The 43677-nt window shown below is 69.8% G+C and carries 43 protein-coding genes and 1 pseudogene; 11 read left to right on the top strand and 33 right to left on the bottom strand.

Annotation, left to right across the window (positions count from 1 at the left end; genetic code table 11):
- Positions 1-110: 110 nt before the first annotated feature.
- From ACFVHV_RS02485 to ACFVHV_RS02430, 12 genes and pseudogenes are all read right to left on the bottom strand, one after another.
- Positions 111-512: a hypothetical protein gene (locus ACFVHV_RS02485; RefSeq protein ID WP_380348286.1), complete on the bottom strand. Its 402-nt coding sequence runs from the start codon at positions 510-512 to the stop codon at positions 111-113.
- Positions 513-636: 124 nt separating this feature from the next.
- Positions 637-1902 carry an acetyl-CoA carboxylase biotin carboxylase subunit family protein gene (locus ACFVHV_RS02480; RefSeq protein WP_380348285.1) on the bottom strand — a complete coding sequence of 422 codons (1266 nt, stop codon included), beginning with the start codon at positions 1900-1902 and terminating at the stop codon, positions 637-639.
- A gap of 1332 nt (positions 1903-3234) precedes the next feature.
- Positions 3235-3846: a transposase gene (locus tag ACFVHV_RS02475; RefSeq protein ID WP_380348296.1), complete on the bottom strand. Its 612-nt coding sequence runs from the start codon at positions 3844-3846 to the stop codon at positions 3235-3237.
- Positions 3741-4292: pseudogene (locus ACFVHV_RS02470) on the bottom strand (winged helix-turn-helix domain-containing protein); the annotation flags it as partial. The gene ACFVHV_RS02475 and the pseudogene ACFVHV_RS02470, both read right to left, overlap by 106 nt.
- Before the next feature lie 95 nt (positions 4293-4387).
- The gene (locus ACFVHV_RS02465) at positions 4388-6121 is read right to left on the bottom strand and encodes a relaxase/mobilization nuclease domain-containing protein (protein ID WP_380348283.1); all 1734 of its coding nucleotides are present in this window, start codon (positions 6119-6121) and stop codon (positions 4388-4390) included.
- Entirely contained in the window at positions 6111-6524 is a 414-nt protein-coding gene (locus ACFVHV_RS02460; protein ID WP_380348281.1) for a plasmid mobilization protein, read from the bottom strand. Before ACFVHV_RS02460 ends, ACFVHV_RS02465 begins: the two co-directional genes overlap by 11 nt.
- A gap of 257 nt (positions 6525-6781) precedes the next feature.
- The gene (locus tag ACFVHV_RS02455; protein WP_380348279.1) at positions 6782-7006 is read right to left on the bottom strand and encodes a hypothetical protein; all 225 of its coding nucleotides are present in this window, start codon (positions 7004-7006) and stop codon (positions 6782-6784) included.
- Positions 7007-7057: 51 nt separating this feature from the next.
- Positions 7058-8467, bottom strand: a complete 1410-nt coding sequence (locus ACFVHV_RS02450) for a DUF2637 domain-containing protein (RefSeq protein WP_380348277.1) — start codon at positions 8465-8467, stop codon at positions 7058-7060.
- Entirely contained in the window at positions 8464-8997 is a 534-nt protein-coding gene (locus ACFVHV_RS02445) for a WhiB family transcriptional regulator (protein ID WP_380348275.1), read from the bottom strand. The genes ACFVHV_RS02450 and ACFVHV_RS02445 overlap by 4 nt, the downstream gene beginning before the upstream one ends.
- A gap of 114 nt (positions 8998-9111) precedes the next feature.
- Positions 9112-9780, bottom strand: a complete 669-nt coding sequence (locus ACFVHV_RS02440; RefSeq protein WP_380348274.1) for a DciA family protein — start codon at positions 9778-9780, stop codon at positions 9112-9114.
- A complete protein-coding gene (locus ACFVHV_RS02435; protein WP_380348272.1) occupies positions 9780-11141 on the bottom strand; it encodes a winged helix-turn-helix domain-containing protein in 1362 nt (453 codons plus the stop codon). Before ACFVHV_RS02435 ends, ACFVHV_RS02440 begins: the two co-directional genes overlap by 1 nt.
- Positions 11142-11352: 211 nt before the next feature.
- On the bottom strand, positions 11353-11694 hold the full coding sequence (locus ACFVHV_RS02430; RefSeq protein WP_380348270.1) for a hypothetical protein: 342 nt from the start codon (positions 11692-11694) through the stop codon (positions 11353-11355).
- Between the two features lie 353 nt (positions 11695-12047).
- Here ACFVHV_RS02430 and ACFVHV_RS02425 point away from each other — a divergent pair, with 353 nt between their 5' ends.
- On the top strand, positions 12048-12473 hold the full coding sequence (locus ACFVHV_RS02425) for a helix-turn-helix domain-containing protein (protein ID WP_380348268.1): 426 nt from the start codon (positions 12048-12050) through the stop codon (positions 12471-12473).
- 384 nt (positions 12474-12857) lie between these two features.
- Here ACFVHV_RS02425 and ACFVHV_RS02420 read toward each other — a convergent pair whose 3' ends face one another.
- Positions 12858-13676, bottom strand: a complete 819-nt coding sequence (locus tag ACFVHV_RS02420; RefSeq protein WP_380348266.1) for a helix-turn-helix transcriptional regulator — start codon at positions 13674-13676, stop codon at positions 12858-12860.
- A gap of 405 nt (positions 13677-14081) precedes the next feature.
- Here ACFVHV_RS02420 and fabG point away from each other — a divergent pair, with 405 nt between their 5' ends.
- The 4 genes from fabG to ACFVHV_RS02400 all read left to right on the top strand — a co-directional run bounded on the left by fabG (position 14082) and on the right by ACFVHV_RS02400 (position 17831).
- The gene (gene fabG, locus ACFVHV_RS02415) at positions 14082-14789 is read left to right on the top strand and encodes a 3-oxoacyl-ACP reductase FabG (protein WP_380348264.1); all 708 of its coding nucleotides are present in this window, start codon (positions 14082-14084) and stop codon (positions 14787-14789) included.
- Positions 14790-14879: 90 nt separating this feature from the next.
- Complete coding sequence (locus ACFVHV_RS02410; RefSeq protein WP_380348262.1) at positions 14880-15377, top strand: ImmA/IrrE family metallo-endopeptidase; 498 nt, start codon at positions 14880-14882, stop codon at positions 15375-15377.
- 15 nt (positions 15378-15392) lie between these two features.
- Positions 15393-16634: an MAB_1171c family putative transporter gene (locus tag ACFVHV_RS02405; RefSeq protein WP_380348261.1), complete on the top strand. Its 1242-nt coding sequence runs from the start codon at positions 15393-15395 to the stop codon at positions 16632-16634.
- A 12-nt stretch (positions 16635-16646) separates the two neighbouring features.
- Entirely contained in the window at positions 16647-17831 is a 1185-nt protein-coding gene (locus tag ACFVHV_RS02400; protein ID WP_380348259.1) for a cytochrome P450, read from the top strand.
- 160 nt (positions 17832-17991) lie between these two features.
- Here ACFVHV_RS02400 and ACFVHV_RS02395 read toward each other — a convergent pair whose 3' ends face one another.
- The 13 genes from ACFVHV_RS02395 to ACFVHV_RS02335 all read right to left on the bottom strand — a co-directional run bounded on the left by ACFVHV_RS02395 (position 17992) and on the right by ACFVHV_RS02335 (position 29345).
- A complete protein-coding gene (locus ACFVHV_RS02395) occupies positions 17992-18855 on the bottom strand; it encodes a hypothetical protein (RefSeq protein ID WP_380348257.1) in 864 nt (287 codons plus the stop codon).
- 485 nt (positions 18856-19340) lie between these two features.
- Positions 19341-19706: an HIT family protein gene (locus tag ACFVHV_RS02390; protein WP_380348255.1), complete on the bottom strand. Its 366-nt coding sequence runs from the start codon at positions 19704-19706 to the stop codon at positions 19341-19343.
- 244 nt (positions 19707-19950) lie between these two features.
- Positions 19951-20898, bottom strand: a complete 948-nt coding sequence (locus tag ACFVHV_RS02385; RefSeq protein ID WP_380348253.1) for an aminoglycoside phosphotransferase family protein — start codon at positions 20896-20898, stop codon at positions 19951-19953.
- A complete protein-coding gene (locus ACFVHV_RS02380; RefSeq protein ID WP_380348251.1) occupies positions 20895-21209 on the bottom strand; it encodes a hypothetical protein in 315 nt (104 codons plus the stop codon). The genes ACFVHV_RS02385 and ACFVHV_RS02380 overlap by 4 nt, the downstream gene beginning before the upstream one ends.
- A gap of 120 nt (positions 21210-21329) precedes the next feature.
- The gene (locus tag ACFVHV_RS02375; protein WP_380348249.1) at positions 21330-22073 is read right to left on the bottom strand and encodes an SAM-dependent methyltransferase; all 744 of its coding nucleotides are present in this window, start codon (positions 22071-22073) and stop codon (positions 21330-21332) included.
- A gap of 120 nt (positions 22074-22193) precedes the next feature.
- Positions 22194-22763, bottom strand: coding sequence for a histidine phosphatase family protein (locus tag ACFVHV_RS02370; protein ID WP_380348247.1), 570 nt, complete (start codon positions 22761-22763; stop codon positions 22194-22196).
- On the bottom strand, positions 22756-23517 hold the full coding sequence (locus ACFVHV_RS02365) for an SDR family NAD(P)-dependent oxidoreductase (RefSeq protein ID WP_380348246.1): 762 nt from the start codon (positions 23515-23517) through the stop codon (positions 22756-22758). Before ACFVHV_RS02365 ends, ACFVHV_RS02370 begins: the two co-directional genes overlap by 8 nt.
- A complete protein-coding gene (locus ACFVHV_RS02360; RefSeq protein WP_380348244.1) occupies positions 23502-24632 on the bottom strand; it encodes a hypothetical protein in 1131 nt (376 codons plus the stop codon). The genes ACFVHV_RS02365 and ACFVHV_RS02360 overlap by 16 nt, the downstream gene beginning before the upstream one ends.
- Entirely contained in the window at positions 24629-25789 is a 1161-nt protein-coding gene (locus tag ACFVHV_RS02355) for a glycosyltransferase family 9 protein (RefSeq protein ID WP_380348243.1), read from the bottom strand. Before ACFVHV_RS02355 ends, ACFVHV_RS02360 begins: the two co-directional genes overlap by 4 nt.
- The gene (locus tag ACFVHV_RS02350; protein ID WP_380348241.1) at positions 25789-26364 is read right to left on the bottom strand and encodes a phosphoribosyltransferase; all 576 of its coding nucleotides are present in this window, start codon (positions 26362-26364) and stop codon (positions 25789-25791) included. The genes ACFVHV_RS02355 and ACFVHV_RS02350 overlap by 1 nt, the downstream gene beginning before the upstream one ends.
- A gap of 67 nt (positions 26365-26431) precedes the next feature.
- Complete coding sequence (locus ACFVHV_RS02345) at positions 26432-28228, bottom strand: DUF4254 domain-containing protein (protein ID WP_380348239.1); 1797 nt, start codon at positions 28226-28228, stop codon at positions 26432-26434.
- A complete protein-coding gene (locus ACFVHV_RS02340) occupies positions 28225-28896 on the bottom strand; it encodes a hypothetical protein (RefSeq protein ID WP_380348238.1) in 672 nt (223 codons plus the stop codon). Before ACFVHV_RS02340 ends, ACFVHV_RS02345 begins: the two co-directional genes overlap by 4 nt.
- Complete coding sequence (locus ACFVHV_RS02335) at positions 28893-29345, bottom strand: NUDIX domain-containing protein (RefSeq protein ID WP_380348237.1); 453 nt, start codon at positions 29343-29345, stop codon at positions 28893-28895. The genes ACFVHV_RS02340 and ACFVHV_RS02335 overlap by 4 nt, the downstream gene beginning before the upstream one ends.
- 177 nt (positions 29346-29522) lie before the next feature.
- Here ACFVHV_RS02335 and ACFVHV_RS02330 point away from each other — a divergent pair, with 177 nt between their 5' ends.
- Genes ACFVHV_RS02330 through ACFVHV_RS02320 form a run of 3 tightly spaced genes read left to right on the top strand, consistent with a single transcriptional unit; the run spans position 29523 to position 32159 of the window.
- Positions 29523-30647, top strand: a complete 1125-nt coding sequence (locus ACFVHV_RS02330) for a hypothetical protein (RefSeq protein ID WP_380348235.1) — start codon at positions 29523-29525, stop codon at positions 30645-30647.
- 23 nt (positions 30648-30670) lie between these two features.
- The gene (locus tag ACFVHV_RS02325) at positions 30671-31261 is read left to right on the top strand and encodes a cysteine hydrolase family protein (protein WP_380348233.1); all 591 of its coding nucleotides are present in this window, start codon (positions 30671-30673) and stop codon (positions 31259-31261) included.
- Complete coding sequence (locus ACFVHV_RS02320; RefSeq protein WP_380348231.1) at positions 31239-32159, top strand: FAD-dependent oxidoreductase; 921 nt, start codon at positions 31239-31241, stop codon at positions 32157-32159. The genes ACFVHV_RS02325 and ACFVHV_RS02320 overlap by 23 nt, the downstream gene beginning before the upstream one ends.
- A gap of 90 nt (positions 32160-32249) precedes the next feature.
- On the opposite strand, the gene ACFVHV_RS02315 is transcribed toward ACFVHV_RS02320, so the two are convergent.
- The 5 genes from ACFVHV_RS02315 to ACFVHV_RS02295 form a co-directional block, all read right to left on the bottom strand.
- Positions 32250-32963 carry an HAD family hydrolase gene (locus tag ACFVHV_RS02315; protein ID WP_380348230.1) on the bottom strand — a complete coding sequence of 238 codons (714 nt, stop codon included), beginning with the start codon at positions 32961-32963 and terminating at the stop codon, positions 32250-32252.
- Between the two features lie 129 nt (positions 32964-33092).
- Positions 33093-33518 carry a hypothetical protein gene (locus ACFVHV_RS02310; RefSeq protein ID WP_380348228.1) on the bottom strand — a complete coding sequence of 142 codons (426 nt, stop codon included), beginning with the start codon at positions 33516-33518 and terminating at the stop codon, positions 33093-33095.
- Between the two features lie 3 nt (positions 33519-33521).
- Entirely contained in the window at positions 33522-34058 is a 537-nt protein-coding gene (locus ACFVHV_RS02305) for a GNAT family N-acetyltransferase (protein WP_380348226.1), read from the bottom strand.
- A gap of 352 nt (positions 34059-34410) precedes the next feature.
- Positions 34411-35697, bottom strand: coding sequence for a serine--tRNA ligase (gene serS, locus ACFVHV_RS02300; protein ID WP_380348224.1), 1287 nt, complete (start codon positions 35695-35697; stop codon positions 34411-34413).
- Between the two features lie 438 nt (positions 35698-36135).
- Positions 36136-36519 (bottom strand): GNAT family N-acetyltransferase, encoded by a 384-nt coding sequence (locus ACFVHV_RS02295; protein WP_380348222.1) that lies wholly within the window; start codon positions 36517-36519, stop codon positions 36136-36138.
- Positions 36520-36747: 228 nt separating this feature from the next.
- Between ACFVHV_RS02295 and gltX the strand changes: the two genes are divergently transcribed.
- On the top strand, positions 36748-38109 hold the full coding sequence (gltX, locus tag ACFVHV_RS02290) for a glutamate--tRNA ligase (protein ID WP_380348220.1): 1362 nt from the start codon (positions 36748-36750) through the stop codon (positions 38107-38109).
- Between the two features lie 438 nt (positions 38110-38547).
- Here the strand turns inward: gltX and ACFVHV_RS02285 are convergent, their stop codons facing one another.
- Both ACFVHV_RS02285 and ACFVHV_RS02280 read right to left on the bottom strand, forming a co-directional pair.
- Positions 38548-39378 carry a hypothetical protein gene (locus ACFVHV_RS02285; RefSeq protein ID WP_380348218.1) on the bottom strand — a complete coding sequence of 277 codons (831 nt, stop codon included), beginning with the start codon at positions 39376-39378 and terminating at the stop codon, positions 38548-38550.
- Between the two features lie 6 nt (positions 39379-39384).
- The gene (locus ACFVHV_RS02280; protein WP_380348216.1) at positions 39385-39972 is read right to left on the bottom strand and encodes a hypothetical protein; all 588 of its coding nucleotides are present in this window, start codon (positions 39970-39972) and stop codon (positions 39385-39387) included.
- A 463-nt stretch (positions 39973-40435) separates the two neighbouring features.
- Between ACFVHV_RS02280 and lysS the strand changes: the two genes are divergently transcribed.
- Entirely contained in the window at positions 40436-42115 is a 1680-nt protein-coding gene (gene lysS, locus ACFVHV_RS02275; protein WP_380348214.1) for a lysine--tRNA ligase, read from the top strand.
- Between the two features lie 127 nt (positions 42116-42242).
- Positions 42243-43226: a phosphotransferase family protein gene (locus tag ACFVHV_RS02270; protein WP_380348212.1), complete on the top strand. Its 984-nt coding sequence runs from the start codon at positions 42243-42245 to the stop codon at positions 43224-43226.
- The last annotated feature ends 451 nt before the right edge of the window (positions 43227-43677 follow it).

The following is a 43677-nucleotide window of genomic DNA, read 5'->3' as shown; positions in this document are numbered from 1 at the left end:
GGGTTCGTCCTCGTGCCGCACCGCCCTTCGGCGTTCCCTAGCCAGGCGAGTGCACGAACCGGCTTGGACTCGGAAGCCATGCCGGACGTGTGAGCCCGCCGCGCCGGGGCTCAGTTGAAATAGATCCCGCGGAACTCGCCGGAGAAGCCGAGCGCGACCATCGCGTCGCTTGCGTCCTGCCACGACCGTTCCGGGTAGGCGAAGTTCTCCTCGAAGAACTCCGCATCCACCTCCCGCTCGCGCCACTCGTGGCCGCATCGGCACCGCACGAACACCATGTTCCGGGTCTCCAGCAGCAGCCAGTCGCGGCGGGCCTTGCACTCGGGGCAGGTGATCACGAAGCCCTTGGGGTTCAGCTCGTCGAGGTACGGGACCGCCCGGATCACAGCGCCGCCGGGTGCGGGCTCGGGGACCATCACCGGGTAGTCGGGGATGTGCAGTTCGACATCCGCCAGCGGGGGCAGGTCGGCCGGGTCGTTGGAGTTGAGGTCACGTCTCGGCGAGTCGGTCAAGTGGGAGCCCTTTCGTCACGGAGAGGGTTGCCATAACCGATGCCAGATCACCTTTATTCCCGTTTTCTGGAAAAGTGACCCACCCGTGACTATCCGTGTGGGTGGGCTCTCGGCGCGCACGGGGTCAGCTTGGCGGTTCGACGACGGTGTCGAGAAGGTCCGCAGCGCGGGCAAGGTGCTCGTAGACCTCGGCGGAGTCGGTCCCGGTGACGACAAGGTGGGCAAGTCGTGCGGTGGCGGGGTCTCCCTCGGGGGGAAGGAGGACCGCGTCCCCAGGCTTGTGCTCCCAGCCCAGGCGCTCCAGCCAGTGCGGCTGGCCGAGTTCAGGCCGGGCTTGGGCACGGTGGACCGTACCGGAGGTAGCCGGGCTGACGAAGCGGACGCCGGCCGCGCGCTGGCGGGTCGGGGTGAGTTCGGGCTCGCGGCCGAGGGCGATGTCGGCTGCTGCTGCGGCCAGGTCGATGCCGGTGGCGAGGTGGACCAACTGGTCGATGGCGTCCCCGGCTATGCGGGCGTTGACCTCGATCAGGCGGGGGCCGGTGGCCGTGAGCCGCATTTCGACGTGGGAGATGCCCGCGTTGACACCGAGCGCGTCCAGGGCGGCCTCGGCGACCGGACCGGCCTCGCGCAGCAGCGGGTCGCCGGCTTCGACGACGTGGTCGAGCACCTGGAACAGCGGCTCGCCGCGCAGCTGGGTACGGGTGACGGCCACGGCGGTGGTGATGCCGTGGGAGGTGACGCACTCCACCGAGATCTCGGGGCCGTCGAGGTATTCCTCGACGAGGACTCCGGTGCCCTCCTCGCCCTGGCCGGTGGTGCGCGTGGAGGTGTAGGCGTAGGCGGTGGGAAGGTCCGTGGGAGCGAGGACCTTGATCACGCCGATGGAGCCGGCGTGGGCGGAGGGCTTGAGGACGAGGGGGTACCCGATCCGGCGGGCGGCGGTGGCCGCGGTGGTGGGCGAGGTGACCCGGATCGACTGGGCGGAGGGGACTCCCTCGGCTGCCCACACAGCCCGGGATGCGGCCTTGTTTCGGGCAGCGGCTGCGGTGGCGGAGGACTGGCCGGGCAGGGCGAGGTCGGTGGCGAGGTGGGCTGCGGGCAGCAGGGCGTACTCGTCCCAGGTGAGCACGCCCGCGATGGTGCGGCGTTCGGCCAGGCGGGCGGCGGCGGCTCGCACGGCCGTGAGGTCGCGGGTGTCGGCGATCTCGTGGTCGAGCAGGTACGGGCGCTGCCAGGTCGGTTCGTCGGGAGTCAGCAGGGCGAGCGAGTGACGGGAGGCGATGGAGGCCAGGGTGTTCTCGCGATACGGCTGGCAGCCCGAACCGATGACCAGGAGCACCGCGCTCGGTTCGGGCGAATCGGGGGTGGTCGGGTGGACGGCAGACGTCATGCAGGTCCTTCGGGCGTGTTGGTCGGGTGAGTCGTCGGGGCGGCCGGGGGCGCAAGTTCAGGCAACTGGGGTTGGCTCGTCAGCGGCGCTGGCCGCTCGGGAGGGTCGCGGCGGCGGCGAACTGTGCGGCCGGCCTCGGGCTTGGTTCGCCCGCTTGGGCCGTGGACGGCGTCGACGCGAGCCCGGCATCGCGCTGCAGGGACCAGATCGGTTCGCACGGAGGTCTCCTGTTGCTACGTCGGACGTTGGCGCGCCCGCCGACGCAGCGTCGATCGCGTCCGTCGGCGGGCGGGTCACCAGCTTCGGCGCTGATCGGCCGAACGCATTCGGCCGATCTTGTGGTAGCAGGCTCCGCACCGCTGGGCCGCCCGCCGAGATCAGCTTCGGCTTCCCGGCAGGTCGGGCCAGGCATCCGGGGGCAGCGCCTGGATCGGTAGCAGCGAGACCGCGCGGTACGCCACCCAGGCCTCCGCGCCGTCCGGTCCGCGCAGCCGGGCCGCCCAGCGGCGTTGTTCGAATTGGCACCAGGCGGTCAGCACCACCGGCCACCAGCGCCCGCCGCGGCGGACCCAGACGGCCAGGGAGTCCGATCGGATGCGCTGGCCGGCAAGCTGGCTGACCGCCGTCGGCGACAGCTCCTGGGCGTCCCTCCAGTCCGCTGCCCAGATCGGAAGAGGTACGCCGAACGGGTCGAACGGACGAGTCCGCCCCGTCGAACGCCCGGAAGACCGTTCGCGACCGGCTGGGCGGGACGGGGGGCGCGGCGGCGATGCGCTCATCTCAAGTCTGTTCGAGTGCGCGCTCCGACGGCCGACAGTGCCGTTCCGGGGCCGAGGACGTACCACCCGCCGACCCGCTGACCGGTATCTGCTTGCCAGGTGATCTGGGCGACCCACCGGATACTGCCGACGCGCAACCGCCAGCGCTCGACCCTGGCCTGCCTCCAGTGCCCGCCGATCCTGATCTGGGCCTGCGTCCATTGGGGCTCTGCCCGCCATGAGCGGCCGGGCCCGTCCATGAGGTCCCGCGGGGCCGGCACTGCGTCGCCCAGCTCGTTCCCGAGGGAGCGCGTGACCGGCGGCAGGTACAGGGAGGCGGTGCTCATGAAACCATCATCGGACATGTGTTCGATTACTTGCAACGATAACCCTAGGCCATCACACGAACACATCGAGGATTTGGCCGTGCCCTTCACGAGCATGGCCTGGAGCGCCCAGAAAGCACCGAGGACGCCCCCTCGCGGGGGCGTCCTCGGTGCTGCTTCTCAGGGCTCGCCTACGGTAACCCGTGACGTGGGTCGTAGCCCCTTCCCCTATTACTGACTTCGGCGTTTCAGGGTGATGGTGGGGGCAGGTCCAGGGAGAGGCCGGTCCCGGCGAGGAAGCCGTCGAGGATGTCGGGGCGGTACTGGAGCCGTTTGAGCCGGTTGCGGACGAGGGCTTCGAGACGGTCGACGGCGACCGAGGAGAGGTTGGCCAGGCTGTGCTTGACGTGCGCCCAGAGCCACTCCACGGGGTTCAGGTCCGGCGCGTAGGCGGGCAGGATGTATACGGTCAGCCAGTTCCTGGCGGCAACCAACTCGCGCATCACGTGGGAGACATGAGTGTTCAGCCGATCCCAGACCAGCACGATCGGCGCCTTCACCAGATGGTGGATGCCGTCGATCAGGCCGATGTAGTCGCGCTCGGACAGGCTCCGCCGCTCGCCCTTGCGACCGGTGTGCCGCCGGATGCGGTGGGACAGCCTGGTCCGGAAACCCGGCCGCACGGCGATCAGCCCCGCGACCGAGACCCGTCCGGAGCGGCTGCCGGAGACCTTCACGACCGGGGTGGTGCCCCGCCGTCCCCAGGTGCGTCCACGGGGCGGCCTGCGTGTGAAGCCGGCCTCGTCCTCGAAGCAGACCCACCCGTCGCAGTCCGCCCGGGCTCTTTTACCTCCGCCCAGGTCACCTCCGTCCACGCGGTGACGGCCTGCTCGTCACGTTCCGCGGACCGCCTCGCAGGCATCTGCGGAGTGAAGCCGAGCCTGTGCATCAGCCTCGTGGCGCCCGAGACGCTGTACGAGACATGGAACTTCCGCCCGATCAGCGTGGCCACCCGCGCAGCCGTCCACACCTGGTCCTCCACCCAGCCGTGCGCGGCCGGGCCCTGGTCCAGATACGCGGCGAGCTTCTCCAGGCAGCGCGGGGACAGGCGGCACCGCGACCCACCCGGGCCACGCGATGCCAGCGCCTCGACCCCGCCCTCGCGCAACAACTGGTGCCACTGGTAGGCCGACTTCACACTCACCCGCAGGCGCCGGGCCACCTCCGTCGGCTTGACCTCCTGCTCGAACAGCTCGGCCGCTTGCATCCGCACCGTCTCCCGACGCAGCCGTCCCGCGGCGGTCAGCCCGCCCCCATCCGCATATCTCACACGTCATCGGATACAGCCACCACACCGAGCTCGTCAGGCAAACCGAGACAGTTCACCCTGGCGCGCCGAAGTCAGTACCGGCCCGGACGGCGGCGGGGGGCCTTCGGCGCGCTGCCGGGCCGGTCGGCGCGGACGCCCGGTCCCAGGCGCGGAGGCGTCGTCCTGCTGGCCGGGCTGGCGGGCAGGTCGGCCAGCCTCCGCACCCGCCAGACCATGACGGCGGTGACGGAGTCGGCAGTGCCGAGCTCACGCCAGCTCCGGGCTTCCTCAAGGAGGGCTGCTGGGTCGTGGCCGGCCGCTTCGGCTTCGGCGAGGGTTGCCGCGAGGGCATCCCAGCTTTCCTCCTCCCGGGTGTCCTCGTCGACCCCGGCCAGCTGCTCTCGGATCACGGCCGTCTGCCGCTCGCGGACGGCGGGAGGCAGGGCCTTGCCCTGGCCTGCCATCGCCGCCATCGGACGGGCGGCGACGGTCGCGTACGCCGTCCGCAGCTGAAGCGCGGCGGCGTTCGCGGCGGCGGCCTGCTGGGCGTGGCCGCGCGAGGAGTGCCACCTCGCGGCGGCGATGGCCAGCAGGACGAGGGCGGAGAGCAGCATCGCGGTGACGCCGCCGTCCTCGCCCCTGTTGGTGGTGTAGCCATTGGAGAGCATCTGCCGGGCCGCGTACCGCAGGGCCCGGTTGTCGGCGCGCTCGGCTCGGATGTGCGAGCGGGAGGCCCGCTCAAAGGCCCTTGCCGCTGCGAGAAGTTGGGCCCTGGTGTCCGCCGGTGCGCGGACGGCGATGACGTCGATGATCTCAATCGCTCCGGCCAGCTGCGCGGAGGCCGCTTCGTCGTCGCTCTCGTCGATGGCCCGGGTTGCGTCATCCACTGCTGCGGCGGCGCCCCGGCGCGCCTGGGCTGCTCGTGAGCCGGGCACGCGCTTCTTCCCGGCAGCCTGGTCGCCGAGTTCGGCGTCGCCGTCGCCGTCGCCGAGCGGTCCTGCGGTCAATCGTTTGCGGATCCGCGGCAGGGAGAGGTCAGGGGCCAGCGACGAGCCGCCGTAGTAGACCGGCTCGCCGGCGGCGTTACGGTCGTCAGGGTCGGCGACGGAGTAGCCGAACGCGGCGCCCGACGGCCCGACCTTGCGGTTCACCAGCAGGCCGGCGGACGTGAGCCTGGCGAAGAACTCGGCCTCGGACACGGCGCCCGCGACGGCCTGGCGGACCTTGTCGCGCAGCTGGAGGCGCACGGGCTCGGGGCGGCCGAGCCGCTCGGCCTTGTGGGCCTCCGCGCTGGTGGGGCGTTTGGCCGCTGTCTTGTCGCCGGGGTTGAGCTGCTTGAGGCCGAAGTCCTTCTCGATCCGGCGGCATTCGTCCTGCGCGCGCTGGGCGTCACCGTTGAGACGGGCTCCGCGCAGGTCGCCGCGCACCGTGGTGGCCATGATGTGGATGTGGCGGGGGTCGTGGCGAACGGCGATCCACCGGCAGCCGTCCGGGTCTCCTGGCTCGGCGATGCCTGCGGCGGCGACGACGCGGCGGGCGACTTCGGCCCACTCCTCGTCGGTGAGGATCCGGTCGCCGGGGTCGGCGCTGACCGGGCAGTGCCACACATGTTTCTTCGGGCGCCGGCTGCCGAGTTGGTTCACCCGAAGGTCCAGGACCTGTTCGAGCTGCTTGAGATTGGCCGAGGGGTCGCGGCCGGGGTCGGGGGCGAACCCGTCCCAGGACGCGACGATGTGGGGGTCGAAGTGCTCGTCGTGCTTGCCTGGCCCGTAGAGGTAGGCGAGCAGCCCGTACGTCTTCGAGCCGCGGCTGATGTCAGGAACCAACCGGCCCGCCCGCCACGAGCTTGGCTGCCGCAGTGTCGACGACCGTGATCGCTGCGCGGACCACGCCGAGCGTGGAGGCCAGCTCGGCCGGCTGGACGTAGCCGGCTGCGTTGAGGCCGAACGTCAGCTGGTTCAGGTTGTTGCCGACACGGGCGAGCTGGGCGCGGGCGGCGGCAAGTTCGTCAACGGCGTGGTCGAGGCGGTCTTGCGGGTCTCGGGCAGAGCTGTGGCCGCGAGCGGCGGCGAGGGTACTGGTGGCGACGAAGCGGGAGACGGTCTGCTCGCGCGTGCTGGCGGCTGCGGCGATTTCGTCGCGTTCGGCGTCGTTGAAGCGGACGACGATGCGGTGGGCGCGCTGCTGGTCGTCGCGGTGGCGGCGGCGGGGGCGGCGTGCTGGCGTCAACTGGGCTTCTGCTTCTTCGGGTTGTTCGGTGGTCGTGGTTTCTCCTTTCCTCTGTTCCCGGAGCGCCCTCGCTCCGCATCCTGGGGAGGAGTCGGGCGCCCTCGCTCGGCTCCTCCCCAGGTCCCTCGCCCCCTCGGGGCGAGGGCAAGTGCCTGGGGCTGCCCGTTAGGGCTGCCCCAGGCGATAGCTTGCTGCGCCGACGGGGCCAAGCCGTAAGCGCCCCACTGCGGCATCAAGTCCGCTTCGGGGACGCAAGTTCACGCTGCCGCTTCGAGTTCGGCGCGAGTGTCGACGAGCACGTCGAGGGCGTACTCGATTGCTTCCAGCGGCGATTCCAGGACGAACTTCGGCCCTCGGGACGAGCGGCGGACGATCCAACTGCCGTCGCCCGCACCTTCCGCGGAGTACAGGAGGCGCTGGTCGCGCAGCAGGCCCATCAGTGCGTCGGTGAGGGCGGCGTCAGAGCGGTTCGTGGCGGTCACGTGGCAGTCCTTCGGTGGGATTTCGGCCGGGTCGGTGTGAGGCAGGGACGGTCAGCGGCGGGCAGGCGGTGGCTTCCCCGCGTCGATCTCCCTGAGCTCCCTCAACAGTTGGCCGAGGGCGACGTTGTTGATCGGGATGTTCTGGGCCTTGAGGCCGGCGCGCAGAGCGTCCCGGTTCAGCCGTCCCTCGGCCTCGGCGGCAGCCTTGCGGGCAATGGGGACCAGCTCCTGCAGCTCGGCGCTGCTCAGCTGTCGGCGGCGGTCAGCGGCCGGGGACGGGCTCTGGTCCGGGACAGGACGCGGGACGGGGGCCTGCGCCCGGACGGGGACCGGGACCGCGACGACCACCGGGGTCTTGGCGGGACCGGCGGCCTCCGGGCGGGGACCGTCCCCGGACCGTCCAGAGGCGGGGACGGTCCCCGGCTTCGTCTCGGGACCGCCGGGGACCGCTCGTCCCGCACTCTGTGCGGCAGTGCCCGCTGAGCCCCCCGTCCCGGGGACGGCGGGTACGCTGGCGTCCCCGGGACGGGGGCCCGGCTCTGCCCCGATCGGTCCCGAATCGCGCCCGGCCCCCGTGTCGGGCGGGGGTTCCGCGGTCCCTCGGTTCGGAGCCGACGGGGTGGGGACGGAGGCGGGGGCTTCGGTCGCGGACGGCACGGTCCCCGGAGCCGTACCGGCTGAGGGGGCCGGGATGGTCGGGACGGCCTGCGGTGGCGATTCCCGTCCCGTCCCGGCGCCGGGGCTCGCTTCGGCGGGGACGGGGACGGTCCCCTGCTGAGGGGCGCTCCCGGGATCGGTCACGGAGGGGACCGGAGGGACGGGGACGGCCTCCGGCACGGCGGACTCGGCCGGCACGACCGGTGCGGCGGTCGGGACCGCGGTGATCTCCCGGTCCCGGCCTCGCTCCTCGATCCGCCGCGGTTCGGCACCGGGGACGGCATCGTGCTCCCGGGGACGACCCCACCAGCGGGTGAAACGGGACGGCTGCGACTCCGGGGCTGTCGCCGGTTCCTGGCCGCCTCGTCCCGGGGCGTGCCGCGACATGACGATGTAGAGGTGGGTGGCACCGCCGAGGACCAGCGGGGCGATGGTGCTGAGGGCTCCGACCGCGGTGTTGGTCAGGTGGAGGCCCGGGCCCTGCGGCGTCGCCATGTTGAGGCGGACGGCGTGGGTCCAGTTGGCCCAGACACTGGTGGCCGTGGAGGCGCCGAAGACCCCCCAGGTGTAGGCACGGGCCCGCAGCGGCGCCTCCTTCAGCACGACCAGCGCCCGCACCCCGTAGGCGATGAAGCCGTCGATCGCGACGGGGAAGAGATAGGACAGCTCCGGACGGACGTGCATGGCGACGGCCATCTGCTGCAGCGCGTCGTAGCTCAGGGCTCCGCCTACCGCACCCATGACGCCGATCGCCGCCTTGTCCCACCGGGACATCCCCGCCGGCGTTCCGCCAGCCTCGCTCATGCCGCCACCGCCACGGGATCGGGTGTGAACTCGGCGGCGATCCGCTGCTCCCGCAGGACGGCCAGCGGCTGCTCGTCCAAGGTCTTGCGGGCTTCCCGAAGGAGGTAGAGGGCGTACTTGCGGTCGGCGCCCAGGACCGGTGCCCAAACGTTCAGGTCGAGGTCGAGGAGGGCCGCGACGATCGTCACGGAGGCGCGCTCCAGCCTGGACAGGTGGCCTGGGCGCCCGTTGAGGGCGTTCAGGACTCGCTGTTCCTCCCACCGGTGGGCGCTGTTACGGCGGTGCAGGGTCTTGCGCTCGCCCTCGGTCAGCCCGCCGCGGATGCCCCAGCGGTCGGTCATTTCCATGGCCTCGGTGCGGCACTCCTCCTTCACGGGGCAGGAGCCACAGATCCTCTTGGCCTCCCGGGTCTCCTCGACCTGGCTGGGCAGCGGGTAGAAGTACTCAGGGTTCGGGGTGCCGGCGCAGGCGGCGCGGCTGGCCCAGGTGTAATCGCGCCGGCGACTGGCGATCGAGGTGGTGCTGGACACGGGATAGTTCTCCGGTTGGGCTCCACTGCCGGAAAGGGCGCGGAGGGGGTTCGGTCGTACGACCGGCGGCGCGGCCGGGGTGGGTTGGTCGCGCTGGTGCCGGCCGTTCGGTGGCTAGCGAGGTCGCGGGCCGGAGAGACGGGAGACTGTCTCTCTGGCCAGCGTTCTGATCCGCCGGTCGACAGCCGGGCTCGTCCTCGAATCGGCCGGCGCGCTCGGGCGGCTGGCCTGCAGCTGCGCGAGAGCGCGCAGGTATCCGGGCGAGGCGTCCTCTCGGGTCTTGATCTTGGGGGCCTGGGCGGCGCCTTCGCCGTACCTGACAGACCGGCGGGGCTCTTCGGCGGGCCGGGTGCCGTACGAGCTCAGCACTCGGATGCTGCGCAGGATCGTTTCTCCCTGCGCCTGGTTGATCTTCGCCACGAGTACCAGGGCGAGGGCCCGCACATGGGTTGCGTAGGCGGGGGATTCGGCGCGGACCTCCAGCTGGCCCGTCTGGTGGTCGAAGCTGACGGCGGTGACGTGGGAGGCGAGGTCGCCGACGGCTGCCGGCCAGAGGTCGAGCAGCTCGCGGCCGGCCAGCGGCGCCTGCCAGGCGTGCTGGGTCATCAGGTCGGACAGGGCCGTTCCCAGTCCCACGGGGTCGAGCCCGCCACGCCGAAGCCCGGTAGCGCGCCCGGTGGTCGGGGCCTTGACCGCGCTCGCGGGGCGCTTGCTCGCGTCGGCGCGGGCCCGGCGCAGGGCGAGGCGGGCGAGGTCGATGGCGGTGTTCTCGCTGTGGCTCATCACGCGGTTCCTGTTCGAAGGTGGCTGCTGGTGGTGCGGAGGCGCAGTACGCGCTCGACGAGGTCGCGCCCGTAGATCTGCTCGGCCTGGTCCCGGCCAGCGAGGGTCAGGGCGGAGGTGACCAGTTCGGGTCTTCCGGTGAGGTACTGGCGCCACGCGGTGGCGCGGGCTTCGCGGTGCTCGTCGCCGGTCGGCTGATCGTCGAGGGCCACCAACGGCTGGCGGTGGGTCGCTCTCGTCCAGGCATCCCGGAACAGGCGCTGGACGGCGGAGCTGCGCGGGGCCTGCCAGGTGCCCTGCCATTCGGTGTGGCGCTCCTTGGCCGCCTGCGGGCTGTCGCGCCACCAGGCGACGATCGCGCCGCGCTTGGCCGGGGTGTCGTAGAGCAGCTCGGCTCCGGCGAGGCGGGCGGTCAGGAAGCCGACCGGGCGGTGGACGCGGCGAGCGGGCGCCCGCTGGGCCAGGACGGCGATGACCTCGTGGGCGGTCCACCCGGCGTCCGCGAGGTGGCGAACGGCCCAGGCGATCCGGGCCACCGGGCTGCCACTGAGCCACGGGACCTGCCGGACGAGTTCGAGGGCCAGCTGGTGGCGCCGGCCGACCGCGTTCAGCTTCCGGCGGGTCCGCCTTCCCGGTCGATCCTGCTGGTCTTTCCCGTTCCCGAGGTCGCCCTCAGAGGGATTGTTGGTAGGTGCTGCAGGAGAAGACGTAACAGAACCTGCCCCCATTGGGGTGCAACGGGAGGACTTCGCAGAGGAGTTGATGCCGGCCTTCCTGGTGCCTCGACGCTTGGTGCGGCGCACGGTTCGCGCGGCCTTCTTGCCGAGCTGCGCGAGGACGAGGCGGCTCTCGTCGGAGACGACACCGACGACAGTGCGGATGAACGTCTGGGACGTACTGGTCCGCAACCCGATGGTCTCGTCAAACTTCGCGGGGATGGTGCGGACGAACTCGCTTGCCCTGGCGGCGGCCTGGCGTATGCGGGTGCCCTTGACGGTGTAGGTGAGCAGTCCGGACTCCCGGAGGATCGACAGGTGGTACTGCACGGTGCGCTCGGACACCTGGAGCATCCGGACGAGGTAGTCGACGCCCGGTCTGCACGGGGTGAGCTGGGCGAGCAGCTCGGCGATACGGATCGTGGTGCTGCCGAAGCGGGGGCCGTGGGTGCGGGCCGGGGTGTGTGCCTGGCTTTCGCGCACCCAGTGGACGGCTTGCAGCCAGGTGTACGGGTCCGGCGCGATGCGTCCGGAGGTGGTCGAGATCCACTGAGCGGGATCGGGGACGAGCAGGCCGGAGCCGCCCGTCGTCTTCTCCGCGTCCGGCGCTTCGACGTCTCGGACGGGCTGGAGGGAGCTGGGCACGGAGGTCCTGGTTCAGCTGGGCACGGCGGCCTGGCGCCACGAGCTGTCGCAGTTCGGGCGCGGCGTCGGCGGATTCGGACGGCGGTGCGCGCAGGGCGCGCTCAACGCTGGTGGCAGCCACCTCGTGCGAGTCGAGGCAGGGGTGATCGCCGGCCGGCGCCAGTCGGTGGGCGGCGGGGCCGGGTGTCAGGCTGCTGGGAAGTGCCCTGGGTCAGGCCGCCATGGCAACGGACTCGTCCTCGGCCACGGCGATCAGCCGACCGGTGGCGAGGTCAAGTTCGTGGGCGAGGTGCGGGTCGAGGCCGGGGAAGTGCTGGACGATCCAGCGGGCCGCCATCTGCCGGTCGGGGAGCGGCTGGGGCACGTGCTGCCGGTGGGCGTCGAAGGCGCTGGCCGTGCGGGGGAATCCGTGCGATCCGCGGTCCAGCCGTACGACGGCGGTGTCCGGTGCAAGGAGGCTGGCGAGGGCCTCAATGAAGGAGCTGGGGGCGGTGGCGATCTCGGCGCCGGCGGGCCGGGTCGGCGCCACGGTTGTACGCGAGAAGGAGGACATGGGAGACTCCTGAGCTGGAGAAGCCCGGCTGCGTGGTGAGATACGAAGGCCGGTCATCTTCGGACGTGATCGACGTCCTCGTGGTGCGAGGAGCCCGGGAGCGCCAACTCCCGGGCCCTCGACGAGAACGGCCGAGGCGGCCCGCCCAGCGGGCCAGTGGGCCGGTCGGCACCCCGGAGAAGCGCACCAAACAGCACCCACCGGGGATCAGACACTTTATTGCCCCTTCGACGCGATCAACGTACACCAAAATGCCCCGACTGTGGGCAATAGATTGCCCTCAAGATGTGCGCGCGAGCACGATCAGGCACTAAAGTGTCCCCGTGGGACGATCTGACACGGGAGGAGCGGCGATGGCCGAGCACGTCGACGCCGACGCGGGGGCGGCGCGCATCGCAGCGCGGCTGGGCTATCTCTTCGAGCACCGGCACCCGGAGGGGCGCGGCCCGTACACGATCGCCGAGGTCGCGGCCGGCACCGGCATCAGCGAGTCCTCCATCAAGCAGCTGCGAGGCCGCGGCAGGGTGAACCCGACGATCAACACCCTCACTGCGATCTCATCGTTCTTCGACGCGCCTCCGACGATCTGGGTCGTACCCGACGAGGAGCTGGAGACGGTGCTCGCCAAGCGCGACCTGACGACCGCCATGCGGGACTCCGGCGTCCAGTCGATCGCGCTGCGCAGCCAGGGCCTCAGCGCGAAGAACATGGCGCGCATCACGGAGATGATCGACATGGCGAGAGAGTCCCAAGGACTCCCCCCGATCCCCCCCGCGTAACACCGGAGCACGAAGAACCGGTTCATCGTTTATTTTTCAACCTTGTCTATGCGCATAGATAGGCCGCACTTCCTCGCTTAGTCGCCCCCGGCACCCCCTAGCCCCCTGGCGACAACGGCGAGATCCTCGGCGCACGGGGCCACCGCGGGCCCCATGCCCCGAGGACCCCGTCCACGATGCGCTCCCCGGCGGGCGCGATGCCCCCGACTCCGAGGTGTCGGCGATAGCCGGTGGGCGCCCCCGAGGAGCCTCGCACTGACCGGAGCCAACTTCAGTCACGTGCCCGAGGCGGCCTGCCGATGCTGCTCTCGTTTTCGTCGGCAGCATCGGCAGGCTGAGGTCTCCAGCATCCCGGCGGCCTCGGCCGAGTCGGCCCAGGACGGTTCAGGCGCCGTGGAACGAGACGATGAAGCGGAGCTTCGTGTTGCGCAGGGGGGCCAGCGCCATGATTCGACAGGGCACCTTGTCGTCGCCGCCGTGGGGCATGCGCATGTACCTGACGTCGCCGTCCGGGTGGACGTAGTAGTCGTGGCGGTCCCAGAGCTCCTGCGCCTCGGGGCAGCCCTCCATGATGTCCCGTACGAGCTCCTTGAGCTGGTCGTTGTCAGGATGCTGCGCCGCCGCGGTTCGGATCTGCGCTAGGAAGGGGACGGCCCAGCCCTCTTTCCAGTCGACCAGCTGCTCGCGCGCCTCGGGGTAGAGGAAGCTCCACCTCATGATGTTGCCGCTGTACACCCACGGGTACATCACCCGGTCGGGAGAGTTGTGGGCGACGACATTCCAGGCGACGTCGGAGAGGTAGGCGGGGTTCGGCAGCATCTTCGCGAGAAGGCGCCGCATGTCGCTGTCCATCGCCGCCATCGCGTCCGGCTCCGCACCGCGCTCAGTGGGTCCGCGCCCGATCGCCCGGTGGAACAGCGCGAGCTTCTCGGCGTCGTTCAGACGCAGCGTATAGGCGAGCCGATCCAGGAACTCCTCGGAAAAGCTGGCTTCCTCGCCGTTTTCGAGCTTGCTGTACCAGCGGGCACTGACGCCGGTATACCGGGCGATTTCGCTTTTCGAGACTTCGGTGGTGCGGCGAGCGGAGCCAGTCGTCTTTACCAGGCCCGGGAGCGCATTGGGATCCAGGCGCCGGCGCCAGCGTTCCACCATGCCCGCCAACGTCTCATCACGGGCCGCAAGGCGTTCGTGGTCGGTCTTCATGACCATCGAGTCTAGGCAGCCATCGACGCTCGGGCATACCAGAAACCTGTGGCGAACACCACACCGACGGCAAAGTCGAAGCGATGTAACGAAACGATTTCGGTGCTTGTTTTCGGATGATGAACCGTCAGCAAAAGACGATCATGCGGCCCAAGCTCGATGGGTTGTCAGATTCCAGTATCGACGGCCCCTGGGGTCAATTGATTACCTTCCGTCAACCCGATCTGGTGGTAACGCAGCGGAGTCGATACGCGTAGCACGAACTCTTGATTCCGGAAGTGCCAGTTCCGGAAGTGTCAGTTCCGGAACTGCCAGTTCCGACCACGGTTTGGCATGGTGGGGCTACCGGCCCGCCGCGAGGTCGCGCCGGCCCCCACCCCCCACCCCCACGTTTGGAGTAGACCCATGTCTCGATCCGCCCTCGTTGTCGGCGGCAGCCGCGGTATCGGGCTGGCCGTAGCGCGGCAGCTCCGTGAGCAGGGCCACCGGGTCGCTGTCACCTCCCGCAGCGGCGGCTGCCCGGAGGATGGAATCCTCGCGGTGCCGTGCGACGTCACGAGCCCCGAGTCAGTCGACGCGGCGCTCTCTGCGGTGGAAGCGGCCCACGGACCGATCGAGATCGTCGTGATCAACGCGGGCATCACCCGCGACACCCTGCTGCTCCGTATGAGCGAGGAGGACTTCGACGCCACGCTCCAGACCAACCTCGCCGGCGCGTACCGGGTCGCCAAGCGGGCCGTGAAGGGCATGCTGCGCGGTCGGTTCGGCCGCCTGGTGTTCATCTCCTCCGCAGGTGCGATGACGGGGGAAGCCGGCCAGGCCAACTACGCCGCAAGCAAGGCGGGCCTGATCGGCTTCGCCCGCTCCCTGGCCCGCGAGCTGGCCTCGCGCGGCATCACCAGCAACGTGGTCGCGCCCGGGCTGACCGAGACCGACATGACCGCTGTCCTGACGGACTCCCAGCGCGAGTCCCTGCTGCAGCGCGTGCCCATGGGCCGCATGGCCCAGCCGGACGAGGTCGCAGCTGCTGTCGCCTTCGTGACCTCCGACGCCGCCTCCTACGTGACCGGTGCGGTCATCCCGGTCGACGGCGGCGTCGGCATGGGGCACTGACCCCGGTCGCACCCGAGCCCTGGGCGCACGCGGGGACGCCCAGGGCCCACCCGAAGCTCCAGGGGAATCCTTGATCATCTGGGAGGTGCCATGCCTGCGGGTTCACTCCGGAACGCCTGCGAAGATCGACTCGGGCGCCTGGATCTGCCACACCGGTTCAGCGAGAACGACCTGATAGACGCCGTGGCCTCATTGGCCGGACGGACAATCGACTGCGAGCCCGTCGACATGAGGGGCGCGTTCTCGTGCGGACTGCGCAAGAGATATGCCAACCGTGAGGTCATCTACTACGAGAAAAACGCCTCGGCGCTGCACCGACGGCAGATTATCGCCCATGAACTCTCCCATATCCTTTGGGAGCATAAAGGTGAGATCGACCTCGCCGACCTAATGTCGGACGAAGAACTCGCCGGCCTGATGGACTGGAGCGTCCTCGGGGTTTCCGCCCGCACGTCGTACGAAACCGACGCAGAGATCGAGGCGGAAATGATGGCCACCCTCATACTTCAGCGCATGTACCGCGGGACCGTGATGCCCGCCCCTCGCCCCAGTGCCGCCGATGAGCGCTGGGATGCGATATTCGCCTGACCCTCAAGGAACGTCGTGATCAACGTCATTTTCGGCGGCATGCCCCTCATTCTTCTCACGGCCTCGCTCTACTGGGCATTCCGGCGGCGCCCGGGCCAGCGCCCCGCGGGCACTCTGAGCCTGTCTGCCCTCCTGGCCTGCTTCGCGGTTGCCTTCAGCGCCTACCAACCGACGGTCCGGGCTTTGGAGGACGCCGTCGCGCTGGACCTCTCCCGGCTGGTCAGCAACAGTGCCACCCTGTCCGCGGGAGCCGCAGTCTCGGCCGTGCTCCTCTACCTCAACTACGACGTGCCCGAGGCCCGCCGTCGGATCCGCTGGCGACTTCGCCTCCTGGCCGTGGCCGTCGCCACTATGGCCGTGGCCTTCGCCGCCACGCCCCCCGAGCTGATGTGGAGCACCGCCGAAACACAGGGCGGCCTCGACGAGGGGCCCACATCCCTTCACATCTACTCGGCGGCGTACATCGCCTTCCTCTCGTACGCCGTTCTCGACTGCCTCACCCAGACCTGGGCCAGGTCTCGCAAGGCAACCCGGACCACCCAGCGGCTCGGCCTGCGCACGACCGCCGCCGGCTGCGTCGTCGCCCTTCTCTACACCACCTACAAGACCGTCAACGCCATTGCGGCACTGTTCGGTTGGAACGCCATTCCGGACGGGGGCCGCTGCACGAGCCTGGTGACGCCAGTCAGTTGCGCGTTCAGCGTTACCGCGCCAGCCGTCAGCGTGCTGCTCATCACGACGGGGCTGACCCTGCCAGCCGTTCTCTGGCCGGTCACGCAGTTCCTCCGCCGCCGCTGGGAGCGCCAGTCCGTCTCGGACCTCACCCCACTCTGGCAGGACCTGACGCAGGTCTGCCCCAGCGTCGTCTTCCGGACGGTCGGCGGTGAGACCGAGACCGACCTCGTCCTCCACCGTAGAGTCGTGGAGGTCTGCGACGGGATCCTCACCCTGGACGAGCACCGCTCACGCGCGGTCCAGCAGGCAGCAGCAGCCGCCGTCGCCGCCACTCGGCACGCCGGGACCGATCGCGGCGCCGCAATCGTCGAGGCGGCCGTGATCGCCGGAGCGATCCGGGCCGCCCGCGCAGGCGCCCCTGCCCAGGACGATCCTGCCCCGCAGGCGGCCGGTGCCGACACCCGCGAGGGAGACCTACGCGCCGAGGCGTTGTGGCTACGCTCGGTCTCCCGGCAGTACGCGACCAACGACATCGTCCACCGCGCCGCCGACCACCAGGTCTCGGTGCTCACCGCGGCCTAGGAAGGCAGCAATATGGCCTCCTCCCCGTTCTCGGACCCGGAGTTCTACCGGGACCGCTACCCGACCTACGCAGCGCTGCGCGGTCGATCCCCGATCCTCCAGATCCCCATGGGCGGAAGTACGGGGCCGGCGGTTGCCGTCACCGGCTACGAACAGGCGCGCCAGGCACTCGCCGCCGACCTCTCCAAGGACACCGCGGCTTTCTTCGCTGACCGCCCGTCCGGACGCTCGCTCCACCCCACGGTCGCCCACACCATGCTGCACACCGACCCGCCCACGCACACCCGCCTTCGCCGGCTGGTCGTCCGGGCGTTCACCCCCTCCACCGTGGACAGCCTCCGCCCCTGCATCCGCCACCTGGCCGAGCAGTTGATCCGGCGCTGGGAGCCGGGAAGCGAGGTCAACCTGATCGCGGACCTCGCCGGCCCCCTCCCCGTCGCCGTGATCTGTCAGCTCCTCGGCGTACCTCCGGAGGACTGGGGCAGGATCCGCTCCCTGTCCACCGACCTGTTCGCCACCGGCGACAGCGCCCGGATCGACGCGGCCTCCCACGACCTCGCCGATTACATGACCCAGCTGATCGCCACCAAGCGCTCCCGACCGGACCAGGCGTTGCTCTCCGCCCTGATCGCCGTCCGCGACGCCGACGGCGACCGCCTCAGCGAGGAGGAACTGGTCTCCCTCGGCCTACTGCTCCTGATCGCCGGCCACGAGACCACCACGGCAGCGATCGGCAACGCCGTCCTTGCGCTCCTCCAGCACCCGGCCGAGTTGGAGGGCCTGCTGGCCTACCCGCACCGCATCCCCGCCGCTGTAGACGAACTCCTGCGCTACGACGCGCCCGTGAGCATCGCCACGTGGCGCCACACCGCCCACACAGTGCGGCTGGGCGACGTGGAAGTCGCCGCCGGCACCCCGGTCCTGGTGTCCCCCGGGGCCGCCAACCGCGACCCCGGGAGGTTCACCGATCCGGACCGGCTCGACCTCCAGCGCAAGGATGCCGCCAGCCACCTCTCGTTCGGCCACGGCATCCACCGCTGCCTCGGCGCACCGCTCGCCCACGCCGAGGTCGAGACCGCACTGCGGGTCCTGCTCAAGCGCTTCCCCGGCCTGCGGCTGGCCGTCCCCGCTGAGCAGCTGAAGTGGCGCCGCTCCCGCCTCATCCGGGGTCTGGAGTCGCTGCCCGTCCTGCTGTAGGCACAGCCCGGTGCTGCCGAGGATCCGTCCCCGGCAGCACCGCCGCCGCCAGCAGCCGCCAGGTCATGCCCAACGACGGCTCACACGCCCCCAACACCCGCCGAACATCCCTCACCCGGGCAACCCCGGCCCCCAGAGCCGACCGGGCCGCCAGCGCGTCTCATACCGTTGATGCCGAACCAGCCAGCGCTGCACGGACCTTGGCCATCCCTCGCGCCGCCACCTCGGCACCCTGCACCTCACCCGCACGACGGGGTTCCGCCCCCTGACACCGTCCGCACAGCCCCGGCTCCGCCAGCGGATCACGGCACTCCGCGCATTCCGCGAACCGCCGCCTCGCCACCGGCACCGCAGGGCGCTCCGCCGGCATCTTCCGCTCCAGCCGCGATCGCAGCACCCCGGACGGCGAGTAGACCACCTCCGGCAGCCCGGCCAGCAGCGCCTCCTGCAGCTGCTCCTCCGAGCCGCCGCGCTCTATCCACTCCCGCACCAGCGGTGCCAGTGCCGCCGCCTCTGCCGCACCCAGCGGCAGGCGCCGCTCCGGTCTGACCACGCGCAGCAGCGCGCTCATCGCCGCGAGGGTCGCCGGGTCCGCCGGCACAGCAGGCTCGGTGGTTCGAGGAGTGGGTGTGGGAGCGGCTTCCTCCCTCCCACCCTCGGCGTCCGCCGGACCGTTCTCGGCGACCGGCGGAGCCGGCGCGACGGGGAGGGTAGGTACTTTGACCAGGTCCTTTGGAAGGACGCCACGATCAGCGGTGTCCGACTCACCGGAGTCCGGTGCAGTGGCACCCGGCAATCCTCCCGGCTGCGGCCGGTCGAAGATGTGAGCCTCCGAGCGCAGCCGCCCGTTGGGAAGCCGGACCACCTCCACCCGGTAGTACCCCCACGCCCGCAACTCGTCCAGCGCCGCCGCCAGCGCCTTACGACCCTGCGGACTTGAGTCCGCCATCTGCCGACACGTCTCGCGCCAGTCGTCCGGGCGGGACAGGAGGTCCACCAGCAGTCCCCGGGCGGTGTAGGTCATGGCGCGGTTCTGCGCCAACGAGTTCGGAATGATCACGAAGTTCGACGAGTGCGGGCTGCGGTGGATGATCAGGAAGGGCCTCCTCGTTCCTCGGCCGGGCCTGTCCCAGCCGGGGGACGACGGACCATAGCCACGAAACCTGCCACAAGTGAAGCCGACACCGAGCGACCTTGATCACACCGCGACGAATCGCTTTGCATCGACGTCGGCCCCGCCCACGGCTGCGACGGTGCCACGGCGACCAGCTCGACAACGCGCAGACGTACGTGCAGCGCGCCACCTACGTCGTCGTCGCCGACGAGGAGATAACAGACGGGCAACCCCTCCTGCACGCCTGCGAGCAGCTGCTGCCCACACTGGGCGGCGCCTGACGCCAACGCCAGCCCGACCCCGACGCCGTCCACCGCATCGCGAGGAACATCGCCACCAGGACGGTCGGCCTCGCCCGCGCCGCCGTCACGCGCGCTGAGCCGCCCCGGGCTGCCTCAGGCCAAGCCCTCCGGCAGCCCCCCGCGGAACAGCACGTGCCAGTGCATGTGCTTCGACTCCTGGTACGCGCCCTCGTTCGTCACGACACACGCCGCGCCGTACTCCTCCCGCACCTTCGCAGCGACCTTCCGGACCACCCGGAGAACGTCCGCGAGCACCTCCTCGGTGCCGTCGCCGAGGTCCACCAGCGACGGGATGTGCCGCTTCGGGACGACCACGATGTGCACCGGGTAGCTCGGCCTCGTGTGCTCAAACGCGAGCACCGTGTCGGTCTCATCCACTACCCTCACCGGCGTGACACCGTTCAGCGCCTCGTTGCAGTAGAAGTCCGAAACCGTTGTCGGCGCTGTCGGAGTCGTCACAGTGCACCCGTTCCCTATGGCTCTGCGGCGACAGCTGGGGCAGGGAAGTACCGGAGGTCACCGCAGTCGTTGAAGTTGACCAACCAGCGGCCCAGCGTACCGCGCGATCTGACGTGCACTCACCTGTTCCGAATGACACGACAATCGGAATATTCCGACGCTATGAGCCTGCGAGCACTGCCGTCAGACCGCGCAGTCGCACTCCTCTTCCGATACTGCTACGACGCGTTCGCCAGCGATGCCCTCAGCCTCTCCAGCCCGTCTGGGAGTTGAGGACGTCAGCGGCCCACTGGTAGTGGCCGGTCTCGCGGATGTGTAGGTCCTGCTTCGGGTAGAGGTCGCAGGAGAGCAGAGCGATCAGGTGCAGGTAGTCGGCCAGCTGGGCGCGCCGGTCAGCAGTAAGACTCGCGGCGGCTGCGGCCAGCAGGCGGTTGCGGACGGCGAGGCGGTCCACGTCGTACATCCGGTAGTAGGCGCAGGCCCCGGCCAGGTCGAAGAGCGGGTCACCGAGCAGGGTGAACGTGCCGAAGTCGATGACGGCGCTGACCTTGCCATCGGCGGTGACGAGGATGTTGTCGGGGTAGAGGTCGCCGTGAATGACGCCCTCGGGGCCGGTGTAGGGGCGGGCAAGCCGCGCGGTGAGCCGGTCGATGATGCTGTCGAGGGCTGGGACGTCGAGGCGCAGGTCGGTCAGCACCTTCGGGAGCTTCTGCTCCAGGAGGCAGCGCAGGAAGGCGTTCCAGTCCTCGCCCTCGTGGGACGGGTCGGGGTCGAGGAGCATGCGCCGGTCGAGCAGGGTGGTCAGGCGCAGGCCCGTAAAGTCACGGACGGCGGCGAGGTAGGTGTGTTCGGTGGCGGGGTCAATGAGGTCGAGCGCGTCGCCCATCGGGGTGCCGGGCAGGCGGGTCTCGGTGACGGCCAGCAGGGGGCCGTGCTGCTCGATGGCCTGGATCTCGGGCAGGGCGTAGGGGACGCTGGTGCGGTCGAAACGCCGGTAGAGGTCGGCGATGGTCTCCAGCGCCTGGCGCTGGTCGGGGTCGGCGTAGACCTTGAGGACCTGGTCGTAGCCGAGGGCGTAGACGCGGGCCTCGGTGCCGGCGGCGATCAGGTCGGCGGGGGTGAGTCCGCGGGCGGCGAGGAGTTCGGTCTCGGCTTCGGCGGTAATGCTGCTGGCGTCTCGGCGAGTGATCACGGGTTCGCGCTCCGGGTGATGGCGGTGACGACGGTGCGGTTCTCGGGCCGGACGGGGCCGCCAGCGAAGTCCCCGGCGAAGGAGACGACCGCGAATCCGGCTTCGTGCAGAGCGTCGGAGAGTTCGGGTCGGGAGTGCGTGCGGGTGCGGCAGGTCGCGGACCGGCCGGGCCGGGTGTTGGTGACGCCGGTGAGCTTGGCCCCCCAGTCGCACCAGGCGCTCTCGACGACTCCGTTGTACGCAACGATTTCGGTGCTGATCGGTTCCGCGTTGCGGCGGTTCTCGTACTCGGCCCAGGCGCGGGTGGCCACGCCTGGGCCGATGGCGCCAGGGGTGGAGCCAGGGCCCGATCTCGCGGCCGTCTTCCTGGGGTGTCGCCGCGTCGGTGTAGCCCGCAGACGCCGACGATCGGGGCGGCGTCTACCCCAGTCTCAGCAGCTTGTCTTGGGCGCAGGGGCGATGTTAGGCGTCGCTGCCAGGTCGAGCCAGAACGCCTTGTACAACAAGGCGGGGTGCCGATGCGGGGCGGTTACTCGTCCACCCACGCGGTGGCCCATCATCGTGACTTCCCGCTCCAGCAGGTGCTGGTCGCGTTCCTCGTTGAAGACGCCGACGATCAGTCGGCCTCCTGGTGCCACCACCTGGGTCAGCAGGTGCTCGATGTAGGCGCCGCGCAGTTGGGGCGGGACGTAGTCCAGTCCGGTGCGGACGATTGCGAAGGTGCGGGGCGGCTGCCAGCCCATCGCGTTCGCGTGCCAGATCCGGCTCGCCCATTGCGGGCAGCGCTCACGGGCGAGTGCGGCCAAGGCGTTGGAGATGTCCACGCCGAACGGCTCGAGGCGGATGCCGTCCTCGGCCGCCCAGGCGGTGAGTGTCTCCATGAGGTGGCCGTTGGCGCAGCCCACGTCGAGGAAGTCGCCGCCGGACGCCGGCAACGCCCGGGTCAGGAGCCTTCGGGCGCGCTCCCAGTGAGCAGGGTCTCCGCTGTGCCCCGACTGGGCGCGGGGATTGTCGGCGGCCAGGTAGGCGGGTTCAATCAGCATGCGCACGGCTTCATGCCAGCCCTCCTGGTCAAGCTCGCCGGCGTTGAAGGCGGCGTCGATGGCTGCCGCCTCCCGCCAGCTGCGTTCCTTGCTGGCGGCCAAGGCGTCCGCAGCCGATGGTTCGGCGTTCATCTGTCCTCCGGGACGGATAGGGCGCCGGCCGTGCGAACTGCGTGGGCATCGCACGGACGGGGGGCGTGGTGCTGGCCTGACTCATCTCGCTGTCCGTCGAGCGGCGGGCTGATCGGGGTTTCAGCTCCCAGCAACCAGCGTTAGTTCGCGTGTCTCGGTGAACTGCCAGGGGTCTTGCGCTGCTTCCTCGAAGGCTACCGCCGGACCGTCGCTGAGCCGGGTGAGAACACCGAGAAGGAGCGCGTGGGAGATGAGGAGGAGGCTGCCTCGGCGGGCGGTGGCGGTCAGCAGCGTCAGGCAGTCCGTGGCGCGGGCGTGCAGGTCGGCGAGGCTTTCGCCGTCGCCGCAGCGCAGTTCGGGGTTCTCGTGACGTTGTGCGCGCCAGGTGGTGTACGCGCTGGGGTAGGTGTCGGGCCCGCGGCCGTGGACGATGCTGGGTGCTCTCCATTCGGCGAAGATCGGGATAGCGGCGACGATCGGCAGGCCGGTGTGGTGGGCGAGGATCGCGGCGGTCTGTCGGGCGCGAGGCATGGTGCTGGTGACGATGCTGGTGATACCGGTGGGGAGGTTGCGGGCGGCGTGGCGGGCTTGCTCGCGGCCTTCGTCGGTGAGTGGGGCGTCGGGGTGGGCGTGGTGGCCGGGTTGGTGGCCTTGGTAGGCGGCGTGGCGCATGAGCCAGATGTCAGCCAAGGATCCAGCCTCCGTCGACGCGCAGGGTCTGGCCGGTGATGAAGCCGGCTTCGTCGCGGGCGAGGAAGGCGACGGCGGCGGCGATGTCGTCGGGGTGTCCGCGACGTTGGATGCACTGGCGGGCGAGTTGGCGGGCCGTCATGGCTTCGGGGTCTGGGACGACGTCGTCTTCGGCCGGTACGCGGATGGAGCCGGGGGCGATGCAGTTGGCGGTGATGCCGCTTGGGCCGAGTTCGCGGGCGAGGGCGCGGGTGAGTCCTTCGAGACCGGCCTTGGCGCTGATGTAGGGGGCGAGGTCGTGGCGGCCGGCGGTGGCCAGGACGGATCCGGTGGTCAGGATCCGGCCCCAGCCTTGGGCGGTCATGGCCGGGGTGAGGGCTTGGGCCAGGAGGTAGTGGCTGGTGAGGTTGGTGTCGAGGTTGTCGCGCCAGTGGTCGAGGGTGAGGTCGGGCCATGGCGTGCGCGGGTAGGCGCCGGCGTTGCTGACGAGGATGTCGATGGTGCCGATTCGGTCGGTGGCGGTGCGGGTGAGGTGTTCGACCTGGTCGGGCTCGCGCAGGTCGGCGTGGATCGGCACGGCGGTGGTGCCCTGCCGGCCGAGGTGGGCGGCGAGCTCGTCGGCGGCCTGGTGGTCGTCGAAGTGGGCGAGGACCAGGGTGGCTCCGTCAGCGGCGAGGCGGCGGGTGATGGCCTGGCCGAGGCCGCCGGTTGCTCCGGTGATCAGGGCGGTGCGGCCGGTCAGGGTGTCGCGCACAGGGTGTCCTCGAGGTGGAAGAAGTCGATCGGGTTGAAGTCGGGGGCCATGGCTTCGGCGAGGCGGGCGAGCACGACCATTCGGTCGCGCGCTCCGAGGTCGGCGAGGTTGTAGACGGCGAGGATGCGCATCACGAGGTAGGGGCGCAGCAGGTGACCGAGGTCTTGGTCGGGCCAGAGGTCGGCGGCGGTGGGTTCGACGAGGCGTTGCCAGTACCAGGTGGCGGCGGCCTGGCGGGCCGGTGAGGGGGTGGTGGTGTAGTCGATGCGGATGGTGCGGGTGCGCGGGTCGATGGCGGCCCAGTGGAGTTTGGGTCGGTTGGCGGGGAGTTGGGCGAGTGCGGCGGGGTGGTCGGTTAACGCGGTGGGGTTGTAGGTGGGGACGAGCCAGCCGCCGAGGGCGGTGGTGTACCAGAGGAAGTTGGCGAATTCGCCCAGGAGGCTGTTCATGCCGGCGGTGTCGTAGTCGAGCCAGGCGAGGGGGTTGGCGAGGTTGACGTCGGTGGGGTCGCCTTGGGTGAGTGCCGCCCAGACGGGCTCGTCGGTGGCGAACTGGTCGCGGATCCAGGTGAGGGTGTGGTGCCAGTCGAGGTGCAGTTCGCGGTTGTTGACGATCAGGGTGTGGTTGGTGAGTTCGCTGACGGGCAGTGGTGCGTTGAATGGGAAGTCGCGGTCGAGGTAGTAGTCGTCGAGGCGTCCGCCGGGCTGTGCGCGGTCCCAGTAGAGCTTGCGGACTACCTCGCGGGGGTGGAGCAGGCGGGCGGTGGCGGCGATGGCCTTTCGGTAGGCCTCGGTCAGTGTCGTCATGTAGGCGCGCAGTTCGCCGGTGGGCTGACCTGGAATGTTGAGCAGATCGAGCAGCAGGCCGCTGTCGGTGCCGATGGGCAGGCGCTCGTAGAGGAGCAGGCGTCCGCCTGGGACGCGCTGGTGGGCGAGGAGGGCGGGCAGGCGGTAGTGCTCGGCCAGGGCGTGGTGTCCGCGGATCTCGGCGAGTGCTTCACTCGGGTCGCGGGTGTACTTGAGCATGATCGGTCGGCCGGCCACGGTGGCGGGCAGGAGCAGGTTGCGGGTGAAGCGCCGGAGGGGTCCGATGCTCCACCGCCGGCTGGTTGTCATCGGCGGCCTGCCAGGAGGCGGGTGGCGAGGTCGGCGACTGCGGCTGGGGTGATGGCTGTCAGGTCCGTGTCTGTGGGTTGGTCGAGGTGGTCGCGGACGGGGCACAGGTCGCCCTGGTGCATGCGTTCGGAGGCGGGGGTGGCGATGGCGTGGTGGTGGGGCAGGCCGGTGCGCCACTTGCTGTGGCTGTGGCGGGCGTAGAGGCCGATGACGTGGGGGCCGGCGCCATTGGGGTTGCGGGCGAGGGCGGCGAGGTGGGTCAGGCCGGTGTCGTTTCCGAGGACGAGGTCGGTCTGCGGGAGGAGGTCGGCCAGGTCTTCGGCTGGCATGCCGTCCAGGTGCAGGATCTGCAGGTTGCCGCGGGGCGGTTCGGCCCTGGCGGTGGTCTGCGTGTCGGCGTCGGTCTTGGCGCCGATGAGCAGGAGCCGGACGGGGGCGTGGGTGTGGCGGGCGATGCGTTCGGCGGCTTCGGTGAACCGGTCGGCGCCGTAGTCCTTGAGCTGGGGCCAGCTGGTGGCGGTGATGGCGGCGATGGTGAGTCCGTCGAGCCAGTGCGCGGTGTGGAGTTGGTGGACCTTGGCGTTGCTCCGCGCGTACAGCAGCGGGGTGAAGGGGCCGGTGGCCGGAAGGCGCACGCCCAGGCGGCGCTCGAGTGCGAGGTAGTGGCGTGCAGGCAGGTCGGGATGGGCCTGTCCGTCGGTGGACCAGCAGGGTGGTGCGGCGGGGTCGCAGATCAGGTAGGTGCCGGGGCCGCGGGTGGTGGCGCCTTCGCGATCGGCGATCATCACCTGCCGGTGGTCGCTCGGGCCTAGGACGTCGAGCCGTGGGAGGCTGGTCCGGGCGAAGAGCGCGGTGTGCGGGCCGGTGACGGTGACGCGGACCGGCGTGCCGCGGCGAAGGGCGAGCCATTCAGCCGTGGCGCGGACCGCGGCGAGGGCGAGCAGGCTGTCGCCGAGCTTGCCGTGCAGGGCGATCTCGATCTGGGTGCAGTCGGCCAGGCGGGCGACCAGGTCGACGGAAGATGGGAGGGGGAGCTGCTGACCGACATCCAGGTCGTGCCGGTCGTAGCCCAGCGGTGTGGTGTGCAGGTCGCCGGCCAGGTAGCGGGTCTGCCCGTCGTGGCACCAGATGTCGGGTTCTGCTGCCTGAGTGGTCATCAGTCGCCCTGGATGGTGTGGAGGCTGGTCAGCGGCAGGCCGAGATCGGCGAGGTTCTGGCGGCCTGTGTGGCGCTGGTCCTCGACCAGGCAGATCGCGCCGAGTGGGATGGCGCCCGCGTAGCGCAGGCGCTGGGCGAGGTTGGCCAGGGTCTGCCCGGTGGTGATCTCGTCGTCGACGAGCAGGACCCGGCTCCCACGGGTGATCCCGTAGGCGTACACGTCGGTGCGGCGGGCGTGCGGCTCGCTGAACTGGACCATGCCTTCCAGCGGCAGGTGCAGCTTCCACGCGATCTTGTAGGGCAGGCCGGCGGCCTGAGCCACGGCGAGGGTGGGGATGATGCCGCCGGCGTCCAGGCCGAGCAGGTAGTCGACGGGGCCGAGCGCCATCTCGGCGTTGGCCGTCTTCCACAGGTTCTGGCCGACGCTGATCAGGTCGGCGGTGTGGACGGGCTGCTCCAGGCCGTCGAGCGAGTGGATGACGCGCTCGCGGCGGCTGGTCTCGGGGACACTCAGGCGTTCCACGACCCGGGCGGTGAACGGCACTGCGGTGGCGGATTCGAGGGTTTCGGGCATGGCAGTACTCCGGTGGTGGCGGGTGAGGTGAAACGAGCTGCTCCGGGAGTGGCCTGCAGCGGTGGCGCTAGGCAGCGAGCTGCAGGGCGTACCAGGCCAGGAGGCGGTCGGCGGCGGCGGTGACCACGGTGAGCGCGTTGTCGGGGGCGCCGTCGCGCCAGGCGTCGGCGACGTGGTGCAGCGTGGGCAGGTCGAGCAGGTCCAGACCGGGCAGGTGGGAGGCTGCGGCGAGGATCTCGTCGGGGCCGCTGGTCCAGTGGCCGTGCTCGCGCAGGATGAGGCGGGCGGCGAGGACGATGTGCTTGTAGAGCTGGCGCACGCTGCCCGGCGTGGCCTCGGCGCGCAGGCGCCGCAGGGTGATGACGACCTGGGGGAGTTCTCGCACGGCGGCCCGCGCCAGGTCGTCGAGGGTGATGGCGGGCAAGTGCAGGCCGGCGGCGCGGTGCAGAACGGGCTGGCCGCTTTGGATGTTGTAGAGGGCGAAGGCCAGCCGGGGCACGAGGCGATGGGCGAGCAGCTCGTCGGCGGTGACCAGGGTGAGGCCTACCGAGGCCGCGTCGCCCAGGCGGCGGCGGTAGTCGGCCAGCGCACGGTGGACGATGGGGGCGGCGTCGTGGTCGGCGACGACCAGCAGGTCCACGTCGGACCAGCCGGGGATCCAGGTGCTCTGGACGGGGCTTCCGGTCAGCGCCGCGAGCTGCACTGCGGGGCCGGCGGCGCGCAGTGCGTCGGCGAGCGCGGCGGTGGCATCGGCCACGATCGCAGGGAGTTCGGGCGACTGGGGTATCGCGGTCGGCGACTGGTCGGGTTCGATGGCCGGCCTTTGGGCGATGCGGGTCAGCCAGGCGCGCAGGTCGAGGATGCTGCCGGTGTTGTCGAGGACGAAGTCGGCCACCTCCAGGACGCGGTGCGCGCCGCGGGAGAGCTTGACCTCGTCCTTGGCGGCGACTGCCTGGGGGGAGGTTCCGGATCGGGCGGCTCGCACGTCGAACTCCGCGTCCAGGTAGACGATCTGCAGCACCTCGCCCATGAGCTTCTTCAACTCGGTGATGGAGGCGTCGTCGTGGACGGACTCGATGGTGAACAGGCGCACGTCGCGATGCCCGTCGGCGAAGCGGTTCAGCTCCTCCAGCAACAGCTCGGCCTGCCGGAGGGCAGACAGCTGGTAGGGGTCGCTCAGACCGTGGCGCAGGGCGCCCTGCTGCAGGAGGTATCCGATCTTCAGGCGCTGGGCGCCGTGGAAGTCGACGAGGTACTGGGCGCTGGTGCTCTTGCCGCACTCGCTCAGGCCGCCGAAGGCCACCACCCGGTCGATTCCCCGCGCCGGCCGGACGGAGATCGGGACCCCCTGGTCGCGTCCGTAGAGCTTGTGGCGGGCGGCGCCCGGGAGCCTTCGCCGACCGGACGTCACCTCTACGGTGAGCACGTCGATGGCCGCAGCGAGCTCGTCCCGCTGATGGTGCAGCATCGGCACCCGGCGGGCCATGAGGTCGTCGCGTTCGGCGGCCCGCTCGGTGTAGAGGACCCGCAGCGTCAGGACGCTCAGTCGGTCCAGGCTGCCGGCGATCGTCTCGGTGTGCACGGGCACCTCGCCCGAACCGGCGGTGGCCAGAGTCGTGAGGACCTCGTCGGCGCGTTCGGCGAGCTGGTTGCGCTCGGCGTTCAGCTGGTCGATGGCCCGTTTCGCATCGGCCACCGCGGCCGGGTCGACCCCGGCCGCACGGACGCGGTCCTCCGCCTCCCACAGACGGCTGTTGACGGTGTGCAGGCTCTCCAGCGCCTTCGTCAGGCGGTCGCGGTCCTTGTCCGGAAGCGCCTGCACGGCTTCGGCCAGAGAGGGCGGGAGAACGAGGGGCGGGATCACGAGTCGGCTCCTGTCCTGAGAAACAGCGAGGGAAGAATGCGCGCAGCGTGGGTGAGCACACGGACGTGGACCTCGTCGACTCCGCGGCCCTCGCAGTCGATCACCGCCGCGTAAGTGCCCTGGGCGGCCTGCAGACTCAGGACCTCGTGCAGGATGTACTGGTAGCGGATGTACACCCCAGTCCACACCCGGCCCTCGCGCACGCTGGTGATCGCGTAGCTACGGGCCCCATCCCGGGCAGGCAGCAGCAGGATCGCCGCCTCCGGCTCGGCGGCCAGAGCGCTCTCGGCAGCGAGGGCTTCGACGCCGGCCAGCGCCTGCTCGCTGGTGAGGTTGTCCTTGATAGCGCTGGTGGCCGCTGCAGCCGCCAGGAGCATCGGCAGCCCGCGATCCAGCAGGCCCACTGATCCCTGCCGGCGGGCCGCCGCCCGCAGGCCGTGGCTGGCCAGCATCATGCCGGTCAGCTCCCTGGTGCTGACCTTCTCGAACCACCACGTGGCGTAGTCGCCCTGCGCGGCCGCGTTCCAGGGCTCGGGGTCGTGCTGGTGGATCGAACCGAGGAGCTGCAGGCCAGGACGGTGGTCGGCGATCCGGGCCAGGTGGGTGGTCTTGCCGACGTTGTCCGGCCCGTTCAGGCTCAGGAACCACGGCACCGTCCTGGGGCTCACCACTCGCTCACCGCCCGGATCGCCTCGATGTTGCCGGCGATGAAGTCCGCCAGCTGCGGCGGCATCAGCTGGATCCCGCGCACGGCCTCCGCCGTGAACGGCACCCGGACGACCTCGTAGCCGCCGCGCTCGGGCTTGGCGAACTCGGTGCCGGTGCGCGCCTGGATGTCCATCTCCTTCAGCCGGGCCGCGAAGATGTGCTGGACACCCAGACCACCCTCCAGCTCGTCGGTGATCAGGTGAACGAGCTGCGGCGTGTGCACCGCCCCGCCTAGCTCCTCGAACACTTCCCGGTGCAGCGCCGCCTCCACGCTGACGTCGCTGGGCTCGACGCCCCCGCCGACCGTCACCCAGTACGGTTCGCGGCCGGGCTTGGTCCGCAGGATCAGCACCAGCTCCTCCCCGTCGAGCAGGATCGCCCGGGCGTTGCGCTTCACGATCTGGGGCATGTCTGTGGACTCCTCACGGTTGCGACCGGACGGCGAACTCCGTCGAGAGATCAGCATGACGGCTGACGTACTGCGTGAGGTTGAACGATCGCTGCACCGCCGCCGTACCGCTGCCGAACCAAGACGGCTACGCTGACCATCCGACACCGGAACTGACAGTGACTTCGGGGGTGACAGATGATCAGTGTGCAGCGGTGGAGCGGCAGGGAGGCCGCGCTGCTGCGTGAGGCCATGCGCATGACCCTGCGCGACTTCGCGGACTACCTCGGGGTCAGTGACCGGGCGGTGTCGAAGTGGGTGGCCGGCGGGTCGGCCCTGATCCCCCGCCAGGAGTCCCAGGCCATCCTGGACACCGCGCTGGAGCGCTGTTCGGACGAGGTCCGCGCCCGCTTCGCCGAAGCCCTCGGGCAACGGTCTTCCCCGCGCTCTGCGTTGGCCCCGATCGTCGTCGACTCCCACAAGTTCATCCCGGTCTACATCGGCGAGGACCGCGCGCGACACCTTCGCGGTTCGATGACCGAGACGCCCGGTGCGTGGCTGGAGCGCTCCTCCGCGGAGATCCAACGCCCCGACGGCGCCTGCACTCTGCACGTGTTCGCCTGCGGCGTGGCGGTGTTCCACCTCGTCCAGAGCCGGGAGCCCTCCTCCCTCACCGACCTGGCCCTGTGGCGCTACCGCACCTACGCCGCCGACCTTCCCTGGGCCAGAGGTGCCCTCGCCGACGCCCTCGACGTCCCTGTGGCCCAGGCCCCGAATCCGGAGTACGTGCTGTCGATGTACTGGCTGGTCAGCAGTCCATGGCGGGACGACCAACTCGAAACCGCCACCCGGCTCCTGTCGACCCCATCAGTCCTCGTCAACCGCACCAGCGCCATCCCGCAGCCACTCGACACCTCGGTGGAGGACACGCTCCTCGACCACGGCTTCGAGCATCCAGACCTGGTCTCGTTCGGCATTCGCGGTGTATCGACCGGATACGCCGGCTGGTCGGGCGTCGCCTACACCGCCCAGGACGCCGAGCGGAGTCTGACCCTGGACGAGCTGGTCACCTGCGAGCTCAACGTGCAGGCACTGTGGGCCTTCTGCCGCCAGATCCAGCAACTCGTCGAAGACGGCCAGGACCCCGCCACCTCGGAGGGCTACGGCTGGCGCTTCCTGCGGGCGGCGTACTCTCGCCTCACGACGGCCCGTGCCCAGGAGACCGCCCAGCACGTCCTGATGCGCGAAGCCGTCGTGAACACCAGCGGCCTGGCCGACCGCATGCGCGCGGCCCGGGACGCCCTGCGGGACACAGTCGGCTGACGATCAGGACGGGAAGGACACCGATGGACTCCAACGCGGCGTTGATCGTCGTCGACATGCAGAACGGCTTCCTCAACCACCACACCCAGCACCTCGTGGCCAAGGTCGCCGATCTCATCGACCGCTGGAGCGCGGCCGGCCGACCCGTCGTCTTCACCCGCTACCTCAACTACCCCGGCAGCCCGTTCGAACGGCTCATCCACTGGACCCGCCTGCAGAGCTCCCCGGAGACCGACATCGCACCCGACCTGCTGCCCCATGTGGAGCAGGCCGTAGCGGTGATCGACAAACCCGCATACAGCTGGTTCACCTCCCAGGCCGTCTCCCTCGCCGCCGAGGAACGCTGGAGCGACCTCGTGTTCTGCGGAGTGGCAACAGAGAGCTGCGTCCTCAAGTCCGCCGCCGACGCGTTCGAGCGCGGCTTCACACCCTGGATCGTGACCGACGCCTGCGCCAGCGACGCAGGCCCGGAGATCCACGACGCGGGCCTGCGCATCGCCCGTCGCTTCATCGGCTCCGACCAACTGGTCACAAGCGACCAGGCACTCGCCCGCCTCGCCACACCCACCACCGAGCAGGAGATGGAGCGCAGTGGTCACCCCCTCCCCCAGTGACTTGATCATCGTCGGCGGCGGCCCGGCCGGCTGCGCGGCAGCCGTCATGGCCGCCAGCGTCGGCATGCGCTCGGTCCTCGTCGAACCGCACACGCTGTGCCACACGCTCCGGCGCATCCCCGCGCTCGACAATGTGCTCGGCTTCACCACCGGCCCCGCGCTGGCCGACGCCATCACCGCGGACGTCCACCGCGGCGGCCTGTGCGAGGTCCTGCTGGGCGAGCACGCCGAGCACCTCGACGCAGACGGAGACGAGGTCACCCTCCGCCTCAGCTCAGGACGACCCCTCACCGCGCCCTTCGCCGTCGTCGCCACCGGCGTACGACCGGCACACCTCACCGAGGCCCCCTGGATCAGCCACTCATCCGCCCATCTCGCCGCTCCCCCGCTCTGGGAAGCCGACCCGTCAGCCCTGGCGAACCGGACAGTGCTGGTCCTCGGCGCCGACCGCCCCCTCGGCACCCTCCTGCGCGCCCACCCCGACCTGCCAACCCGCCTGCTGGTCCTCCACCCCGCCTCAGACGACTACAAGGCCGAGGAAGCCGACCACGACACCCGCGTCGAACTCGTCCGCGTCAGCCAGGTAAGCCTCGAAGCGCAACCGGACGGCACGGTCACCGCAACGGGCACCACCGATGGCGAACAGCCCGGCCACTGGCAGGCCGACGCCGTCTTCCGGAACACCGGCTCAATGCCTGCCGTGCTGAAGGGAGTCCTCACCAGCGACGCATCGGGGTACTGCCCACCCGATCGCCAGCACCAGCGCGTCCTCACCGTCGGCGATCTCAGGTCCTCCCGCGGACAGCGGATCATGATCGCTACTGGCTCCGGCAGCGAAGCGGCCCTGCATGCCTACTACACCACCCGACTCGGCCAACGGCAGATAGCGGGCGGATAGCTCCACAGGACCCATCGCCCGTGGCCGCCGGCGGCCACGATGGCCGCAGGCGCCAACACCGAACGACGGCACGATCTCGCCTATGTCGCGTCAACCGACCAGCTCCGCCACGGCCTGGACGAGGAGAGCAGCGTCTTTGAGATCGGGCAGGACGCGGTCCGCCCCAGCTTGGAGAAGCGCAGCACCCGACGAAGCGCCCGAGGCCACCGCGATGACGAAGGCGCCCCCTTCGATCCCGGTCCGCACGTCCTCCAGCGAGTCTCCGATGATCACAGTGTTACCGCGATGGAAAGCGCCACCGTGCTTGGCTGCTGCCCGCTGCTGCGCAACCGCCACAAGGGCCGGCCGGTGGGGATCGTCGGAGGCATAGCCGCCGATTCCCAGGTCCACCAAGTCGGCCAGGCCCACGGCTTGGAGCTTGATCCGGGCACTCGATAGGAGATTGCCGGTGACCAGGGTCGAGAACGTGTCGTCCGTGGCGTGCATAGCCTCGAGCGCGGCCCTGGCGCCGGGCATCACCTGACCGTGTTCACACAGTTCATCAGCGCGCGCTGCGAGCATGACCGGCATCAGGTCCATCATCTGCTGGGCCAGTTGCTCGGCATCCCCCTGGGGAATGTCGTTGGCGAGCATCATCTCCAGGACGGCGACGGGCGTCGTCCGGCCCGTGCCAGGCTCAGGCATCCGCGCCGCCGGCCGACCAACAACCTCGCCGAACGCGTCCTGGTAGACCGACCGCTCCGTCTGCTCGACGCACAGCAGGGTACGGTCGACATCCCACAGGACCAGAGTGGATGAACTCATCTTGGTTACTCCTTGCTCGATCCGAGCGAACTGACCCTGGTGGTTGGTTGATAAGCCTCGTCAGCGGTTCAGCAGGGACTCCCAACCGGTGACGGTCCGGCAATACCGGTTGACCAACAGCGGCGGGCGCTACGAAATCGGCGCCAGAACTCGCTCCGCGTAGTCGGAGGAGACAACATCGAACACCAGGCCGTGGCAGCGTACGCCAACGCCGAGGTCGTAGCGAAGCCGGTCGAGCTCGATCCACCATTCGGCGTCGGCCACATCTGTCATCCTCTCTCGTCCAGGCGACCCTGCCCCCAAAGAGCCCTCGGGGGCGGCGAGCACGACCAGATCGACCGGTTGGCGCAGCACTCTCAGCGCCTGCGTGGCTGTGGCCGGGATCCGAACGTCGATCTCGCGGGGATCGCCGCGCTCGGGTGGCGTACCAGCGGGGGCATACCGTCCGCAGCTGGTACGCCAGCCCCGGATGTACTCCACCATCGGCCAGCTGAGACGAGCACGCTGCATCCAGGCACCGGGGACGCGCGCCTCGGTGCCGGCGGCGCTCGGCATCCACTACCTGCAATGTGACAAGTCACTTGGACGTAGGTCGAGTGTGTACCGCAGCTCGGGAACGGTGAAGCCTCTGATGGTTTCTTCGCGGGCGACGCCGTCGGTACGCCAGCCGTGCCGTTCGTAGAACCTACGGGCGCGGGCATTGCCGGTGAGCACCCACAGAGTCGCCTTGTCGAACCCGCCGCGGTGCAGGACGTCGTGAGCTGCTCGGACGAGATTGGATGCCAGGCCGTTCCCCTGTTGGGGCGGTGCCACGTTCAGCGCCCAGAGCTCTCCCGCGCCGTCCGCGTCCGCGTCGCGCCCAGGACCGACGTGCGCGAAGCCCAGTGGAGTTCCGCTCACCTCAGCGACCAAGATGTTCTCTCTCGGGTCACGATCCCTACTCAAGGTCAGTTGCCACGTTGCCGTGCGACGCTCCAGTGTCGTCGCGTCGAGCAGGCCCTGTGGCATGAGGCCGGCGTACCCGACAATCCAAGCATCAAGGTGCACTCGGGCCAGCGCTGGACCGTCTCCGGCGACCGCTTCTCGGATCAGCATGTTGAAGTCCTTCTGGTCTGGGGCCCGCCCCTCGGCGAGGCACCACGGCGGCTACCAGCAGGCCATCATCCGCTCCGGCGACCGCGGCCAGGTGCTCGGCTTGGCGTGTCACCCTTTGGGAGTGCGACCACCGCCTCGGCAGGGTGTCCGCCAGTTCCTGCTCGACGATCCGCCGCGCCCACTGTGGCAAGGTCTCCGTCACGCGGCCACCCTCCCCGCCTGGCGCCTGGTCCATGCGTTGCTGCAAGAGGGCACGCACTGCCCGGGTCCACCGCTGCATCGGTGGCCCGGGCAGTGGCCTCTCCTGCGCTATCGACCCGGATGTGCCATTCCGGGCCTGCTGCCGGTACGACTACCTGGGTGCTGCCGGGGTCAAGGACTTGCAGCCGAGCCAGCGCTGCAGCACCGTCGGCACTGCGACGGTGCCGTCGGGCTGCTGGTGCTGTTCCAGCAGAGCCGGCACCAGGCGGCTGGTGGCCAGCCCGGAGCCGTTCAGGGTGTGTACGTAGCCGGGCTTCCCTGTTGCGGGGCGGTAGCGGATGTTGCCGCGCCGGGCCTGGTAGTCCCGGGCGTTCGATACCGAACTCACCTCGACGTAGCCGTCGATGCTGGGCAGCCAGACCTCGACATCGAAGGTCTTGGCCATCGAGGCGCTGGTGTCCTCGGCGGCAAGCCGGGTGATTCGGTGGTACAGGCCGAGTGCCTCGACCAAGTTGGCTGCTTTGGTCAGGAGTTCCTCGTGAGCGACGTCGGAGGCGTCGGGGTGCGCGAACTGGAACATCTCGACCTTATTGAACTGGTGGCCGCGAAGGGTCCCACGGTCGGCGGCGCGGTAGCTGCCGGCCTCGCGCCGGTAGCAAGGCGAGTAGGCGACGTACTTGCGCGGGAGTTCGGCCTCCGTCAGAACCTCGTCGCGGTGGAGGTTGACCAGAGCGGTCTCCGAGGTCGGCAGCAGGAACCGCTGGGGCCCGGCTGGACCTTGTTCGAGCGCGAAGACGTCCTCGGCGAACTTGGGGAACTGACCTGCAGCGTAGCCAGCCTGATAGGTCAGCAGATGGGGCGGCAGGATGAGCTCGTAGCCGTCCTGAACGTGGGTCTCGATGAAGAAGTTGAGCAGCGCCCATTCGAGGAGGGCGCCGTTGCCGCGGTAGACCCAGTTGCCGGTGCCGCCGAGCTTGACGCCCCGCTCGTAGTCGATCAGCCCGAGTCGGCGGGCCAGATCGACGTGGTTGAGCGGCTCGAAGTCGAAGGCCGGCCGGGTGCCATGCTCGCGGACGACCTGGTTCTGTTCCTTGCCGCCGGTCGGGACGTCCTCGTCGGGCAGGTTGGGCAGCTGGTCGAGGAACGCCTGGCGCTCGCTGGCCAGGGCGGTGAGTTGCTCTTCGAGTGCGGCAAGGCGCGTGCCGAGTTCGGTTGCCTGCGTGCGCTTGGCGACAGCGGCTGAGTTCGCCGGGTCGAGCCGCGCGATCTCGCGCGAAATCTGCTTGCGCTCGGCGCGTAGCGTCTCGACCTCGGTCGTGCCATGCCGGTACTTCTCGTCCAGGGCGAGGAAGGCAGTGAGGTCGATGTGAACGGCTCGCTTCGCCAGCGCGCGCTCGACGCGCTGGGGGTGCTCGCGGATCACGGTGATGTCCAGCATTTCGGTTCCCATCGATCAGTCGGAATCCGACGTGATCCCTTGGGGGCGTGGGCGAGAAGGGAACTCGCGGTGCCACCACGCCTTCGCCGTCACCCGGAGGTGACGGCCTCGACAGCTCGATTACGGGAGCGAACCGGCGGGGCATTGGGCCGCAGCTGGCCGTTCCTCCCCGCACTCGGGAGGGGATTCACCTCAGGACGCGAGGCTGCCTTCCCAGCTGCCGGCAGCTCTCTCGGCTCGCGTGCCCTGCGGCTACTTGTCTCCGTCAGCGCGTTGGCCAGAGGGTAGAACGCCCGGGCTCCGTGAGCAACGCAGAATCGCCGTCCAGATTCGGCCGATCACCCTGAGCGACCTCACGATGATGGGCGTGGATCGCAGTCTTGCCAGCTCAGCAGCCTCCCTGCCACCGGTTCCCGTAGGGACGGGTGCCGAAGCTGTTCACGTCCCGAAGAGCCGCATGGAGCGGGCGTTCTCCTCGAAGCCGAGCGAACGATACAACCGCTCCCCGTCTGCGCTGGCGGTGAGGTTGACCAGTCCACAGCCCTGACCCCAGAACCAAGCGAGCAGGCAGGCCGTGACGGCTCTACCGTACCCTTGGCGGCGGTAGCCCGGTTTCGTCAGGACAAGGTGAACGTACCCAGTTCGGCCAGTGTAGGTCGGCCCGGGTGGCGCCTGATAGATGGTCCCGAGTGCGGCGGAGACGAGGTGGCCAGCTGGCACGTAGACGACGAACCCCGCCATGTCCTCAGCGCGAGCGAGTCCGTCCGTCAGGTAGGCGGTGAGGTCCTCGAACCATCGGCCAATCGGGGGCGCCTTGATCATTTCCGAGCGAAGCCGCGCTATCGACAGCGCGTCTTCCTCTGTCGCTCTCCGTACATCCACCTCGCCTTGTCCTTCGATCGGGTGGCCTCGCGACACGCCCCTCGCCCACCATCAGGGCAACACCGATCACGGTGAACGGCAACTCGTGCCGACCGGCGCCGCTACCGTGTGCGCATGACTGTTGTCCCTTCGCCTGTCCGCGTTCGCTTCGCTCCGAGCCCTACGGGCATGTTCCACGTCGGTGGCGCCCGTTCGGCTCTCTACAACTGGGCGACCGCACGACAGCGCGGCGGCGAGTTCGTCCTGCGGATCGAGGACACCGATGCGGCTCGTAATCGCGAGGAGTGGACCGAGGGGATCATCAGCGCGCTCGCGTCCATCGGCATCTCGAAGGCGGACCCGGCGTTCGAAGGCCCCTACTTCCAGTCGGAGAACGAGACCCGGCATCGCGAGGCCGCCGCCGGACTGTACGAGGCCGGCCTCGCGTACTACTGCGACTGCACGCGCCAGCAGGTGACCGAGCGCACCGGTTCCCAGCAGCTCGGCTACGACGGGTTCTGCCGCGAACGCGCCCTGGACTTCGAGGCCGGCCGAGCCCTGCGCTTCCGCACCCCGGACGAGGGGGTCACTGTGGTGGTCGACCTGATCCGCGGTAACCCCGAGTTCCCCAACGCGGCCATCGAGGACTTCGTGGTTGCGCGGGGCGATGGCAGCCCGGTCTTCCTGCTGGCCAACGTGGTCGACGACCTTGACGAGGGGATCACCCAGGTGATCCGCGGCGAGGAACACCTCTCCAACACCCCCAAGCAGCAGCTGCTGTGGCGCGCTCTGGGCGCCGAGCCCCCGGTGTGGGCGCACCTGCCGGTCATCGTGAACGAGAAGCGGCAGAAGCTCTCCAAGCGGCGCGACAAGGTGGCTCTGGAGGACTACCTGACGGAGGGCTACCTGCCGGAGGCGATGGTCAACTACCTGATGCTGCTGGGCTGGGGCCCGAAGGACGACATCGAGATCCGTCCGTACGCTGAGCTGGAACAGGTGTTCCGCGTGGAAGACGTGAACGGCTCCTCGGCGTTCTTCGACATCAAGAAGCTGGCCTCGTTCAACGGCGAGTACATTCGGGCACTTCCGGTAGACGAGTTCGTGGCGGCGTGCGCGCCGTGGATTTCCTCGCCTCGGGCCCCGTGGCCGGCGGAGGCGTTCGACCCGGCGCAGTTCGCCGCCTTGGCCGGCCTGGCGCAGACGCGGATCTCGGTGCTGTCGGAGATCACCGCGTACGTCGACTTCCTGTTCCTGGACGAGCCGGCGCGCGACGAGGCGTCGTGGGCGAAGGCGATGAAGGAGGGGTCGGCAGACCTGCTTCGGGAAGCGCGGCGGCGGCTGGCCAAGGCCGTATGGGAGGCGGCATCGCTCAAGGCGGTTCTGGAGGAGACGGCTTCCGTGTTCGGCTTGAAGCTGGGCAAGGCCCAGGCGCCGATCCGGGTGACGGTGACCGGCCGGACGGTGGGGCTGCCGCTGTTCGAGTCGTTGGAGGTTCTTGGCCGTGAACGGACCCTGCTACGTCTGGACAAGGCGCTGGCGGAACTGGCGTGATGCCCGAGGGCCCACACGCCCTGGTGGTGTGCGGGCCCTGTGCCTCTTCCGACTGCTCGGCGTAGATCGACGAGACGGTACTCGGGTTCCGGGTCTGTACGGTCTTCGGCCAGACTCTTGGTCAGCCACAGCACCTTGTAGTGGGTCGCGGGGTGCCGGTGGTTTGCTCTGGTGGTGCCAGCTGGGGTGTAGCCGCAGGATCGCAGCAGGTCCTGCATTGTGCTCTGGTCACGTTCCTCGTTGTAGACACCGATGATCAGTCGGCCGCCCGGGGCGACGACGTGATTCAGCAGATGGGCCACGTATGCGCCGCGCAGGTCCGCCGGCGGGAGCTGTGCACCCAGTATCCGGACAGAGTGGCGGCGGTCGAGACGATCGTCGCCAGCAGGGCGCTCCGCTCTCCCCGCTAGCGTCGTTCCCTCGCAACCAGGCTGACCCTCAGCCCGGTTGAAGAGCATGGATCAGCTGTGCTGCCTCGCGCCGTGCCGGCTCCGCCCGCGGATCCTTCGGATTGGCGTGCGGTCCCACGATCTTCGCCAGCACGAACAACCGCATCACCATCCCGTCCCGGCTCTCAAGGTCCGCCTGGCGCTCCCTCCGCACCCGGTCAGCGAGCGCCGGTACCGCGAGGGAGGCGGCGTACAGCGACGCCGAATCCAGTCCGCGCGGCGCCATCCCCCAGTCCTCCCAATCGAACATGCAGAACTCGCCAGGGCCGGTGACATTCGCCCAGTTCAAGTCTGCGTGCGCAGGACACCACCGTTCCACCCGGGTGTCCTGCGCCTCCGGGAAAGCGGCCCCGATCGTGTCGCCGACCAGCTTTTGCGTGATCTGCTCGGTGTCCGGGGTCGCCACACGGACCGTGCGCTGATCGGCGAGAGCTGTCAGCGAGGCGTTCAGCGAGCGCCACCACGTACCCGGCAGCTCCAGGCCGACGGCCAGCACCGCCGTACCGACGGGGCTGCCCGGCAGCAGCGAGGTCTCGTCCGCCTGCCAGATCGCCTGGTCGCCGGGGTCTTGCCATGTTGCCGACCCGGACCAGCGTGGCATAGCCACGCCGGTCAGCACCACTGCGGCTTCGACTCCGCCCCAGCCCTGTTCCCGAGCCCGCGCCCACGGGCGTCGTTCAATCCGGACCCAGCTGCCGCGGTCGGTACGGGCTCCTACCGTCCGGCGCTTGCCTACCACGCTGGTCCGGTCCAGCCCCGTGCCGAGGCGCTGCTCCACCTCGTCCAGGACGTGATCGACGGGTTCCTGCCGAAGGTCCATGGTCTCCTATCGGACGAGTCCGGGGGCGGGGCCCTGCGGCGGGGTGACCCCGGTCAGCTCACGTGCCTGGTCGACGAGATGGGGCGCCAGTTCCGGGTAGTACCCGCGGTCCACGGCCTGGAGCATCTCCGCAAGGGCGACCAGTTGACCAATGCGTCCGGCCGGGGTGTCGAGGATGTCGGAGAACTCCGCACGGATGCGGTCCGCGACCGCCGGTACGAGGAGGCTGCTGACCCACAGGACTGCGGGGTCGTAGCCGACCGGGACGAGTCCCCAGCGTTCCCAGTCCAAGATCATGAGCGGCTCAGCGGTCAGGTTCGCCCACTGCAGATCTCCGTGGCCGGTGACCCGTTCGATGTTCGCAGGGGCCGGGATGCCGAGGTACGTCGGGAACACCTGCTCGATCCAAGTCGGGCGCAGGGTGATCTTTGTGCCGGGGGCCGTGGCGATGCCGGCCAGTGCATTCTTCAGGTCGCTCCACCAGTTGTCCTCCAGGCCCGGGTCTGCGTGGAGGCCGGGTGTCGAGGACACCGCGGGGCCAGTGAAGTCGAAGACGTCTGCCTGGTAGAACCAGTCATCCTTGGTCCAGCCCACGGTGTCGTGCAGCCGTGGACGCGGAACGGGCTCCGGGATGAGCTGCTGCGCTCCAAGCGGTCCTTGACTGGACGGCCGGGGAGCGCGACGGCGGTTGTGACAGGAGACGCGGAGCCAGAGGCCCTCAGCCCGGCGGCCGACGGTCGAACCGGAGGTACCGAAGACGGACGACCCGGAACAGACGAGACCGAGGAAGCCAGCGGCCTTGGCGTGCGCGTACTCCAAGCGACGCCGGGTTTCGCCATCCGGCCGAGAGGACATCGAGCACCTTCTTGAGTCGGTCTTCTGAAATCGAGCGGCCGAGAGCTGTCGCAGCATCGTCCCAGTGCGAGCAGCTGCTGGTCGAGGTGTTGCGCGAACTCGTCCCCCTGCTGTCGCCTTGCAGCCGATGCATGCCCGAGGCTTTCACTGCCTGCCGCGGCGCGGTCCCAGCCAGGTCCAACCACCTCTACCCTAAAAGTATATGAACAGCCATCAGCTGGAGGGACTTGACGTGGGCGTGAAGCAGAGCGATTGGGTGGGCGCAGCTGCGGACCAGGTGATCGCCGAAGGAAAGCGCCGTGGCGGGGCTCCGCTGGTGTGCGCATCCGGGGTCAGCCCGTCCGGCCCGATCCATCTTGGGAACCTGCGCGAGATCATGGTGCCGCACTTCGTCGCGGACGAGATTCGCCGCCGAGGTCTGGAGTGCCGGCACCTACTGTCCTGGGACGACTATGACCGGCTCCGGAAGGTGCCGGCCGGCGTCCCGGCCAGCTTCTCCGAGCACATCGGCCGACCGCTGACTGCGGTGCCCGATCCCTGCGGTGAGCACGAGAACTGGGCGGAGCATTTCAAGGTGCCGCTCCGTTCGGCCTTGGCTCAACTGGGTGTCGAGGTTGACGAGATCAGCCAGACGCAGATGTATACGTCGGGGGCCTACCGTGAGCAGATCGTGCACGCGATGCGTCATCGGCAGCAGATCGACGGTGTCCTCGGCCGGTACCGGACGAAGAAGGTGGAGGTGGAGCAGGACGAGGAGGACCTGGCCGCCGCCAGCGCGGGCGGTTACTACCCATATCGGCCGTACTGCGAGGTCTGCGAGCGGGACTCCACCGTGGTCATCAGCTTCGACGACGCCAGTACGCAGATGCGGTACCGGTGCGACTGCAGCCACGAGGGCGGTTTCGCGTTGTCCGAGACGGATGGCGGGAAGCTGGTCTGGAAGGTGGACTGGCCGATGCGCTGGGCTTTCGAGGGCGTGACCTTCGAGGCCGGCGGCGTCGACCACTCCTCTCCGGGCTCGTCGTTCACCGTCGGGTCGCAGCTGGTGCGCGAGGTCTTCGACGGGCTCCCGCCGTCGTACCTCGGGTACAGCTTCGTGGGGATCAGCGGCATGGCGAAGATGTCTTCGTCGAAGGGTGGTATCCCCACCCCGATCGACATCTTGGAGGTTCTGGAGCCCGCGGTGCTGCGGTGGCTCTATAACCGGCGCCAGCCGAGGCAGTCGTTCCAGGTCGCGCTGGACCAGGAGATCCTGCGGCTGTACGACGAGTGGGACGCGCTCGGACGAAAGGCTGCCGTTGGGACGGCGACGGACCTTGAGGTGGCCGTCCGGGCCCGCTCGATCGGTCCGGCGGCTGGGCCGCTGCCAGCCACGCCCAAGCCGCTGCCGTTCCGCACGCTGGCCTCGGTGGCGGACGTGGCGGCCGGCGACCCTGAGCAGACGCTGCGCATCCTGCAGGACTTCACCGTCGAGGAGCCGCTCGCGAGCCTGGACGAGGCTCAGCCCCGGCTGGACCGTGCGCAGGCGTGGGTGACCACCTACGTCCCGGCCGAGGACCGCACGCAGGTGCGTGTGGAACCGGATCGGGAGCGGCTGGAGCAACTGCCTCCGGCCCAGCGGGAGGCGTTGAAGCTCCTGCTGGACGGCCTGGACGCACACTGGTCGCTCGATGGGCTGACGTCGCTGGTGTACGGCGTGCCGAAGATCCAGTCGGGGCTGCCGCTGGACGCTCCGGCGTCGCCGGAGCTGAAGGTGGCCCAGCGGGAGCTGTTCGTGCTGCTGTACGAGCTGCTGGTCGGCCGGGACACCGGCCCGCGGCTTCCCACCCTGCTGCTGGCGCTCGGGGCGGATCGGATTCGGTTGCTGCTGGCCGTCGCTTAGGCCCGGCGGCAGCGGACGGTGGCTGCCAGCCGTGTCGCTGAAGCCCGAGGTCGGGCCGGAACGTGCTGCTCCGGCCCGACCCTCGGCGTTGCGTCAGGCCGCTGATTCAGAAGTTCAAGGGAACCGCATGGAATTTCTACCGATCGAGCGCGCTGCTGAGGCGTTCCAGCAACCGGTGACCGCCGACGAGATCCGGGCGGTCTGCCTGCGGGTCTTCGGTGCCGACGCACTGTCCGCCAGAGAGTTGGGCTCGGGCATGTACAACAACACCTACCGCGTAGCCGTGACTGGACACGAACGGCCGGTGATCCTCCGGGTCGCTCCGGAGCCGGGTCGGCAGTTCCGCTCCGAGCTGCAGTTGATGCGCAACGAGTACGCCAGCGTGCCATGGTTGACGGCAATTGCGCCTCTCATGCCGCGCGTCATTGCCGCGGATTGGTCGCACAAGGTGATCGGCCGGGACTACATGGTCCAGACTCATCTTGACGGCGTACCCGCCCCCGAAGGTCTCGGTAGGTACTCCCGCACGAGCTGGCCGAGCTTCTTCCGGCAGATGGGCTCGATCGCGCGGAAGATCCACGGGGTGCGCGGTCCGCACTTCGGTCCTATCGCCGGCCCGGCATACTCCACATGGAGCGCGGCCGTGGCGGCTTCTTTGGAGGACATCACTGGCGATCTCGACGCTGTCGGCCTGGACTCCGCTGATCTGCGCAAGGTAGCCGAAGTAGCTCGCCAGCACCGCGCAGTTCTCGACGAGATCACCGAGCCACGCTGTCTCTCGGGTGACCTGTGGACCGTCAATGTGATGCTCGCCGAGAGCGCACCCGAACCGTTGATCTCCGGAGTCCTCGACCTGGACCGCACCTGGTGGGGTGATCCTGCTGCGGACTGGACGATCCGCATGGCGCTGGCGAAGGCAGACGAGCGGGAGGCGTTCTGGGAAAGCTACGGCCCCCAGGACCGTTCCCCTGCCGCGGTGCTGCGCTCGCGAATCTACGAGGCCCGTCACATCGGTGCCATCCGCCTGGAGCGGCATCGGCTGGGAAACGTTGACACGGTGCCGCAGACGTACGAGCTGATGCAGGACGTACTCGACCGGCTTCAGGCGTGAGTCGCAGCGTCGCGCTGCCGAGAGGTCTCGCGGCTCGGCACCGCGCGAACGGCCGCATCGGGCGCGCGCGCTGCCGGGGCTTGTCGCAACCTCCGGCCTGCGCCTGCAGCAGACCGATACACTCACGGCCGCGACAACGGGGCTGACGGGCCACGCCGAACGTCGACTGACCGACATACGGACCGCTTTGTTGAGATCAGCTGCAAGCGGCACGACGGCGGTCACCGCAGCCGAACCGACTGGTACGCAGCCACACAGGCGGCAGCGCACGGCCGGCGGTTCTTCTTCTCCGAGACGGCAGTCGTAGCCGTTGGGCAACGGACATGAGCTCCTCCGGCCCTCTGCCACGGACGCGTCATCGGCGAGTTGCGGACAGCACCGGCGTGCGCTCCTCCGGCCGAGCCGTTGGCCGCTGACGCGGCCCCAGTCCGTCGGCCGTCGACGGAGCGGT

The sequence above is a fragment of the Kitasatospora sp. NPDC127116 genome, assembly GCF_042677365.1.
In the GTDB taxonomy this organism is placed as follows: domain Bacteria; phylum Actinomycetota; class Actinomycetes; order Streptomycetales; family Streptomycetaceae; genus Kitasatospora; species Kitasatospora lactacystinica.
Note: the sequence above shows the minus strand (reverse complement) of the source record. Positions and strands in the feature narration are given on the sequence as shown.

Excerpts from the sequence above, each read along its gene's own strand:
- ACFVHV_RS02350 (WP_380348241.1), bottom strand. The coding sequence starts at position 26,364 with ATGCCCGAAACCCTCGAATCCGCCACCGCAGTGCCGTTCACCGCCCGG.
- ACFVHV_RS02270 (WP_380348212.1), top strand. The coding sequence starts at position 42,243 with ATGGAATTTCTACCGATCGAGCGCGCTGCTGAGGCGTTCCAGCAACCG.
- ACFVHV_RS02440 (WP_380348274.1), bottom strand. The coding sequence starts at position 9,780 with ATGAGCCACAGCGAGAACACCGCCATCGACCTCGCCCGCCTCGCCCTG.
- ACFVHV_RS02410 (WP_380348262.1), top strand. The coding sequence starts at position 14,880 with ATGCCTGCGGGTTCACTCCGGAACGCCTGCGAAGATCGACTCGGGCGC.
- ACFVHV_RS02355 (WP_380348243.1), bottom strand. The coding sequence starts at position 25,789 with ATGACCACTCAGGCAGCAGAACCCGACATCTGGTGCCACGACGGGCAG.
- ACFVHV_RS02450 (WP_380348277.1), bottom strand. The coding sequence starts at position 8,467 with ATGAGCGAGGCTGGCGGAACGCCGGCGGGGATGTCCCGGTGGGACAAG.
- ACFVHV_RS02480 (WP_380348285.1), bottom strand. The coding sequence starts at position 1,902 with ATGACGTCTGCCGTCCACCCGACCACCCCCGATTCGCCCGAACCGAGC.
- fabG (WP_380348264.1), top strand. The coding sequence starts at position 14,082 with ATGTCTCGATCCGCCCTCGTTGTCGGCGGCAGCCGCGGTATCGGGCTG.
- ACFVHV_RS02335 (WP_380348237.1), bottom strand. The coding sequence starts at position 29,345 with ATGCCCCAGATCGTGAAGCGCAACGCCCGGGCGATCCTGCTCGACGGG.
- ACFVHV_RS02285 (WP_380348218.1), bottom strand. The coding sequence starts at position 39,378 with ATGGACCTTCGGCAGGAACCCGTCGATCACGTCCTGGACGAGGTGGAG.
- ACFVHV_RS02295 (WP_380348222.1), bottom strand. The coding sequence starts at position 36,519 with ATGATCAAGGCGCCCCCGATTGGCCGATGGTTCGAGGACCTCACCGCC.
- ACFVHV_RS02330 (WP_380348235.1), top strand. The coding sequence starts at position 29,523 with ATGATCAGTGTGCAGCGGTGGAGCGGCAGGGAGGCCGCGCTGCTGCGT.
- ACFVHV_RS02315 (WP_380348230.1), bottom strand. The coding sequence starts at position 32,963 with ATGAGTTCATCCACTCTGGTCCTGTGGGATGTCGACCGTACCCTGCTG.
- ACFVHV_RS02430 (WP_380348270.1), bottom strand. The coding sequence starts at position 11,694 with ATGTCCTCCTTCTCGCGTACAACCGTGGCGCCGACCCGGCCCGCCGGC.
- ACFVHV_RS02360 (WP_380348244.1), bottom strand. The coding sequence starts at position 24,632 with ATGACAACCAGCCGGCGGTGGAGCATCGGACCCCTCCGGCGCTTCACC.
- ACFVHV_RS02310 (WP_380348228.1), bottom strand. The coding sequence starts at position 33,518 with ATGCCGAGCGCCGCCGGCACCGAGGCGCGCGTCCCCGGTGCCTGGATG.
- ACFVHV_RS02305 (WP_380348226.1), bottom strand. The coding sequence starts at position 34,058 with ATGCTGATCCGAGAAGCGGTCGCCGGAGACGGTCCAGCGCTGGCCCGA.
- lysS (WP_380348214.1), top strand. The coding sequence starts at position 40,436 with ATGAACAGCCATCAGCTGGAGGGACTTGACGTGGGCGTGAAGCAGAGC.
- ACFVHV_RS02420 (WP_380348266.1), bottom strand. The coding sequence starts at position 13,676 with ATGAAGACCGACCACGAACGCCTTGCGGCCCGTGATGAGACGTTGGCG.
- ACFVHV_RS02325 (WP_380348233.1), top strand. The coding sequence starts at position 30,671 with ATGGACTCCAACGCGGCGTTGATCGTCGTCGACATGCAGAACGGCTTC.
- gltX (WP_380348220.1), top strand. The coding sequence starts at position 36,748 with ATGTTCCACGTCGGTGGCGCCCGTTCGGCTCTCTACAACTGGGCGACC.
- ACFVHV_RS02400 (WP_380348259.1), top strand. The coding sequence starts at position 16,647 with ATGGCCTCCTCCCCGTTCTCGGACCCGGAGTTCTACCGGGACCGCTAC.
- ACFVHV_RS02425 (WP_380348268.1), top strand. The coding sequence starts at position 12,048 with ATGGCCGAGCACGTCGACGCCGACGCGGGGGCGGCGCGCATCGCAGCG.
- ACFVHV_RS02395 (WP_380348257.1), bottom strand. The coding sequence starts at position 18,855 with ATGACCTACACCGCCCGGGGACTGCTGGTGGACCTCCTGTCCCGCCCG.
- serS (WP_380348224.1), bottom strand. The coding sequence starts at position 35,697 with ATGCTGGACATCACCGTGATCCGCGAGCACCCCCAGCGCGTCGAGCGC.
- ACFVHV_RS02375 (WP_380348249.1), bottom strand. The coding sequence starts at position 22,073 with ATGAACGCCGAACCATCGGCTGCGGACGCCTTGGCCGCCAGCAAGGAA.